The organism is Rhizobium sp. AN6A (genome assembly GCF_900215635.1).
In the GTDB taxonomy this organism is placed as follows: domain Bacteria; phylum Pseudomonadota; class Alphaproteobacteria; order Rhizobiales; family Rhizobiaceae; genus Agrobacterium; species Agrobacterium tumefaciens.
Genome location: NZ_OCNC01000004.1, coordinates 2,419,950 through 2,475,668 on the forward strand (window position 1 = coordinate 2,419,950; position 55,719 = coordinate 2,475,668).

The window sequence follows — 55,719 nt, forward strand, 5'->3', positions numbered from 1 at the left end:
CTGACCGGGAGTTCGACCTGTTTTTCGCCAAGTGTCACTGTAGCGCTTTTTTCCGTCATACTGATCCTCCGAAAACATGCGGGTGGGGGCGTTGAGATACGCCCCGCGGTTAAGCGTCTACCGATTAGCTATATGATCCTTGCGCCGATGCCAAGCTATCCAAAGGTCAAATTGTGCATTGCGGCAAACGCAATCGCGTTGCTTCAGGCTTTCCCGGCAGCAGCAATTCAATCTCGGTCAACGCATCGTTAAAGTAAAGGATTGCAATCCCCAGCGCTGGTCTGCAAACCTGTTTTTGGTGCGGCAAGGGGCGGTGGGGATTGCTCGGTCAAGGGGAAAAACAGCATTTCGGATATGCTAAAACGATGCAGGGAGACATGCCCGGCACGCGCGAAATTCTGTTTCCTCTCCGCCGAAGCAGTGATGCGGCAACATATGACACCCCCGCCATTATTCCCGACATTAACCGCAACACTACCGTGGCGGAAAAAATCGCCACATGTCTGGCCGAGGAGCGCGCATTCGGCCACGATTTTCTTTTCATTCCCGTCTCTATCGGCTGCGGCGCGGTACTCTGGTTTTCTCTAGATGCCACGCCTTCCCCGGTCGTTTTGATTGCTACATTTCTTTTTGTCGCCGTTCTGGCGCTCTTTGTGAGATATAAAGCTGGCATTGCGGCGGCGGTTTGCGGCCCTTTCGCTTTTCTATTGCTCGGCATGCTTCTGGCCGATTTCGAAACCCGACTGGCAGGGACCGTGGTGCTGGATACCCCCGTCACAACCACCATCACCGGCACCGTGGCGCGCCGGGAGGTCGATGCACGCGGCTACTGGCGATATGTCGTCGATCTGACCGCAACAGCGGACCCGACATTGTCGCGTCCGCCGCAGAGGATATCGGTGCTTTCGCGTGGCGGAGGCGAGCCGATCGCAATCGGCGCCACCCTTCGCGGCAAGGTCCGCCTCTCGCCGCCATCCGGCCCCGCCTTGCCGGGACTGAACGACTTCGCCTTCACGTCCTATTTCAGAGGCATAGGCGCGACCGGTTTCTTTTATAAATCACCGCAAACGCTAGTGTCACCTGTTGGTGACGCAAGGCCTGACAAGGGTTGGTTGGAATGGGCCGATATGCGGCTTTACGGCCTTCGCAGCGCAATTGCCGAACGCATCCGCACCACCATCGGCGGTGATGCCGGAGCCTTCGCCGCCTCCATCATCACCGATGAGAGACAGGCTATATCGGCGGAGACGATGGAGGCGTTGCGGCTCTCCGGCCTTGCCCATATCGTTGCCATATCCGGGCTCAACATGGCACTGGCCTCCGGCATATTCTTTGTTGGCCTGAGACTGGCCTTCAGCCTGTTTCCCGCCTTTGCGCAGCGCTGGCCGGTCAAGAAGATCGCGGCTTTCGCGGCACTGCTGATGACGCTCGCCTATTATCTGATTTCCGGTTTTGCCGTTTCCGCCGAGCGTGCCTGGCTAATGATGTCTGTGATGCTGATTGCGGTCCTTTTCGATCAACCATCACTCAGCCTCAGAAACGTTGCCATTTCCGCCCTGATCATTCTGGTTTTCTCGCCCTCGGAAATCATGGGCCCGAGTTTTCAGATGTCATTTGCGGCTACCATAGCGCTTGTTTCGGCCTATGCCTTCTGGAGCCGTTGGCGCACGGATCGCGAGCGGCTGTTCATCGGGCGCAAGCCCGCATGGCTGAAGGTAGCGGAAATGATGGGCGCGGTCATTGGCGGCGTTGTCACGACGTCGCTAATCGGGGGCCTTTCGACGGCGATCTATTCGGCCGAACATTTTCACCGTGTCACCACCTATGGACTGTTCGCCAATCTGGCTGCGATGCCGCTCATGTCGCTGATCGTCATGCCATTCGCTCTTCTCGCCATGCTGCTGATGCCCTTCGGGCTCGATGCGCTGTTCCTGAAGATCATGGGTTATGGCATGGCACTCGTCATCGAGGTCGCAAACGAGGTGGCCTCCTGGGGCGGCAGCGCAGCGACTGGGCGTCCGCATGGCTGGTTTATCGGTTTGGCTTCGGTGGGTTTCCTGCTGCTGACATTGCTGCGCAGCCGGCTTGCACTTCTTGGCATCCCGTTTCTGCTCTTCGCCTTCGGCGTGTCGGCAGTTACGGCCTATCGTGATCTGCCGGATCTATTGATTCACGAGGACGGTGAATTGGTGGCACTCCTGGAGGACGGCAAGGTCTCCACCACAAAAGCCCGTCCGCAGGGCTTCGTTTACGGCCAGTGGCAAAGGGCGCTGCTGCTGCCGGAAAAAACCGTGCCGCCGGGTTTCATAAATGGTGAGAGCACGGCAAATACTGCTGGTTCTGACTTGAGATCGAAACTATCACCGGAAGACATGGCTGTGGTGGTGCGCGAGATGACGGCGGCGCTCAAAGACGCCGAAGCTGGCGTCTTCACCTGCAGGAAAGACATATGGTGCGTAGCGAGCGCCGCAAGCGGAGAGTGGATCGTCGTTCTGGAAGATGGCCGCTTCGCCGGAAAAGCCTGCGATATTGCCGATATCGTCGTTGTTTCCCGCAGAACCTCTTTTTCGCAGTGCCGCTCGGGTGCACTCCTGCTCAGCCGTGACATCTTGCGGCGTCTCGGTTCTGTGGAAATAGATTTTGCCAACAAGAGGGAGGAGGGTGTGGCGAGCGGGCTGCGCGCCGCAATCGCCGGAACGGATAGGCCCTGGAGCCAGCACCGTTATTACGACTGGAAGAGCGGACGTTTCGACCGTGATCTGCCGCAGCCCATCATCCGGCTGCTGGCGGCGTCGCAATGACCGCCGCCAACGTAGAACATCAGGCCGTTGCGCGCAGATCTTCAGTCAATTCGCCGATCTCGCCAACTTCCTCTTCATGACCAGCGTCGCGCCAGCTCTCCTTCAAACCGGCCTCGTACCATTCTTGCATGGCAGGCAGGGCTAGCAGCCGGTCGCAATAGGCTTTCGCTGCTGGCGAAAGATCCGCGCTGCCATAGGTCTGGAAACGGAATGCAACCGGGCAGAAGAAAGCATCGACCGCCGTGAACTTTTGACCGGCAAGATACGGCCCGCCGAATTTCGTGAGACCCTCGCTCCACAACGCATCGATCCGCTTTATATCGGCCTTAAGCCCGGCATCGCCACCCCTGGGTTTGACCCGAATGCCCACCGACATGGGATAGAGATTGCGCAGCGAGGAAAAGCCGGCATGCATCTCACTTGCGGCCGAACGCGACCAGGCCCTCGCATGCTTGTCGCTTGCCCAGACGCCCTGGTGTCTTTCGGCAAGATATTCGACGATCGAAAGCGTTTCCCAAACCGTCATACCCTCGTCGACCAGGCAGGGCACCTTGCCCGTCGGCGAAAAGGAGGAAAAGGAGACGCCTTCGCCGAACGGAATGAGCTTTTCATCAAAGGCGATACCGAGCGTGCGCATCAATACCCACGGCCGCAGCGACCATGAAGAATAGTTCTTGTTGGCTATATAAAGATCGTACATGGCGTATCTCCCGGATATGACGCGCATTTCTACACCTGCCAAGCGTTCATGGAATATCGAAAATTATCCATGGCTCCCATAAACGCCGTTGATGGATGGTGATGTGGGGTCGCTGAGAGCGCGCCTCGCGATAAGTCACCCTTTGGTGACCAGTAAGAACTGACTGCGCAACACGACAGAACAACGTCGCTAAAAAACAGCGGATGGGATCGTTTCGACAACTAAGGCGAGCGGACCACTCGCCGCCACGCCTGTAGCGAAACCGAAGCATCTTTATGGAGCAGGAGCTCAGTTTAGAAAGGGCAACGCGCATAGGCTGAATGGCGCATATCCTCGTGCACCCGCAAAAGCACGCCACGTTTGGAAACAGCCAAACCAAATATAGGCGCCATCTTCACGATGACGCCTATTGTAAAGTGAATACGTTCGGTTCGATAAGATCAATGGTAGCGGCGGATCAGCCCCACCAGCTTGCCCTGAATTTTCACCCGGTCCGGCCCGAAGATACGGGTCTCATAGGCTGGGTTTGCCGCCTCGAGCGCAATGGAGGCTCCCTTGCGGCGGAAGCGCTTCAGCGTGGCTTCCTCGTCATCCACCAGAGCCACAACGATATCCCCGGGATTGGCGGTGTTGCCGTTGCGGATGATGACTGTGTCGCCGTCGAAAATGCCGGCCTCAATCATCGAATCACCCTTGACCTCAAGAGCGTAATGTTCGCCCGTGCCAAGCATGTCTACTGGCACGGCCACATCATGGGTGTTGTTCTGAATGGCGGAAATCGGCACGCCCGCAGCGATGCGGCCCATGACCGGTACGGTGACAGCCCCGCCCAGATCATTGGCCGGCGTCTTGGGCGCAGGGGCCGGTTCCGGCGTCTTGGGCTTGCCAAGGCTGCCTTCGATAACGCTTGGCGAAAAGCCGCGCTGCGGCCTTGCGCCCGGCGTATAAGCCTCGGGCAGCTTGATGACTTCCAGTGCCCGAGCCCTATTCGGTAGCCGACGAATGAACCCGCGCTCTTCGAGAGCGGTTATCAGGCGGTGGATGCCGGATTTCGAAGCAAGATCGAGTGCGTCCTTCATTTCATCGAAGGAGGGCGGCACGCCGGACTCTTTCATTCGTTCATGAATGAAGAGAAGCAATTCCTGCTGTTTGCGCGTGAGCATGAGGAAAACACCCTTTAGAATCGTAGTGGAAGTCGCGAAACAAATACAGAACGAACACTATATGTTCCATATGTGTTCTGCAATCCCCTAAAATTTCGTGAAGGTGCCATCTGTTGCTGTGATGATTTGCCTCATAGCACGCAATTGTGCTTTTGTGCGGTCGAAACCGTCCCGGCATGCCCCGGGCGGAAGGCCAGCAGAATACATGTCATGACGAAACCCTATAGCGTTGACCATCTCGTTTTGCCCGTGGAAGTCATAGGCGTCGCCGTGAAGCGCCTCGTCAGTCTTGGCTTTACGGTTGCGCCGGAGGCTCTGCATCCTTTCGGCACCCAAAATGCCTGCGTATTTTTCGCCGATGGCACCTATCTGGAGCCGCTCGCAATTGCTGATCCGGCTAAATATAATGCCTCGATAGAGAGGGGTGATGTGTTTACCGGCAGGGATGTGGCCTTCCGGCAACGGGACGGGCAGGAGGGTTTTTCGGCTCTTGTCGCCAGGACTGAAGACGCCTTGGTTGACCATGAGCGGTTTCGGGCAGCCGGTCTTTGGGCGGGCGATGTTTTCGAGTTTTCGCGGCCTGTTCGGATGCCGGATGGCTCGCAAGGCGAGGCGGCGTTCCGGCTGGCTTTTGCGGCAAGCGGGGCGGTCGCGGATTTCTTTCTGTTCAGTTGTCAGCGGCTTCAAGCCCTGCCGGGCGATCGCACCATGCTGGAGCGCCACGCCAATGGTGTCACCGGCCTCAGTGAAATCGTCCTGTTTTCCGGCGGCGATGTGAAGGTGGCGGGCCTGATCGAGACAGTGTTTGGCTGTGAAGGCAAATGGTCTCCGGGCGGTGATATGGTTTTCTCGACCGGCAATGCCAGCATCAGATTGACCGGAAAACCGGCTTTCGGCGGGCAGGCCCTGAGTGCTCACGATGGCAACGAAGGCGGATTGCGTGGCGCGGGCATCGTCTTTTCGTCACACGATCTTGCCGTGACAGAAGCGGTGCTTGCTGCTAATGGCGTGTCCTGCGCAAAAGCGGACGGCCGTCTGGTGGTGCCCGCAGCACCCGGTCAGGGTGTTGCCTTCGCCTTCGAGGAAAAATGATGAGCGTTACGAACAATCTTAAAGTCACTGCCGGCGACGGCGCCAGCAAGGTTTCCTTCTCGAATACCGAGCGGTTTTCGCTGATTGCCGGCCCCTGCCAGATGGAAAGCCGCGAACATTCCTTCATGATCGCTGGCGTCCTGAAGGAGCTTTGCGACAAGCTTGGAATAGGGCTTGTCTACAAGTCTTCTTTCGACAAGGCGAACCGCACTTCGCTTTCCGGCAAACGCGGCATCGGCCTGGATAATGCGATGCAGGTTTTTGCCGATCTCAAGAAGGAATTCGGTTTTCCTGTTCTGACCGACATCCACACGGAAGAGCAATGCGCCATCGTTTCCGAGGTGGTGGACGTGCTGCAGATTCCGGCGTTCCTCAGCCGCCAGACCGATCTTCTCGTTGCCGCCGCCAAAACCGGCCGCGTCATCAACGTCAAGAAAGGCCAGTTTCTGGCGCCCTGGGACATGAAGAACGTGCTTGCCAAGCTCAATGAGAGCGGCAATCCGAATGTGATGTTGTGCGAGCGCGGCGCGTCCTTCGGTTACAACACGCTGGTTTCCGACATGCGCTCGTTGCCGATCATGGCAGCGCTCGGCGCACCTGTCGTGTTCGACGCCACCCATTCGGTGCAGCAGCCGGGCGGGCAGGGCGGCTCCACAGGTGGCCAGCGCGAATTCGTCGAGACGTTGGCGCGTGCGGCCGTTGCGGTTGGCGTGGCTGGCCTCTTCATCGAGACCCATGAGGATCCGGACAATGCGCCGTCAGACGGCCCTAACATGGTCCACCTGAAGGACATGCCGAAACTGCTCGAAAAGCTTCTGGCTTTCGACGCGATTACGAAAGCCTGATCGGCTGACCGTTACGGCGGGCACTTTTGTGCCAATCGATTTTAATGGCGGGCGGGCCGTTTCCGCTGCCCACCGTCATTGTAATTTCTTCGCCATCGTCTAAGACAGGCGACGGAAAATATCTGTTCCATTCCCAAGGGAGAGACCATGACTGCCATTACCGATATCATCGCGCGCGAAATCCTCGACAGCCGCGGCAATCCGACCGTTGAAGTCGACGTTTATCTCGAAGACGGCTCCATGGGCCGTGCCGCCGTTCCCTCCGGCGCCTCCACCGGCGCGCATGAGGCGGTTGAGCTGCGCGATGGCGGCAAGCGTTATCTCGGCAAGGGCGTGGAAAAGGCGGTCGAAGCCGTCAATACGGAAATCTTCGACGCCATCGGCGGTTTCGACGCTGAAAACCAGATCCAGATCGACCAGATGATGATCGCGCTCGACGGCACGCCGAACAAGTCGCGCATCGGCGCCAACGCCATCCTCGGCGTGTCGCTCGCCGTTGCGAAGGCTGCCGCTGAAGCCTCCGGCCTGCCGCTTTACCGTTATGTCGGCGGCCCGAACGCGCATCTGCTGCCGGTTCCGATGATGAACATCATCAACGGCGGCGCGCATGCCGATAACCCCATCGACTTCCAGGAATTCATGATCCTGCCGGTCGGCGCAGAAAATATTCGCGAAGCCGTGCGCATGGGCTCCGAAGTCTTCCATACGCTGAAAAAAGAACTGTCCGCACAGGGCCACAACACCAATGTCGGCGATGAGGGCGGTTTTGCACCGGGTCTCGAAAGCGCGCCGGCAGCACTCGATTTCATCATGAAGTCGATCGAAAAGGCTGGCTACCGTCCGGGCGACGACATGTTCATCGGTCTCGACTGTGCCGCGACCGAATTCTTCAAGAACGGCAATTACGTTTATGAAGGCGAAGGCAAGACCCGTTCGCCGATCGAGCAGGCCGAATACCTGGCCGAGCTCGTGGCGAAATATCCGATCATCTCCGTCGAAGACGGCATGGCTGAAGACGACTGGGATGGCTGGAAGGCGCTGACCGATCTCATTGGCAACAAGTGCCAGCTGGTGGGCGACGATCTTTTCGTCACCAACTCTGCCCGCCTTCGCGACGGTATCAAGATGGGTGTCGCCAACTCCATCCTCGTCAAGGTCAACCAGATCGGTTCGCTTTCCGAGACGCTGGACGCAGTCGAAACGGCGCACAAGGCAGGTTACACCGCCGTCATGTCGCACCGTTCGGGCGAAACGGAAGATTCCACCATCGCCGATCTCGCTGTTGCAACCAACTGCGGTCAGATCAAGACCGGTTCGCTTGCCCGTTCCGACCGGCTCGCAAAGTACAACCAGCTTATCCGCATTGAAGAGATGCTGGGCCCACAGGCTGCTTACGCCGGCCGTTCGATCCTGCGCGGATAATTCGCGTTCGGGTTTCGCGATATTGCCCGCCGCCTGGCGGGCCAGTCTCAGGGATGAGCGGTTTATCCGCACTGCTCACTCCTGAGTTGATCCGGGGTTCAGTCAGCCCAGGTCCCTGGGTTGAAAGGACGCTTTCCACGGCGAAGACGCGCTGTGGCTTGATGCCGGATCAAGCCCGGCATGACGAACTCTCTCTGATATCGTCGTCATTATTAGCCCGCCTCTGGCGGGCTTTTTTGCGTCTATCAGCCGCGCGGAATTTAAGGTCAACGGATAGTTAAACAATCCGCATTAGTCTCGAGACTCACATTATGCGTTTTAAGGCTTCTCTCCGGCATGTGGACCAGACATCATAAAAAGAGACGATTCGGCCGTTTGATCGTTCCGGCCATCACGATCGCTTTTCTTTCCTATTTCGGGTATCATTCCATCCACGGCGACTTCGGCCTTCAGGCGACGGAGCGGCTGGAGCGGCAGCGTATTGCCAGAACGGCAGAGCTTGCCAAGCTGACGCAGGCGCGCGTTGCGCTGGAGCGGCAGGTCGAATTGTTGAGCGACGGTTCTCTCGAGCGTGACATGATTGACGAGATTTCCCGTTATCAGCTGAATATGTCCCGTACGGACGAAATTGTCATCATGAATACCTATTTCTAATTAACCGAAATCAAGTTAATTAATGATTTGTGATTTATTCACAGCACTTTAGCGTGAATATGTGCCATGCGTTTAAAGCATTGCTGCATAGCATTTTCTTGCATATGGTACGCGCCAATCTATCCATTCAAACGGCAACTCAGGGAGGGATGAATGGCGCCGCGAAAAACCGCGTCCGTATCCGGCCGAAAGACAACGGCAAAGGCTGCAGGCGAATTCACCGGTAAGAACAGCCCGGACTTTTCGAAGGAAGAAGAGCTTCACGCCTATCGTGAGATGCTTCTCATCCGTCGCTTCGAGGAAAAGGCCGGCCAGCTTTACGGCATGGGCTTCATCGGTGGTTTCTGTCACCTCTACATCGGTCAGGAAGCCGTTGTTGTCGGCATGCAGATGTCGCAGAAGGAAGGTGATCAGGTCATCACCGCTTACCGTGACCACGGCCATATGCTGGCTCTGGGCATGAGCGCGCGTGGCGTCATGGCCGAATTGACCGGCCGCAAGAGCGGCCTGTCGAAAGGCAAGGGCGGCTCGATGCACATGTTCTCCAAGGAGAAACATTTCTACGGCGGCCACGGCATCGTCGGTGCGCAGGTTTCGCTTGGAACCGGTCTCGCCTTCGCCAACCGCTATCGCGGCAACGACAATGTCTCCGTGACCTATTTCGGTGACGGCGCCGCCAACCAGGGCCAGGTCTACGAGAGCTTCAACATGGCAGCTCTCTGGAAACTGCCGATCATCTATATCGTTGAAAACAACCGTTACGCCATGGGCACCTCGACCGCCCGCGCCACCGCCCAGTCGAACTATTCGCTGCGCGGCCAGTCCTTCGGCATTCCCGGCATCCAGGTGGATGGCATGGATGTGCGCGCCGTAAAGGCCGCCGCCGATCAGGCGCTGGAACATTGCCGCTCCGGCAAGGGTCCGATCATTCTGGAAATGCTGACCTACCGTTATCGTGGTCACTCCATGTCCGACCCGGCTAAATACCGTTCGAAAGACGAAGTGCAGAAGATGCGCTCCGAACATGACCCGATTGAGCAGGTCAAGGCACGGCTTCTGGAGCAGGGCTGGGCAAGCGAAGACGAACTCAAGGCCATCGACAAGGATGTCCGTGATATCGTCGCCGATAGCGCAGACTTCGCCCAGAACGACCCAGAGCCGGATGTATCCGAGCTCTACACCGACATTCTGCTCTGATCGGGAAAGGGAAACCCATGCCAGTAGAAATTCTTATGCCCGCCCTTTCCCCGACCATGGAGGAAGGCACGCTTTCCAAATGGCTTAAAAAGGAAGGCGACAAGGTCACATCCGGCGACGTGATTGCCGAGATCGAGACCGACAAGGCGACCATGGAAGTGGAAGCTGTGGATGAAGGTGTTATCGGCAAGCTGCTGATCGACGCCGGCACCGAAGGCGTCAAGGTCAACACGCCGATCGCCGTTCTCATCCAGGAAGGCGAAAGCGCTGCCGACATCTCTTCTTCCGCCAAGAAGGAAGAGCCGAAGGCTGAAGCTGCAAATTCCGATTCGGATGCCGCAGGCGGCAAGACCCGCGAAGCGTCCGAGGAGCCGAGCGCTGCCAAGGAAGCCGCAAAGGTTCCGGCTGCACCTAAGATCGAAGTCGCTGCCGATCCGGATATTCCTGAAGGCACCGAAATGGTGATGACGACGGTGCGTGAAGCGCTGCGCGACGCCATGGCCGAAGAAATGCGCGCCGACGAAAAAGTCTTCGTCATGGGTGAAGAAGTCGCCGAATATCAGGGCGCCTACAAGATTACCCAAGGCCTGTTGCAGGAATTCGGCGAGCGCCGCGTCATCGACACCCCGATCACCGAGCACGGTTTTGCCGGTATCGGCGTCGGTGCGGCAATGACGGGCCTGCGGCCCATCGTCGAATTCATGACCTTCAACTTCGCCATGCAGGCGATCGACCAGATCGTCAACTCGGCGGCGAAGACGCTTTACATGTCGGGCGGCCAGATGGGCGCACCGATGGTGTTCCGCGGCCCCTCGGGTGCTGCTGCCCGCGTTGGTGCTCAGCATTCGCAATGTTACGCCGCATGGTACAGCCATATTCCGGGCCTCAAGGTCGTCATGCCCTACACGGCAGCGGACGCCAAGGGTCTCCTGAAGGCAGCCATCCGTGACCCGAACCCGGTCATCTTCCTTGAGAATGAAATTCTCTACGGCCAGAGCTTCGAAGTGCCGAAGCTCGACGATTTCGTGCTGCCGATCGGCAAGGCGCGCATTCACCGCAAGGGCAAGGATGCGACGATCGTTTCCTTCGGCATCGGCATGACCTACGCAATCAAGGCGGTTGCGGAACTCGAAAAGCTCGGCATCGACGTCGAACTGATCGACCTTCGTACCATCCGTCCGATGGATCTGCCCACCGTCATCGAATCGGTCAAGAAGACCGGTCGTCTGGTCACCGTTGAGGAAGGCTTCCCGCAGTCATCGGTTGGTGACTTCATCGCCAACCAGGTCATGCGTGCCGCTTTCGACTATCTCGATGCGCCGATCCTGACGATTGCCGGCAAGGACGTTCCGATGCCTTACGCTGCAAACCTCGAAAAGCTGGCCCTGCCGAACGTCGATGAAGTCGTTCAGGCTGTCAAAACCGTCTGCTACAAATAAGGGGAGATGATTTTGAGTAAAATAAAACAAATCCTCCCGGCAACTGAAAATTGGTATCGTGTTCTAGGTTCCAAAGGGTCTCCTCAGTTCGAGCGTGTCATCTTTTGGGCGATTATCAATGACGGTGAAGGCGATGTGATTGCCGGTGTCCCGCGTGAGTATATCGGCGTCATCGGCGCCGTTAGCGAATGGCTGAGCGATGTCGCCGGATATATCGAAGTCTCGCCGTCGCAGCTGGATCGGCTGGCGGAACATCCTGAAGAGTTGGAACAATATAATCTCGTTTGGGGGGACTAGTCATGCCTATCAACATCACCATGCCTGCCCTTTCTCCGACGATGGAAGAGGGTAATCTGGCCAAATGGCTGGTCAAGGAAGGCGACAAGGTCGCACCCGGTGACGTGATCGCCGAGATCGAGACCGACAAGGCAACCATGGAAGTGGAAGCCGTCGATGAGGGCACGGTCGCCAAGCTCGTGGTTCCCGCAGGCACGGAAGCGGTCAAGGTCAACGCCCTGATCGCTATCCTCGCCGCCGATGGCGAGGATGTGGCTGAGGCGGCAAAGGGCGGCAACGCTGCTCCTGCCGCGTCCCAGGCCAAAGCCGAGGCTCCGAAGCAGGAAGTTGCAAAGGCCGAAGCGCCAAAGGAAGAAGCTGCCCCGGCCAAGGCTGAAAAGCCAGCTGCCGACCAGGCCTCCGCACCTTCCACTCCGGCTCCGGTTGCAAAGTCCGGCGAGCGCATCTTCGCTTCGCCGCTTGCCCGTCGTCTCGCCAAGGAAGCCGGTCTCGACCTCACGGCCGTGTCCGGCTCAGGCCCGCATGGCCGTATCGTCAAGACAGACGTGGAAAAGGCCGCCGCTTCCGGTGGTGCGAAGGCAGCTCCTGCCGCCGCAGCATCCGCAGGCGCACCGGCTGCCGCACTTGCCAAGGGCCCGTCCGAAGAAGCTGTTCTCAAGCTGTTCGAACCCGGTTCTTACGAACTGGTGCCGCATGACGGCATGCGCAAGGTCATCGCCAAGCGTCTGGTCGAATCCAAGCAGACCGTTCCGCATTTCTACGTTTCCGTGGATTGCGAACTGGATACGCTTCTGGCGCTGCGCGCCCAGCTCAACGCCGCCGCTCCCGAAAAGGACGGCAAGCCCGCCTACAAGCTTTCGGTCAACGACATGGTCATCAAGGCGCTGGCTCTCGCGCTGCGCGATGTGCCTGATGCCAACGTCTCCTGGACGGAAAGCAACATGGTCAAGCACAAGCATTCGGATGTCGGCGTTGCCGTTTCCATTCCGGGTGGCCTGATCACGCCGATCATCCGCAAGGCGGAAGAGAAGTCGCTCTCCACCATCTCCAACGAGATGAAGGACTACGGCAAGCGCGCCAAGGAGCGCAAGCTGAAGCCCGAGGAGTATCAGGGCGGCACGACTGCCGTGTCCAACATGGGCATGATGGGCGTCAAGAGCTTCTCCGCCGTCATCAACCCGCCGCATGCCACCATTCTGGCAGTCGGCGCGGGCGAACAGCGTGCTGTCGTGAAGAACGGCGAGATCAAGATCGCTAATGTCATGACGGTTACGCTCTCTACCGACCACCGCTGCGTCGATGGCGCGCTCGGAGCCGAGCTGATCGGTGCCTTCAAGCGCTACATCGAAAACCCGATGGGCATGCTGGTTTGATCGGAGAGTGAGATGGTGAAGTCGGTCCTCTGCTTTGGCGATTCCCTGACATGGGGATCAGATGCGGAAACGGGTGGCCGGCATAGCCATGACGATCTTTGGCCGAGCGTCTTGCAAAAGGCGCTCGGGCCTGATGTGAAGGTGATCCACGAAGGGCTGGGCGGACGAACCACCGCCTATGATGATCATACCGCTGATTGCGATCGCAACGGCGCAAGGCTCTTGCCGACGCTTCTGCACAGCCACGCGCCGCTTGATCTGGTCATCATCATGCTCGGCACCAACGACTTGAAACCGTCGATCCATGGCTCGGCCATCGTCGCGATGAAGGGTGTGGAGCGGCTGGTCAAACTGGTGCGCAACCATGTCTGGCAGGTGCCGGACTGGGAAGCGCCGGATGTTCTGATCGTAGCGCCGCCGCAACTGTGCGAAACGGCCAACCCCGTGATGGGCGCTATCTTTCGCGATGCGATCGATGAATCGGCGATGCTCGCCCCGGTCTACCGGGATTTGGCCGACGATCTCGATTGCGGATTTTTCGATGCGGGGTCAGTTGCCCGCACGACGCCCGTGGACGGCGTTCATCTCGATGCTGAAAACACGCGGGCCATCGGGCGCGGGCTGGAGCCCGTCGTTCGCATGATGCTCGGACTTTGACAACAATTCTCGTTTCGGAACGGCATGCCGTGACCCGATAGGACAAGGCAGGATACCTATGGCTCAATCTTATGACGTCATCATCATCGGTTCGGGACCGGGCGGTTATATTGCCGCGATTCGCGCAGCCCAGCTTGGGCTGAAGGTTGCCGTGGTCGAGCGCGAGCACCTTGCAGGCATCTGCTCCAACTGGGGCTGCATTCCCACCAAGGCGCTGCTGCGCACCGCCGATGTCTTGCATACTGCTCAGCACGCCAAGGATTACGGCCTGACGCTCGAAGGCTCGATCAAGCCTGATGTCAAGGCGATCGTTGATCGTTCGCGCGGCATTGCCCACCGCATGAACAACGGCGTCGGTTTCCTGTTCAAGAAGAACAAGGTCGATATCATCTGGGGCGAGGCCAAGATCACCAAGCCCGGTGAAATCGTGGTTTCCAAGACCCAGAAGAAGCCCGTCGAACCGATGGGCCCGGTTCCGAAGAACACGCTGGGCGAGGGCACCTATACCGCCAAGCACATCATCGTCGCCACAGGCGCCCGCCCGCGCGCGCTTCCAGGCATCGAACCGGATGGCAAGCTGATCTGGACCTATTTCGAGGCAATGAAGCCGGAAGAACTGCCGAAGTCTCTGCTCGTCATGGGGTCCGGCGCTATCGGCATCGAGTTTGCCAGCTTCTACCGCACCATGGGTGTCGACGTTACCGTCGTCGAAATCATGAGCCAGGTGATGCCGGTCGAAGATGCGGAGATTTCTGCCTTCGCCAAGAAGCAGCTGGAGAAGCAGGGCATCAAGTTCCATCTGGAAACCAAGGTTTCCAAGGTTGAGAAGGGTGCGAATTCCGTCACCGCGACGCTCGAGAAGAAGGACGGTTCGTCGGAGAAGATCACCGCTGACCGGATGATTTCGGCTGTCGGCGTCGTCGCCAACATCGAAGGCATCGGCCTTGAGGCCGTCGGCGTGAAGACCGATCGCGGCTTCATCGTCATCGACGGTTACGGCAAGACCAATGTACCTGGCGTTTACGCCATCGGCGATGTCGCCGGCCCGCCGCTGCTCGCCCACAAGGCCGAGCACGAGGCCGTGATCTGTGTTGAAAAGATCGCTGGTCTGCCGAATGTTCACCCGATGGACAAGCTCAAGATCCCCGGCTGCACCTATTGCAACCCGCAGGTCGCCTCTGTTGGTCTCACCGAAGCCAAGGCGAAGGAACTGGGCCGCGATATCCGCGTCGGCCGCTTCTCCTTTGCGGCCAACGGCAAGGCCGTGGCGCTCGGTGAAGATCAGGGCATGGTCAAGACCATTTTCGACAAGAAGACAGGCGAGTTGATCGGCGCGCACATGGTTGGTGCGGAAGTCACTGAACTCATTCAGGGCTTCGTGGTCGCCATGAACCTCGAAACCACCGAAGAAGAACTGATGCACACAATCTTCCCGCATCCGACCATTTCCGAGTCGATGAAGGAAAGCGTGCTCGACGCCTACGGACGTGTGCTGAACGCATGAGTGCCCCGTGATGCCCGGCATTGTCTAACCATGCCGGGTGTCCCATATGTCTCAACGCTGGTTCTATAAGGGAGCGCGGGAATGGAAAATATCGGCTGGATTGCGGCAATCATCATCGGCGGTCTTGCCGGCTGGCTCGCCGGCAAACTCATGGATATGCGTTTCGGCATCTTCATGAATATCGTTCTCGGCATCGTCGGTTCGGTGGTTGCCGTTGCGGTGCTGAGAACCTTCGACGTTTTCGTTCAGGACAGCAGGCTCGGTTATTTCGTAACGTCCTTCATCGGCGCCAGCCTGTTGTTGTTCATGGCTAAGCTGGTACGGCGCTGACAAGGCTTCGTGCCCGGAAGGGGCTTACGCTTTTTCTGGAATTGTTCTAAAGCATCGCGTCAATAAATGTGATGATCGCGGCAAGCGATAGAAACAGGTTTCTTATGGTCACTATTCTCGACAGGACTTCGTCCGAAGAAAAGCGTATCCGCCACCCGGAAAAGGCCCATCGGCCTGATACCGAGGTCATGCGCAAGCCGGAATGGATCCGCGTCAAGGCGCCGACGTCCAAGGGCTACCACGAGACGCGCGAACTGGTGCGCAGTCACAAGCTGGTGACGGTGTGCGAGGAAGCCGGCTGTCCAAATATCGGCGAATGCTGGGACAAGAAACACGCGACCTTCATGATCATGGGTGAGATCTGCACCCGCGCCTGCGCCTTCTGCAACGTCGCGACCGGCAAGCCCAATGCGCTTGATATGGACGAGCCGGAAAACGTCGCCAAGGCCGTCAAGCAGATGGGACTCAGCCACGTCGTCATTACCTCGGTCGACCGCGACGATCTCGCCGATGGCGGCGCGGAGCACTTCGAAAAGGTGATCTGGGCGATCCGCGCTGCGTCTCCCAACACGACAATCGAAATTCTGACCCCGGACTTCCTGAAGAAGCCCGGCGCGCTGGAGCGTGTCGTCGCGGCGAAGCCCGATGTCTTCAACCACAATATGGAAACCGTTCCCGGCAATTACCTCACGGTTCGCCCCGGTGCGCGTTATTTCCATTCAGTGCGCCTGTTGCAGCGCGTCAAGGAACTGGACCCGACCATGTTCACCAAGTCAGGCATCATGGTCGGCCTTGGCGAAGAGCGCAACGAAGTGCTGCAGTTGATGGACGATCTGCGCAGTGCTGACGTGGACTTCCTGACCATCGGCCAATATCTGCAGCCGACCCGCAAGCACCACAAGGTCGAGGCGTACGTCACGCCGGAGGAATTCAAGTCCTATGAGACGGTCGCCTATACCAAGGGCTTCCTGATGGTCTCCTCCAGCCCGCTGACGCGTTCTTCCCACCATGCGGGCGACGATTTTGCACGCCTGCGCGCGGCACGCGAGAAGAAGCTTCTGGCCGCTGCGGAGTAAGTAGGCGGGTCGGCGATTTCTCTCACGCGCCATCCTCAGGCTTGTCCCGAGGATGGGGTTGCGGCTTTCACCTGAAGTCAGGCCACAATCTTCTCCGGCCGATGCGCGCGCATGCACAGGATGACGCTCAGCACGACTGAGGAAATCGCCAGGACTTCTACGATTGTTGGCCCACGACCTTCCCAGAGGAAACCATAGAGCAGCGCAAAGAGCGTCTCGAACAGGATCATCTGTCCGACCATGGTGAGCGGCAGCAGGCGGCTCATGCGGTTCCAGAGAGCATTTCCGAGAATGGATGCGGTGAAACCCAGACCGGCGGCGATGGCCGCAAAATGCAGCCAGTCCTCGGAGCTATGGCTTTCCCCGCCGAAGGCAAAGGCCGGTATGGCGAGCGCCAGTGCCAGCCCGCCGGTCACCACACCCGTCATCATGTTCCAGTCGTCGGCGCTGACATCGTGAAGGCGTGACAGCCAGCGGGCATTGCCAACCGCAAAGGCCGTCCATGAGGCGAGCGCGCCAAGCGCACAGGCCAGCCCGATCAGGCGGGAGACATCCAGCCCCGCATCGCTTTCCGTCAGCGACTGCCAGGATATGCCGATAATGCCGATTGCGCCAAAGGCGAGCGACGGCCACAGACGCTTGAGCGATACCGCGCCATGATCGCGCGTGCCGATGATGGTAACGGCAACCGGCAAGAAGCCGATGATGATGGACGTGAAGGCAACGCCGCTCAGTTTCACCGCCGTTGATATGAAGACATAGTAGGCGATGTTGCCGATCATGCTCAGCCAGCCGAGCGCGATCCATTCGCGCGCACCGAAATGGGCCGATACCCGTTTCAGGCGCGGTCCGATGATGATGAGCGAAATCAGCCCGTAGGTCAGGTAACGTGCCGTCGACAGTTGCAGGGCGGAAAAATCCGGTACGAGTTTCGGGGCGAGAAAGATCGCACCCCAGAGAGCGCCCGCCATCATGCCGTAGATAATACCGAGGCTTGTCTTGTTCATGTCATGTCACATCCGCATTCACGATTGCCCGCGATGTGCCACAGCCACGTGCGGCTGTCTTGACAAAAACTCCTGAGAGAAGAGGTGCTGTGCTTTCAGTGAATTCCGAAGGCCCGGCGATAGGCGGCAGGCGTTTTGCCCATCGCGTTGCGCATGGCGCGCGTCAGTGCCGTCTGGTCGGAAAAGCCGGCCCGCAAGGCAATTTCCGCAATCGGCAATGTGGAGTGGCGCAGCAATGCGCAGACCTTGTCCATGCGCAGCTCTGCAAGCCAGCGGTGAGGAGGGAGGCTGAACTCTTCCAGAAACAGCGCATGCAGGCGGCTATCGCTGATCGCGGCGCAGGATGCGAGCGTCTCGATGGTCCAGGGGAAAAATGGTTCCGCCCTGACGATTTCGCCCAGCGCATGCAGGCGGTGGCGGATATCGGTCTTTTCAGTCGCAAGGCTGCCAATCAGGAGCGGTGCCCAGAGGTTGGCAATATCCTCACGTGGCCCATCCGATCCGATGACGCCGCGCATGTAAGCGATCAGCTGCCGTGTATCCCGTGCGATATCGAGAAACGGCTTGCGGACAAATCTCTCCAGCACCTGTTCGGGAACAGTAGTTTCGTCGATATCGACAACCAGCGACCGGTTGATCGTCGTCGCTTCCTGTGTGTGCGGTGTGTCGCGATGAATGAAGACCGCGCGCCCGGCAGACAATTCGTCCTGTAGCCCTGCTACATCGATCCGCAGACATCCCGAGACCGGAAGAACGATCTGCACGAAGCTATGTCGTTCCTTCGGTCTTTCCTGCGTATAGGTTCTGATATCGGCGGATGCGGCGATCATGAGATTGTCATTTCCATCGTGCAAAAAAAACGGCCGCCTCGAAAAGCGGCCGGTTTCAGTCCTGATTATGACATCGTCTTGAAGATTGGGCCAGCCAGCTTTATCGAGCCGGCGTCTAACATTCTTCCTTGGCGGTCGATTCGCCGCGTTTGCGCTTGCGCAAAACCGGCTTGTTCTCTCTCGCCTCGCATTTCGCAACGTCGATGAGATAGGCAAGCATCGGCATTTCGTTCATCGATGCGAGTTGCTTGGCGGATTCGAGAAGGTTGATGATGTTGGAAAAATCGTCCATCGGCTCACTCAGTGGCTCAAAGCGGGTTATGTGGGTGTGAACCCAAGGATGAATAAGCGCGGTGAAAATGGGAGGTTCCAGCGCCGTTGCATCCCATGGGTGTAATATTAGTCGCAAATAAATAGCAATCCCTGCGAGGGGGTTGCAATAGTTAAATTTCCGTAACATCGGACGCCGCGGCCATGCCGCCGCAGAATAATAGCCGCGCTATTTAAAAATGGCACGGTGGCGAAGACGAGGTTTATTCGATGCCGAACTATCTTGAAAACGTGGAGGACGCGGCTGCGATTATCGCATCTGCGCAGCGTATTTCGGTCGTCGGTTGCTCCGGAGGGGGAAAATCGACGCTTTCCCGGAAGCTCGTAGGGCGCTTTGGATTTGAATACATTTCCATGGATCGCGATATTTTCTGGTTGCCCGGCTGGAAGGCGCGCCCGCGCCAAGAACAGCGGCAGAGGATCGCAGCCATCGTCACCAAAGACCGGTGGCTGATGGACGGCAGCAATCCATCGTCTTTCGACATGCGTCTGCAGAGATCCGACATCGTCCTTTGGGTGCGCATGCCGCGCTGGCTTTGCCTGTGGGGCGCCATCACCCGGATTGCCAAAGGGTATGGCAAGGCGCGCCCTGAAATGGCTGAAGGCTGCCCTGAAAGACTGGATCTCGATTTCCTGCGCTATATCTGGAATTTCGAACGCCGCCACGCCCCGATCTTCGAGCAGAATTTCGCGCTTTATGGTCCCAACGTGCCGGTATTCCAGCTTAAAAGCCGAAAACAGCTTCGCCGCCTTCTTGATCTTCTTGTTATCGAGGATTAACTGCCGCTCATGCCACAGTTCGAAACGCATCGCCTTGTAAAACACTCGCCCGACCGCATGTACGACCTCGTCGCCGATGTGGAGAAGTATCCGCAGTTTCTGCCGCTTTGCGAAGCGCTGGTCATCCGCTCGCGCAAGGAGCGGGACGGCAAGACTCTGCTGGTGGCAGATATGACAGTGGGCTACAAGGCCATTCGCGAGACCTTCACCACGCAGGTGCTGCTGAACCCGGCAGAGCGCGCCATCGATGTGAAATATATCGACGGCCCGTTCAAATATCTCGACAATCGCTGGCGTTTTGAAGCCTCCGCAGAGGGCGGCTCGGCCATTCATTTTTTCATCGAGTATGAATTCAAGAACCGGCTGCTCGGTGCGGTCATGGGATCGATGTTCGACAGGGCCTTCCGCATGTTCGCCGAAGCCTTCGAGACCCGCGCCGATAAAATCTACGCGGACCCAGCCTGATTGAGGGCAATCAGCATCTCGAGCGCCGTCCTGACGGTCGCAAGACGGATTTCCGTGCGCCCGATCTCTCCGTAGTGCATTTCATGGTGCAGGATTTTACCGCTGCGCGCCCTGGCGGCCAGATGCACCAGCCCCACCGGTTTTTCAACCGAACCTCCGCCCGGACCGGCAATGCCGGTCACGGCTACGGCAAAATCCGCCCGGGAACGAAATAACGCGCCATGCGCCATTTGTAGCGCGGTCTGCCGGGATACGGCGCCGAAATTCGCCAGCGTCTCAGTGCCAACCCCAAGCATGTCCATCTTGGCCTGGTTCGTGTAGGTGACGAAGCCGCGATCGACGACGGCAGAAGAGCCAGCGATTTCCGTCAGCGAACCAGCAATCAGGCCGCCCGTACAGCTTTCCGCCGTCGAGACCATGAAGCCGCCAGCGGTAAAGTCGGAAATGATCCGCCGCGCCAGTTCTTCTATATCCGCAGGAAACAGGCTCATAGCGGTCTGCCCTTGTAGACCACAGTTGCAGTGGCAATCGCAGCGATACCTTCCCGGCGGCCGACGAAACCGATCGTCTCGTTGGTGGTCGCCTTGACCGAGCAGCGCTCCAGCGCGATGCCGAGCATGTCGGAAAGCGCCTCACGCATGGCCTGCCGATGCGGACCGATGCGCGGCGCTTCGGCAATCAGCGAGACATCGGCATTCATGATCGTGCCGCCATTGCCGCGGACTACCTTGGCCGCGTGTTCGAGGAAGATACGCGAAGCGGCACCCTTCCATTGTGGATCGGAAGGCGGGAAGTGATCGCCTATGTCGCCAGCGCCGCAGGTGGCGAGCAGGGCATCCGTCAGCGCATGCAGCGCCACGTCGGCATCCGAATGGCCTTTGAGTTTCTGGTCGTGTTCGATGAAAACGCCGCACAGCGTCACACCGTCTCCGGCTTCCAGCTGGTGCACGTCATAACCATTGCCGGTGCGCACGTCAGGCAGTCCGTAGGAGAGCTTTTCATCGGCCATGGCGATATCCCGCTTGAGAGTGAGTTTCACATTGTCGACCGAGCCTTCGGTCAGCGTCACCGGCAGACTTGCCCATTCTGCGATCGAGGCATCATCGGTAAAGTCGGTTTTTCCAGATGTGGCAGCAGCGCGATGCGCGGCGAGGATTTCGCCATAGCCGAAGCTTTGCGGTGTCTGCGCCGCATAAAGACCCTGCCTTGAAACCGTCTCCGCGACAGAATCGCCTGCGCCACGCTTCAGCGTATCAGTGACGGGCAGGGCGGGCAGAACGCCGACAGCGCCTGCCTTGTGCAGCGCCACGATGCGTTCCAGCATATCCACGGCGATGAAAGGTCGCACGGCATCGTGGATCATCACATGTGTCAGGTCTTGCGCAGCCAGTGCTTCCAGACCTGCGAGCACCGATTGCTGCCGGGTTGCGCCGCCCGTGACGGTGACGATCCGCTCTCCGGCATTCAGCCGTTCAAGGATTGGTGACAGGAGTGCTGCATCGTCGGCATGGACGACGACCACGATCGGGGAGGAGTTTGCCCAGGCAAGAAAGGTCGACAATGTATGCTCGATCACGGCCTTGCCGCCGATCGGGCGATATTGTTTCGGCCCTTCCTCGGGGGAGCCGGCTCTTTCTCCGCGTCCTGCGGCGACAATGACGATGCCGAGTTTCATAGTACTTTCCTGCATTGGTCTTATGCTTTGTGCGCAACCCTTAATGGTTGACAGTCCTGCTCTAGCGTTTCAAAACCCGAATGGCCAGCCCGATAAGCCGCCCACCCGCACCCGCATGCCGCAGGATCGGTCAACCCGTTTGTTCAAACCTGCACAAATTGCCGCCGCTAGCAAAACAGGCAGGCAGGCCACGCGCAAATAAAAGGTGCAACCCTGTAAAAGTGCTTGGCAACTGCGCAAACACTGTCTAAAAATAATGCATATAACCCTTCTGCACGAAAGATCATCATTTGCCCCCTCCGGAGTTGTCAGTCCCGTTCAGCATCGGCTCAGTCGCGATCCGTAATCGCGCGGTGCTGGCGCCCATGTCGGGCGTGACAGATCTGCCTTTCCGTCAGCTCGCCTGGCGTTACGGCGCGGGCCTTGTTGTGACTGAAATGGTCGCAAGCCGGGAACTCGTCGCCAATCGTGGGGAATCCTGGGCGCGGCTGAAAAATGCCGGGATGGTTCCGCATATGGTGCAGCTCGCCGGACGCGAAGCGCGTTTTATGGCGGAAGCGGCAAAAATTGCGGCTGATAATGGCGCTGGCATCATCGACATCAATATGGGTTGTCCGGCCAAGAAGGTGACGGGCGGTTATTCCGGTTCGGCCTTGATGCGGGATCCTGATCATGCGCTGTCGTTGATCGAGGCGACCGTCGGCGCGGTCGATGTGCCCGTGACGCTGAAGATGCGGCTCGGCTGGGATGAAAACACCATCAATGCACCCGAAATTGCCCGCCGCGCTCAAGCCGCTGGCGTCCAGCTCATCACCATTCACGGCCGTACCCGCATGCAGTTTTACGAAGGACAGGCGAACTGGGACGCCATTCGCGCCGTGCGCGAGGTGATTTCCGTGCCGCTGATCGCCAATGGCGATGTCGAGACCGCCGAAGATGCGCGTGAAATCCTCAGCCGTTCCGGCGCGGATGCCGTCATGGTCGGTCGCGGCGCACAGGGGCAACCCTGGCTGCCGGCGGTACTGGCCGGACATGCCGCGCCGCAACGCGCCGATATTTCCGATATCGCCGTCGAACATTACGACATGATGCTCGAATTTTATGGAAGGGAAGCCGGTCTTCGGCATGCCCGCAAACACCTGGGCTGGTATCTCGACCGTTTCGCGACGGAGATCGCCACCACCGACAAGGCTAAAATCATGACATCGCGTGATACGGGGGAAGTGGCTGATCTGCTGCGCTCCGCCCTTTGCGACAATGCGGGCGAAGAAGCCGCAAGGAAGGCCGCATGAGCGCTGATAAACACAGCCCGGCAGATGCGAATCCGCTCGCCATGGCGGTTCTTAACGCGGTGCAGAATCCCGTTATTCTGGTGGATGCCGAAGGTTTCATCGCTTTTGCCAATTGGGAAGCAGAAGCCTTTTTCGGGGCCAGCGCCTCCCATCTCGCCCGCTACCGCGTCTCCACCTTCATTCCCTTCGGCAGTCCGCTGCTTGCGCTGATCGATCAGGTGCGGGAACGCCGCGCGCCGGTAAATGAATATCGGGTCGATCTGAGCTCCCCACGGCTTGGACAGGACAAGCTCGTCGATCTCTATGTCGCGCCCGTTGTCAGCGAGCCGGGGTCCGTTGTCGTCGTCTTCCAGGAACGGTCGATGGCTGACAAGATCGACCGGCAATTGACCCACCGGGCTGCTGCACGCTCTGTGACCGGCCTTGCCTCGATGCTGGCGCATGAGATCAAGAACCCGCTTTCGGGCATTCGTGGTGCCGCGCAGCTTCTCGAGACATCGGTTGCCGATGAGGACCGTGCGCTGACACGGCTGATCTGCGACGAGACCGATCGTATCGTCTCCCTGGTTGACCGTATGGAAGTGTTTTCCGACGAGCGTCCGGTGGACCGCGTGCCGGTCAACATCCATTCGGTGCTCGACCATGTGAAGGCCATAGCCAAAGCCGGCTTTGCCCGTAACATCAAGATTTCCGAGAATTATGATCCATCGTTGCCGGCGGTCTATGCCAATCGCGACCAGCTGGTGCAGGTCTTTCTCAATCTGGTGAAAAACGCGGCGGAAGCCGTCGGAAATCAGTCGGAGGGCGAGATCGTGCTGACGACGGCATATCGTCCTGGCATGCGCATGTCCGTGGCCGGCAGCCGCGAACGCATCTCGCTGCCGCTTGAATTTTGCGTGCATGACAATGGGCCGGGGGTGCCGGCCGATCTCCTGCCGCATCTCTTCGACCCCTTCATCACCACCAAGACGAATGGTTCGGGCCTGGGTCTGGCGCTTGTTGCCAAACTGATCGGCGCCCATGGCGGCATTGTCGAATGCGACAGCCAGAACCATCGCACGACTTTCCGCGTATTGATGCCCGTCTCGCCTGAAGTGGCGCTGGACGACCGCATCTTGCCGAACTCGACAGGAAATGACAGATGACAGCTACTATCCTCGTCGCCGATGATGATGCCGCGATCCGCACCGTGCTTAATCAGGCGCTCAGCCGTGCCGGTTACGATGTGCGCATCACGTCCAATGCCGCAACGCTCTGGCGCTGGGTTTCTGCCGGCGAGGGCGATCTGGTCGTTACCGATGTTGTGATGCCGGATGAAAACGCCTTCGATCTGCTTCCGCGCATCAAGAAGGCCCGCCCGGATCTGCCGGTTCTGGTGATGAGTGCCCAGAACACCTTCATGACCGCGATCAAGGCCTCGGAAAAGGGCGCTTACGATTACCTGCCCAAGCCCTTCGACCTGACGGAACTGATTGCCATCATCGGCCGCGCCCTGTCGGAGCCGAAGCGCAAGCCCGCCAAACTCGACGACGATATGCAGGACGGCATGCCGCTCGTCGGCCGCTCGGCCGCCATGCAGGAAATCTACCGGGTTCTCGCCCGCCTGATGCAGACCGACCTGACGCTGATGATTACCGGCGAATCCGGCACCGGCAAGGAACTGGTGGCGCGCGCGCTGCATGATTACGGCAAGCGCCGCAACGGCCCCTTCGTCGCCATCAACATGGCGGCAATCCCGCGTGATCTGATCGAATCCGAACTGTTCGGCCATGAGAAGGGCGCCTTCACCGGCGCGCAGAACCGCTCGACCGGCCGTTTCGAACAGGCCGAGGGCGGCACGCTGTTTCTCGACGAAATCGGCGATATGCCGATGGACGCCCAGACGCGGCTGCTGCGCGTATTGCAGCAGGGCGAATATACGACGGTGGGCGGACGCACGCCGATCAGGACCGATGTTCGCATCGTCGCCGCCACCAACAAGGACCTGAAGCAGTCGATCAACCAGGGCCTTTTCCGCGAAGACCTCTATTACCGCCTGAACGTCGTGCCGCTGCGGCTGCCGCCGCTGCGCGACCGCGCCGAGGATATTCCCGATTTGGTGCGCCATTTCATCCAGACGGGTGAGAAGGAGGGGCTGGAAGGAAAGCGTTTCGAGACCGAGGCGCTGGAAGTCATGAAGGCCTATGCCTGGCCCGGCAACGTGCGCGAACTCGAAAACCTGATCCGTCGCCTGATGGCGCTTTATCCGCAGGAAGTCATCACCCGCGAGATCATCGAGCAGGAATTGCAGTCGGATGTTCCAGACAGCCCGCTCGACAAGATGGCGGTCCGCACCGGCTCGTTGACCATTTCGCAGGCGGTCGAGGAAAACATGCGGGATTATTTCGCAAGTTTCGGCGAAGGCCTGCCGCCGCCGGGTCTCTACGACCGTGTTCTGCGCGAACTGGAATATCCGCTCATTCTCGCCGCCCTGACGGCGACGCGCGGTAACCAGATCAAGGCTGCCGATCTTCTTGGCCTCAACCGCAATACGCTGCGCAAGAAGATTCGCGAGCTTGGCGTTTCCGTGTATCGCAGCTCCCGCCCCAGCTGAGAATGTTGACAAGGCCGCAGTCGTCGTTGCATTTTCGCCACATTGTGTTGCTTGGAAAACACTAGGATGGAGAGAGATTCGCCGGCACGAGGTGGATTCGCCCATTTTCATGAATGTGGTGCTGGCTAGCCAGCGATTGGGAGAAATGCATGCGGAAACCCGCCGCCGAAAAAGCCGTTGCCGAAGACGCAGCGGGAATGGTGGTAGCCGATCGCAGGATGTCTTTCGCTCTGCCGGGGCTGGTGCTTGCCGGTGTCGCCCTTGTTTGCGCCATACTGACACTTTTTGTGCTTCTGGGCGTAACACCGATTGCGCCGACATCGAATGTTGTCATCGCCTCGGTCGTCATCAATTCGATCTTTGTGATCGGACTGATCTTTCTCATCGGTCGGGAAATCAACCGTCTGCTGAAAGCGCGGAAAAAGGGCAGGGCGGCGGCACGATTGCATGTGCGCATCGTCGTGCTGTTTTCCATCGTTGCGATTACACCGGCCGTTCTCGTCGCCATCTTCGCCAGCCTGACGCTGAATGTCGGTCTCGACCGCTGGTTTGCGCTACGTACCCAGTCGATCGTCGATTCCTCCAGCAATATCGCCCAGGCCTATATGATGGAGAATGCCGGTTATCTTCAGGGGCAGACCCTGTCGATGGCCACCGACCTCGACCGCAATCGCGCGCTCTTTTATCTCGACCGCACCGGCTTCGTCGATCTCATGACCCGTCAGGCCAAGGGCCGTGGTCTTCTCGGCGCATTCCTGGTGCAGGAAGACGGCGACGCCGTTGCGCAAGCCGATATCAAGACGGAAAAGCCGCTTCCAGCCATTCCGCATGATGCACTTGAAAAGGCCGCCGCTGGTCAGCCGACCCTCATTCCGCCTGGCATCACCAATCTCGTCGGCGCCATCATCAAGCTCGAGGGCATCAGCGGTACGTTCCTTTACACCGTGCGTGCCGTCGATCCCAAGGTAATGGGCGCGATGCGGCTGATGGAAGAGAACCGCGCCGAATACAAGGCGATGGAGGCCGGCCGTGCGCCGTTGCAGATTGCGTTTGCAATCCTCTATCTCGGTTTTGCGCTGATCGTACTTCTGGCGGCGATCTGGACCGCGATTGCGGTGGCCGACCGTATCGTGCGTCCTATCCGTCTCCTCATCAGCGCCGCAGACAGTGTCGCCACCGGGAACATGCATGTGCTGGTTCCCGTTCGCGCCATCGATGGCGACGTGGGCCGCCTGTCGCGCACCTTCAACAAGATGGTCTCGGAACTGCGCAGCCAACAGGAACAGATCATTGAAGCGAAAGATGACATCGATGATCGCCGCCGTTTCATCGAGGCCGTATTGTCGGGCGTTACCGCCGCCGTTATCGGCATTGATGAAAACCGCAGGATCACCATCGTCAATCCTTCTGCTGAAGAATTCGTGGCGCTTTCCTCCGACCAGCTGATCGGTGCGCAACTATCTGATATCGCGCCTGAAATCGAAGAGGTCGTGACGGAGGCCAACACCTGGTCGCGCGGAAATTTCCGCAAGCAGATCAACATCATGCGGCGCGGCACGGAACGGACGCTCAATGTGCAGGTGACCCGTGAGGATGCGCGCGACAGCCGCGACAGCTACGTCATCACGCTCGACGATATCACCGATCTCGTCATTGCCCAGCGCTCGACCGCCTGGTCCGACGTCGCGCGGCGTATTGCGCATGAGATCAAGAACCCTCTGACACCTATCCAGCTTTCCGCCGAGCGCATCAAACGCCGCTTCGGCAAGCAGATCGACGAGAACGACCGCGCCATCTTCGACCAGTGTACGGACACCATCGTCCGGCAGGTTGGTGACATCGGCCGGATGGTGGATGAATTCTCGGCCTTTGCGCGCATGCCGAAGCCCACGAAGGAAAAGTCGGACCTGCGTTCGATCTTGAAGGACGCGGCATTCCTGCGCGAAATAAGCGCCGCCGACACGAAATTCTCGACGGAATTTGGCGATGTCCCGCTGGAGGGCATGTTCGATGCCCGCATGCTGGGACAGGCGTTCGGCAATCTCATCAAGAATGCAACGGAAGCGATCGAGGCGGTGGAAGGCGAAAAACGGCCAGGCAAAATCCTGGTGCGCGCATCCTTCGACGAGGCCAATTCGCGGTTCGTGGCTGACATCATCGACAATGGCAGAGGCCTGCCCGTCGAGAACCGTCACCGCATTCTCGAACCCTATATGACGATGCGGGACAAGGGCACGGGCCTCGGCCTCGCCATCGTCAAGAAAATCATCGAAGAGCATGGCGGGTATCTGGAACTCCACGATGCCCCGCCGGAGTTCGACCATGGCCACGGTGCCATGATCAGAGTGCTGCTGCCCTATATCGAGGCGGTCGGCGGCAAAAATAACAAGGAAGCAGCATATGGCGTCTGATATTCTGGTCGTGGATGACGAGGCGGACATTCGCGAAATCGTAGCGGGTATTCTTTCCGATGAAGGCCACGAGACGCGCATGGCGTTCGACAGCGACAGCGCGCTGGCCGCCATTTCCGAACGCGTTCCGCGTCTCATCTTTCTCGACATCTGGATGCAGGGGTCGAAGCTCGACGGTCTGGCCCTGCTGGACGAGATCAAGAGCCGCCATCCCGATATCCCTGTTGTGATGATTTCCGGTCATGGCAACATCGAAACCGCCGTCAACGCCATCAAGCGCGGGGCGTTCGATTTCATTGAGAAACCGTTCAAGGCAGACCGCCTGATCCTGATTGCTGAACGCGCGCTGGAGAACTCCAAGCTGAAGCGGGAGGTGCAGGAACTCAAGAAGCGCACTGGCGACGCGGTTGAACTCGTCGGCGCGTCGCTTGCGGTTTCCCAACTTCGCCAGACCATTGACCGCGTGGCGCCCACCAACAGCCGCATCATGATCCTCGGCCCCTCCGGTTCCGGAAAGGAGCTGGTGGCGCGCATGGTGCACAAGAAATCCTCGCGTGCCACAGGACCTTTCGTTGCGCTGAACGCTGCGACGATCACGCCGGACCGCATGGAAATCGCCTTGTTCGGCACGGAAGGCCTGCCCGGGCAGCCGCGCAAGGTGGGCGCTCTGGAAGAGGCCCATCGCGGTGTTCTCTATCTCGATGAAGTCGGCGAGATGCCGCGCGAAACCCAGAACAAGATCCTGCGCGTGCTGGTCGATCAGCAGTTCGAGCGCGTTGGTGGCGGCAAGCGGGTAAAGGTGGATGTGCGCATCATCTCCTCAACCGCCCATCACCTCGAAAGCCTGATCGCCGAAGGCCAGTTCCGCGAAGATCTTTACCATCGCCTCGCCGTGGTGCCGGTGAAGGTGCCGGCGCTGTCCGAGCGGCGTGAGGATATTCCTTTCCTCGTCGACATGTTCATGCGGCAGATTTCCGAACAGGCCGGCATCCGCCCGCGCAAGATTGGCGATGACGCTATGGCCGTTCTCCAGACGCATGACTGGCCGGGTAACATTCGCCAGCTCCGCAACAATATCGAGCGGCTGATGATTCTGGCACGCCCCGAAGGCGGTGAGGCACCAATCTCGGCAGACATGTTGCCGGCGGATATTGGCGACATGCTGCCGAAGATTTCGGCGCAAGGCGATCAGCACATCATGACACTGCCGTTGCGCGAAGCACGTGAAATGTTCGAGCGGGACTATCTGGTCGCCCAGATCAACCGCTTCGGCGGCAATATTTCACGAACGGCGGAATTTGTCGGCATGGAAAGATCGGCACTGCATCGCAAACTGAAATCTCTCGGCGTATAAGACACGAAGGCCCAAGTCGTCGTAATCGATTATTCCGTCAGAGAGACAGCATGAAAGTCATCATTTGCGGCGCAGGGCAGGTGGGTTACGGCATTGCCGAACAACTGTCGCGCGAGGATAATGAGGTATCGGTCATCGATACCTCCGCGACCCTCATTACCGCCATTACCGAGACGCTGGATGTGCGCGGTTATGTCGGCCATGGCGCCCATCCCGACATGCTGGCAAAGGCGGGTGCGGACCAGGCCGACATGATCATCGCCGTGACCCTGCATGACGAGATCAATATCGTCGCCTGCGAGGTCGCGCATGCGCTGTTCAGCGTTCCGACCAAGATCGCCCGCATCCGCGACCAAAGCTATCTGAAGCCGGAATATGCCGATCTGTTCAGCCGTGAAAACATGTCGATCGACGTGACGATTTCGCCTGAAGTCGAAGTCGGCAAGATGGTACTCAGGCGCATCGCCTTTCCGGGTGCCACCGATGTCGTGCGTTTCGCCGACGACACGGTTTTCATGCTGGCAATCGAGTGCATGGAGGACTGCCCGGTCATCAACACGCCGCTGCAGCAGCTTTCCAACCTCTTTCCGGACCTTATCGCAACCGTGGTGGGTGTCTACCGGAACGGCATCCTCAAGGTCGCGCACTCCTCCGAGCAGCTGCGCGTCGGCGACCTCGCTTATGTCATCTGTCAGCGACAGCACGCACGCCGCACCCTTGGCCTCTTCGGCCATGAGGAGCAGGAGGCGCAGCGCATCGTCATTGCGGGCGCCGGCAATATCGGCCACTTCGTCGCGCAGAAGATCGAGGAGTTGCAGCCTAAGACGCGGGTAAAAATCATCGAGGCGGATCGCGACAGGGCTATTGCCGCATCGGAACAACTCAGCAACACCATTGTCATGCATGGTTCGGCGCTGGACCAGAAGATTTTGCTGCAGGCCGATATTCAGGATGCGGATCTGATCGTGACGCTCACCAACAGCGATCAGACCAATATACTGGCGGCGGTGATGGCCAAGCAGCTCGGCTGCAAATCCAACCTTGCATTGTTGAACAGCTCGTCCTTTCACGAGGTTGCGGATTCACTCGGTCTCGACGCCTATATCAATCCCCGGGCCGTTACCATTTCGCGCGTGCTCCAGCATGTGCGCAAGGGCCGTATCCGGTCGGTTTATGCCGTTCAGCGCGGCTCGGCGGAGGTAATCGAGGCAGAGGCGCTGGAGACTTCGCCGCTGGTCGGCCAGTCCTTCCGTGATATCGATATGCCTGATGGCGTGCGCATCGGCGCGATCTATCGCGACGGTGTGGTGATCCGCCCGGACGGCAGCACGAAGATCAAGGCGAAGGACCGCGTCGTGCTGTTTGCATCTGCCGATGCGGTGCGCGACGTGGAACAGCTTTTCCGGGTTTCGATACAATATTTCTGACTGTTTCGAATCGAAAAAGCAGGTCAATACTCGTACTCATTCGGCTGTTTTCGCCGTTGCGGAACAGGACACGATTTGATACCAGAGTTGCAGGTCGGCCAAGCGGGGGACTAGACTCGGCCGGCTTATTATTGATTGATTATTTTCCGGTATCCCTGCCGGCAAAAAAGAAAGAAGCGGCGCCATGGCGGAACGTTCTCAAAACCTTCAGGATCTTTTCCTCAATACCGTTCGTAAGCAAAAGATTTCGCTCACGATTTTCCTGATCAACGGCGTCAAGCTGACGGGCGTTGTCACTTCCTTCGATAATTTCTGCGTGCTTCTGCGCCGTGACGGTCACTCGCAGCTTGTTTACAAGCATGCGATCTCCACCATCATGCCCGGCCAGCCGATGCAGATGTTCGAGAGCGAAGAAGGCGCAGCCTGATCAGGCTCCCTCAACGGTATCTTCGATATAAGCTGACCTGAACCGGGAACATTTCCGGTTCAATCAGGTTAATCCAGATAGTCGTCCGCACGGATGCGGTCGGCTGCAAATTCATTTCTTGATAAGGCTGAACCCATTACGACGCGCGACACCTCGAACGAATCGATCATCCCCGAACAGGAAAAGCACCGCGACGACATGCGTGCGGTGGTCATCGTGCCTGTCCTCAAGCAGCAGCGCGAAAGCCGTGATGCGGTGGCGGGTCCGGTTTCTCCTGTACGGTCTGTTGAGGCCAAGCTTGAGGAAGCAAAGGGGCTGGCGCTCGCCATTGATCTTGAGGTGACGCAAGGTCTCGTCGTGCCGGTCAACCAGCCTCGTCCGGCGACTTTGTTTGGAACCGGCAAGATCGAGGAAATCGGCCATCTTCTGGATGAAACCAATTCCGGTCTGGTGATCGTCGATCATCCTTTGACCCCGGTGCAGCAGCGCAATCTTGAAAAGCAATGGAATGCGAAGGTCATCGACAGGACGGGCCTGATCCTCGAAATCTTCGGCCGCCGCGCCTCCACCAAGGAAGGCACGTTGCAGGTCGATCTTGCGCATCTGAACTATCAGAAGGGCCGCCTCGTCAGAAGCTGGACCCACCTTGAACGCCAGCGCGGTGGCGCGGGCTTCATGGGCGGTCCGGGTGAAACGCAGATCGAGGCCGACCGTCGGCTGCTGCAGGATCGCATCGTCAAGCTCGAGCGCGAGCTGGAGCAGGTGGTGCGGACCCGCCAGCTTCACCGTGCCAAGCGCCGCAAGGTGCCGCACCCGATCGTGGCGCTGGTCGGGTACACCAATGCCGGCAAGTCCACCCTGTTCAATCGCATTACCGGTGCTGGCGTTCTGGCGGAAGACATGCTGTTCGCGACGCTCGATCCAACCTTGCGCCGTATGAAGCTGCCGCATGGCCGCACGGTTATCCTGTCCGATACCGTCGGCTTCATCTCCGATCTGCCGACACATCTCGTCGCCGCTTTCCGCGCAACGCTGGAAGAGGTGCTGGAAGCCGATCTTATTTTGCACGTGCGCGACATGTCCGATCCGGATAATGCCGCCCAGTCGGCCGATGTGCTGCGCATTCTTGGCGATCTCGGTATTGACGAGAAGGAAGCCGAAAAGCGCATCATCGAGGTCTGGAACAAGGTCGATCGTCTCGAACCCGAAGCGCATGACGCCATCATTGAGCGCGCCGAGGGCCGCTCCGATATTCGTGCCGTTTCGGCGGTCACGGGCGAGGGCGTCGATGCGCTGATGGACGAGATTTCCGGCCGTCTGTCAGGTGTCCTGACGGAAACGACCGTAGTCCTCTCCATCGAGCAATTGCCGCTGATCTCCTGGGTCTACAGCAACTCCATCGTGGATAGCCGTGAAGACAATGAGGACGGTTCGGTTTCGCTTGATGTGCGCCTCTCGGAAGCGCAGGCCACCGAGCTGGAACGGAAGCTTGGAAAGGCAACCATCCGCGAGCGGGAAGACTGGGAGCAGTAAGCGCTCCGAGAACGATTGCGGTATATTCCCTTATACTCAACGTCATCCTTGGGCTTGTCCCAAGGATCTAAACACACAGATACAATCAGGACGTCGCAGATGCTCGGGGCAGGCCCGAGCATGACGCAGGAGAGGTTTTAGGTTTTCGTCACCACAGTCGAAAGCACCGGGCGCTCTGAATTTTTCGGCATATCCGGGTGATCAGGACGAAACCATATCCAGCGAGCGTTCGATGCGTTTTGCCGCCTGCCACAGGTCTTCCATTCTCTCAAGGCTCGCTTCCTGAAGCGTCTCGCCATTTTCGGTGAGCGACGTCTCGATGTGATTGAAACGCCTGCGGAATTTCGTATTGGTGCCGCGCAGCGCGTCTTCCGGATCGGCTTTGACATGGCGGCCGATATTGACCAGCGCGAAGATGAGATCGCCAAGTTCATCAGAGACCTTCTCCGGCTTTCCCTCCGCCAGCGCTTCACGCAGTTCGGCGATTTCCTCCTCGATCTTGTCGAGAATGGGGGCTGGATCCGACCAATCGAAACCGACGCGCGCAGCCTGTTCCTGCAGCTTCAGAGCCTCGGTCAGAGCCGGCTGGCTACGCTGCACACCGCCTAAAAAGCCGGCCTTGAAATCCTCGGTGATACCGCGCCGGGCGCGGCGTTCCGCACGCTCGCGCTTTTCCTCGGCCTTGATCTGGTCCCATTGCAGCTTGACGCTGTCAGGCGTATTGGCGGCGGAAACGGCAAAGACGTGCGGATGGCGGCGGATCATTTTGGACGTAACGGCCTCAACCACATCGCCAAAGGCGAATTCGCCCCGTTCCTCGGCGATGCGGGCATGGAAAACCACTTGCAGCAACAGGTCGCCCAGTTCTTCGCAAAGATCGTCCATATCCTTGCGCTCGATGGCGTCGGCAACCTCGTAAGCCTCTTCGATGGTGTAAGGCTTGATCGTCTCGAAGGTCTGGACGACATCCCAGGGGCAACCGGTTTCCGGCTGGCGCAGGGCTTCCATGATCTCGATCAGGCGGGAAATATCCTTCGAGGCTTCCATAGTCTTTCAAACCTTCGTTCTTTGTTTTCATACATATCCAGGCGGAAAACCGTCTAGAAATGCTCTAGTTCAGCGGAATGTCATTGTCGCTTTTCGATGACTGGTAGGTGGTGGAAAGCTCGTCGTAGGCAGCCTTGATGCGGGCCGTCTGCGCCTTCAGCTCGGTCTTCAGCGGATCGTCTTCGCTCTCCACCAGATCGGCAATGAAGAAAGAGTTCCAGAAGGCGTTGCTGCGGCGATACCCGCCCGGCTCCAGCCCGAAAACTTCCTTGAGGATTTTCAGGTCGTGCGGGATGGCGAAAGCGTCGCGCGAATCCTCGTGGCTGAAAAAGGAGTAGAAATTGTCGAAGCCGGCCCAAGTGATGGCGGACATGCACATGGTGCAGGGTTCATGGGTGGAAAGGAAAATCAATTCCTTGGTGTTCGGCTTCTCACCTAGCTCGTAAAACCGCTTCAGCGCGTGTACTTCGCCATGCCAGAGCGGGTTTTCGAGCTCGTTATTCGTCTCCGCTATCACCAGCGACAGGTCGGATTTGCGCAGGATCGCCGCACCGAAAACCTTGTTGCCGAGGCTGACGCCGCGCGCCGTCAGGGGCAGGATATCGTGTTCGATGACATCGAGAAGACGGGCGGCGATGGTCGAGCTGGTCAAGGGTCTGATCCTTCGTACCGCCTCCGGGTGAAGCGGTTTTTGCATGGTGAAATCGACGAAAATAGTCCTTTCTTGTTCGGCGCGAGGGACTGGTTTGTCAAGGGATTCTCATGGGATTTCGAGGCGTTCGACAGGGGTGAAAAAGGTGTGCCGGTTAGTTTTCCTCAAAAATAGGGGTGTTCGAGAAATAAAAATCCAGGTGTCGGAAAGGCTTGAATTTCTGTTTCTTCAATCTTGCGCCGCAATGCGGGATAAATGCCCGATGCACAACGAACACGATTTTTCCGCTTCTGGCGATCGCCTTTCGACCTTCCCCGCGTTCTTCCGGGTTGAGGGACGGCAGGTCGCTGTTTTCGGCAACGGTGACGAGGCCTTTGCGAAGGTAAGGCTGCTTGCCAATACCAATGCACATATCATTGCTTATGCCGACCAGCCGGAAGCGGATTTTGCGCGCTATATCAGCGAAAGCGGCATCGATCATCGGGCCTTGGGTTTCGCGAGCCAGCTGATTGAAGGCGCGACACTGGTTTTTGCCGCCACTGGAGACGAGGCACTGGACCGTGAGATCGTTTTGGCTGCGCGCGCCAAGAAAATCCCCGCCAACGCGGTGGATCAGCCGGAGTTCTGCGATTTCTTCACGCCGGCACTCGTCGCCCGCGCACCCGTCGCCATCGCCATTGGCACCGAAGGCGCAGGCCCGGTTCTTACCCAGATGATCCGCGCGCGTATCGACCAGATGCTGTCTCCGTCGCTCGGAAAGCTTGCGCGCCTCGCCGTGCAATATCGTGACGTCGCCGAGCAGAATGTTCCCAAGGGCGCGTTGCGGCGCAACTTCTGGCGCCGGTTCTTTTCCGGTGCTGTCGCAGATGCCGTCGCTCTCGGCGATACATCTTCCGCCCGCCATGCCGCTGACCGTTTGCTGCAATCGCCCGAGCGCAGCGAAGGCCGCGTCTGGCTTGTCGGCGCTGGTCCCGGTGCGGAAGATTTGCTGACGTTGCGCGCGCAGCGCGTGCTGATGGAAGCCGATGTGATCGTCTATGATGCGCTGGTGCCGCAGGCAATCGTTGACATGGGGCGCCGCGATGCCGAGCGGCTGTCCGTCGGCAAACGCAAGGGCTGCCACAGCAAGTCGCAGGATGAGATCAACCGCCTGCTGGTACGTCTTGGTAAAGACGGCAAGCGCGTCGTGCGCCTCAAATCCGGTGATCCGCTGGTCTATGGCCGGGCGGGAGAGGAAATGGCGGCGCTGCGCGATGCCGGTATCGGTTACGAGATCGTTCCGGGCATCACCTCCGCCTTCGCCGCTGCTGCGGATTTCGAATTGCCGTTGACGCTGCGCGGTGTCGCTTCGTCGCTGATTTTCACCACCGGCCACGACCTGACCGGCGATGTCCTGCCGGACTGGGCGCGGCTTGCCGTCTCCGGCGCGACCATTGCCGTCTATATGGGCCGCAGCGTTGCCGCTTCGGTCGCGACAAGGCTTATCGAGGCGGGTCTCGGCGTGGAAACGACGGTCGCCGTCATAGAAAATGCCAGCCGCGCGGATCGTCGCCTGCTGCATGGCACTCTGAACGATCTGCCCGACCTCGAACATCGCGACGAACTGACCGGTCCGGTCATGGTCATCATCGGCGATGCGGTGGCGGGCGCCAATTTTGACAGGTCCGAGGCGCTCGCGCTTGTTGCGCGGCCAGCGAACCTTAAAAGGGAGTATGCAAATGGCTGACAAGGTTTTGACCGCCAACCGCCTGGGCGATGGGATCGCCGTATGGCTGGATGCCAATGGCGAATGGACGGAGAACCTGCAGGACGCAATCGTCGCCCGCCACGCAGAGGCCGTCACTTCGTTCGAGGAAATCGGCAAGCGGGATTTTTCCGCCAACAAGGTCGTTGACGTGAATGTCATTGACGTTGTGGAGGAGAATGGCAAGCTTTGGCCGACGCGGCTTCGTGAGCGCATTCGCGCCGCTGGCCCGACCATGCACTATGCCAACGGCTTCAAGCCGGCCGATGCAGCATTCATCGCAGTCTGAGGAAGAATATGTACCGTTACGACGAGTTCGATCACGCATTTGTTGAAGGCCGCGTGGCACAGTTTCGCGATCAGGTCGAGCGCCGGTTGTCCGGCGAGCTTGCCGAGGACGCGTTCAAGCCGCTGCGCCTTATGAACGGTGTCTATCTCCAGCTCCATGCCTATATGCTACGCGTCGCCATTCCTTACGGCACGCTGAATTCGCAGCAGATGCGGATGCTGGCCCATATCGCCCGCAAATATGACCGGGGTTACGGCCACTTCACCACCCGCCAGAACATTCAGTACAACTGGCCGCGCCTGTCCGACACGCCCGATATCCTCTCCGAACTGGCAAGCGTGGAAATGCATGCGCTGCAGACCTCGGGTAACTGCATTCGCAACGTGACCGCCGACCATTTCGCGGGCGCCGCCGCAGACGAGGTCGCCGATCCGCGTCCTTATGCGGAAATCCTGCGTCAATGGTCTTCCGTGCATCCGGAGTTCTCGTTCCTGCCGCGCAAGTTCAAGATCGCTGTAACGGGTGCCGAGCGCGACCGCGCCGCCATTCAGGTTCACGATATCGGTCTGCATCTGAAAAAGAACGACAAGGGCGAGATCGGTTTTGCCGTCTATGTCGGTGGCGGGCAGGGCCGTACGCCGATGATCGCCAAGAAGATCCGCGACTTCCTGCCGGAAGAGGACCTGCTGTCCTATACCACGGCCGTCATGCGCGTTTACAACCTGCACGGCCGCCGCGACAACAAATACAAGGCGCGTATCAAGATCCTCGTGCATGAAACCGGCGCAGAAGAACTGGCCCGCCAGGTCGAGGTTGAATTCGCGGAGCTGAAAAACACGGAATTGAAGCTGCCGGATGCCGATATTGCAGCCATCACCGCCTATTTCGCACCGCCAGCGCTGAAGGACCGTCCTGAAGGCTGGGAGAGCCTGGCGCGCTGGAAGCGGGCGGATGAGGGGTTTGCCCGTTTTGTCGAGCAGAACGTCCAGCCGCATAAGCATCCGGACTACGGCATGGTGACGATTTCCCTGAAGCCGATTGGCGGCATTCCCGGCGATGCGACCGACGAGCAGATGGAACTCGTCGCCGATATCGCCGCCGAATACGCTTTTGACGAAATCCGCATCAGCCACGAGCAGAACATCATCCTGCCGCATGTGGCGCTGGCCGATCTCGAGCCGGTCTATCGCGCACTTGTAGGAGCTGGACTGGCGACTGCCAATGCCGGGCTGATTACCGATATCATTGCCTGTCCCGGGCTGGACTATTGCGCGCTTGCCAATGCGCGCTCCATTCCGGTGGCGCAGGAGATCTCTACCCGTTTCGGCGCGCCGGAACGTCAGGCGGAAATCGGCGAGCTGAAGATCAAGATTTCCGGCTGCATCAATGCCTGCGGCCACCACCATGTCGGCCATATCGGCCTTCTGGGTGTTGAGAAGAAGGGTGCTGAACTCTACCAGATCACGCTTGGCGGATCGGGTGATGAAAACACCTCGATTGGTGAGATCATTGGCCGCGGTTTCGAGCCGGAAAAAGTGACCGACGCGGTGGAAACCATCGTCGACACCTATCTGGGCTTGCGCCTTTCGAAGGAAGAAACCTTCCTCGAAGCCTATCGCCGCGTCGGACCGCAGCCGTTCAAGGATGCGCTCTACGGTTCCGCCGCTGAAGCCGCCTGAGGAGATTGCCATGACGAAAATCTGGAACCGCGACGGCTTCGTGGAAAACGATCCCTGGGTGATCGAAACGGAAGAAGTGAAGGCAACTGCCGAGCAGAAATCGGTGCTGTCGCTCGCTGATTTCCTTGTCCGTGCGGCTGAAAGCAATGATGTCGGCCTCGGCGTTCTGATTGCGCCAGCCGACGATGTCACCCGGCTCGAGCCCTATCTCGACCGTATCGACCTTGTCGCCGTCAGCTTCCCGGCCTTCAATGACGGGCGTGGTTTCAGCCATGCCTCGTTGCTGCGCAGCCGTCTTGATTTTGCGGGTGAGGTGAGGGCGGTTGGCGATGTTTTGATCGACCAGGTGCCGCTGATGCTGCGCACCGGCTTTACCAGCTTTGCGGTGACGAACGAGACGGCGATCCGCCGCCTGTCCGAAAATCGCCTGCCGGAAATCCCGGTCTATTACCAGCCGACGGCCCTTCCGGCCAACGGTGGAGAGGCCTATAGCTGGCGCCGCCGTGCGGCCCAATGACGCGTTGCGCGGAAATATGAGTTTTAGATGCATATTTTCTGCGCGCATGGCAGTATTGATATTCTCATGCCTTCAAACCGCGGCAAAAATGGTATAATTGCCCGGTCGAAGAATGTCGCTTATCGAATGAATGGACGGAACCTGAAATGAACGCGCCAGCCAAGACGGAAGATTTCGCGATCAAGATACCTGATGGTGTTTACGCCGAGACAGTGTTGTCGGTGGAACACTATACGGATCACCTGTTCCGTTTCCGCATGACGCGTCCGGCCGGCTTCCGTTTCCGTTCCGGCGAATTCGCCATGATCGGCCTGATGGTCGGCGAAAAGCCGATCTACCGCGCCTATTCCATCGCCAGCCCTGCCTGGGACGAGGAACTGGAATTCTTCTCGATCAAGGTTCCGGATGGTCCGCTGACCTCGCATCTTCAGGCGATCAAGCCGGGCGATACCGTGCTTATGCGCAAGAAGCCGACAGGCACTCTGGTTCTGGATGCCCTGACACCTGGCAGACGGCTCTATATGTTCTCGACCGGCACCGGCATCGCACCTTTCGCAAGCCTGATCCGCGATCCCGAGACCTATGAAAAGTTTGAAGAGGTCATCCTCACCCATACCTGCCGCGATGTGGCCGAGCTGAAGTACGGTTTCGATCTGGTCGACGAGATTCGCAACCATGAATTCCTGAACGAGATCGTCGGTGACAAGCTCAAGCATTATGCGACCGTCACGCGCGAGGATTACCCCTTCAAGGGCCGCATTACATCGCTGATTGAGAACGGCAAGCTGTTTGCGGATCTGGGTGTTCCCGCACTTGATCCCGCTATTGATCGCGGCATGATCTGCGGTTCTTCGGCCATGCTGAAGGACACGAAGGAACTCCTGGAAAAGGCCGGCCTTAACGAAGGTGCGAACAACAAGCCTGCCGAGTTCGTCATCGAGCGCGCTTTCGTCGGGTAAAACCGAAATTTGCACGGGTTGGATGAAGGAGGCCGTGAGGCCTCCTTTTTTATTTGTACGGTTTACTGAGGCAGTGCTTCGTCGTCCTGCTTCGGGGCGATCTCGTTTCGGTAGATGAAGAAGAGGGCGATGGCGATGGCCGATATGCCGCCGCCAACCAAGTGCGAAAGGGCGTAACCGCCTTTGGTGACCAGCCACCCGGCAACGACGTTGCTGAGGGACGCACCAATGCCCTGCACCATCATGACGCTTGCAAGACCGACATTGAACCGGCCTGTTCCCTTGAGAATGCGTTCGGCGGCCACAGGCGTCGCGATGCCCAGAAGGCCGGCACCGATACCGTCAAGCAACTGCACCGGAAAGATTACCCAGAAATCCGTGAAGGCGGAGGCCAGCAGACCGCGGATCGGCAGGGCCGCAAGCGCGATCAGGAACACCGTCGCAAGACCGAAGCGACGGATCAGCCACGGCGCCAAGGCCGCAACGAAGATCATGGCAAATTGCGCGACACCGGTAATAATCGCTGTCGTGCGGAATGGTGTCTGAAGTTCGATGGCGAAATTCTGCGCGATAAGCCGTCCCATCGGGGCGTTGCCGAAGTGGAAGATGAGAAGAATGATCGCGAGGAATATCAGACCGCGTTCGTGAAGCAGCACGTTGATGCCTGACGGCCCCGGTTCGCCCTTGTCCTCGCCAAGGCCGCGCGCCACCTTGTGGTCGATCCTGTCGGGGTCGATGGCGGCGGCGGCAACAAGTGCGCCGGCAGCCGTCAGAAGCATCAGCCCGATGACGCCATGCAGGCCGAAGAAGGAGACGGCAACGTAAGTGGCGAAGAGCGATGCGAAATTGCCGCCATGGTTCCAGAATTCGTTTCGCGATATCTGACGGGAGAACAGGCGTTCACCGACCAGACCGAGCGTCAGCCCGGCCAGAGCCGGTCCCACGACGGCGCCGACAACCGCAGTCATGATCTGGCCGGTCCAGACGATCCACGCATCGGGAAAAATCAGCGTAATCAGCGCTCCGACGGTCACGAGAACGACGGGGATGGCAATCAACGTTCTTTTCCACGTTGTGCCGTCCACCAACGCGCCGCAGAGCGGTGTGGCAAGCAGACCGACGAGGCCTCCGACCGTGGCGATCATCCCCAGTGAAAGCGAAGACCAGCCCTGTGTCGCCAAAAATGCGTCCAGGAACGGCCCTAGACCGTCGCGGGCATCGGCCAGAAAGAAATTAAGCGCCGCAAGGGCAAAAAGCGTGCGGTCTGACATACCACCGCTGCGAGGCAGACCGCCGGAAGGGAGGCTGCCGCGCGGTGCCGAAACGCCGATCGTCGTCATGAAATATGCTCCGAAAAATATGCGGTAGGTGATCAGAAATTGATCGACGCTGGCAAGAAACATCTATGCCTGCATTTGGTTGCATCGGCACGATAGAAACATGAGCCTCCCGAATTTTTTGACAGTTGCTAAATAAACCGGAGGAACGTTTGACGGTGCGAGCGAGTTAGTCTTCGTGAAAAATTGGATACGCGCCATGAAAACGACGGCTATCACGAGTTTATTTTTTGCAGGGCTGCTCGGTGTGCAGCCGGCACTAGCGGACGAACGCGAATTCCTCTCGTCGCTGAAAGGCACATGGGCGGGCAAGGGAACAGTGATCACCCGCATTGGCACGCCGCCAATCAACGTCAATTGTACGCTGAATTCCAAAGCGGGGACGTCGTCGCTCAATATGTCCGGCACATGCCGTGGCCTTCTGGTGGTCAGGCGCGCAATCGCGGCCGACCTGTCGGAGAAAGGCGGACGTTACAGCGGCGCTTACACCGGACCCTCTGGCAGACCGTCGGCCCTTTCCGGTACGCGGCAGGGAAATGCAATCAACCTGACGGTTCGCTGGAACCGCGACATCAATGGTGACCGCGTCGCAGCCATGACAATCGAAAAAGTTGGGCAGAACGGCTTGCGGCTTCGCACCACCGACAAGGATGGCAGGACCGGCAAGACGGTGGTGACGAGCGATATCCGGCTGGTGCGCTGACCAAGCCGTGAGATGAAGACAATGACCGATAAGGCGGCTTAAGCCTCTAGCTGAATTCGAGCAACAAGGGGCAATGATCCGAGACTTCCGGCTGTCTAACCACATCGAAGTGATCGACCTGCACAACCCGATTGACCAGCATGTAATCTGCAAAACGGTTTTGTTTGGCATAATGTGAGGTGCGCGTGTCTGTGAAACCACGTGTCGTGACGAGTTCGATGAGATTCAGCTTCTTCAATACCGTGAAGGTGTCGCTCTCAGGCAGAACATTAAAATCGCCGCAGACGATGATCCGGTCACCATCTTCCGCGATGTCTTTGACGAGTTTCACGAGGCGTTTTGCCTGCATCAGACGGGCGGGAATATCGTGTTTGCCGTTGGGGTCACGCAGCCCATGCATATGGGCGATGACGGCCGGCTGGCCGGTCGTGAAGTCGAAGACCCTGACAGCATGGCCCGTGCGCGAACGCGGGTGATCTCCGTATCCATTCGCAGAAAAGGCGCCGTGCACGAAACCTTGCGCTTGCGCAACAATGGCGATGGATTTACGCACGAAAGTCGCCAGCCCCCATTGTGAAGGATATCGTGTCTCCCCGTGCCAGAGGTCGCCCTGTGACGCCGGGCAGAAGATTGCCAGATGATCGGGTAGGGCGTCTGCGACATCGCGAAGGAAGTTCGCCCTTTGCGGCAGGTCCATACCGTCATCGCGATAGCTCAGCCAGTCCTCCTCGGCTGCCGGTGTATGCACCACTTCCTGCAAACATAGAATGTCGGGATCGGACGCGGAGATATAGGGAACAAGCTCGTCATGGAGCTTGCCGCCCCAACCATTCAGGCAAATCAAACGCATTCAAACTCCATCACCGCTTAAATTGCAGCATCCGGTTTAGCATGGAACGGGTGACGATCAATCGCATGTGACGTGGTCGCCCGGTCTTGGGGCTTGTGTCCGGAACGAAAAAGGCCCGGAGCGATCCGGGCCTTCACAAGTTCGTTCGTACCGATGCCTTTATTCGGCGGCTTCGGCATAAGCCTCCATCGGCGGGCAGGTGCAGATGAGGTTGCGGTCGCCATAGACATTGTCAATACGGTTGACCGGCGACCAGTATTTGTCGATGCGGAAGGCGCCGGGCGGGAAGCAGCCCTGTTCGCGGCTGTAGGGACGATCCCACTCGCCGACGAGATCTTCCACCGTGTGCGGCGCGTTCTTCAGCGGATTGTTGGTCTTGTCCGCACGGCCTTCCTCGATGTCGCGGGCTTCCTCGCGGATCGCCAGCATGGCATCGCAGAAACGGTCGATTTCCGCCTTGGTCTCGGATTCCGTCGGCTCGATCATCAGCGTGCCGGCAACCGGCCAGCTCATGGTCGGCGCATGGAAACCGCAGTCGACGAGGCGCTTTGCAACGTCGTCCACCGTCACGCCGCAGCTGTCTGCCAGCGGGCGGGTGTCGATGATGCACTCATGCGCCACACGTCCCGTTTCGGACTTGTAGAGCACGTCGTAAGCGCCCTTCAGCCGTTCGGCGATGTAGTTGGCGTTGAGGATCGCAACCTTGGTCGCCTGCGTCAGCCCTTCGCCGCCCATCATCAGGCAGTAGCTCCAGGAAATCGGCAGGATCGATGGCGAGCCGAAGGGGGCAGCCGAAACCGCACCCTCACGACCGTCCGTCGTCGGATGGCCGGGAAGATAGGGAGCCAGGTGCGCCTTCACGCCGATCGGCCCCATGCCCGGACCGCCGCCGCCATGCGGAATGCAGAAGGTTTTGTGCAGGTTGAGGTGGCTGACGTCGGAACCGATATCGCCGGGACGGGCAAGACCGACCATGGCGTTCATGTTGGCGCCGTCAAGATAGACCTGACCACCGTGTTGATGGGTGATCTCGCAAATCTCGCGAACCGTCTCCTCAAACACGCCATGGGTGGACGGATAGGTGATCATGCAGCACGAGAGGTTTTCCGCATACTGCTCTGCTTTTGCTCGGAAATCGTCGATATCAATATCGCCATTTTCCCGCACCTTCACCGGCACCACTTTCATGCCGACCATCTGCGCGGAGGCTGGATTGGTGCCATGCGCCGAGGTTGGAATGAGGCAAACGTCGCGATGTGCGCCGCCATTGGCGATGTGATAGTTGCGGATGGTCAGGAGCCCCGCATATTCCCCTTGCGCGCCGGAATTCGGCTGCATGGAGAAGGCGTCGTAACCGGTGACCGAGCACAGCTTTTCCGAGAGATCATCGATCATCTCCTTGTAGCCGAGCGCCTGATTGGCCGGCACGAAGGGATGGATGTCGGAAAATTCCGGCCACGTGATAGGCAGCATTTCCGCAGTTGCGTTCAGTTTCATAGTGCAGGAACCGAGCGGGATCATCGAGCGGTCGAGCGCAAGATCACGGTCCGAAAGACGGCGGATGTAACGGGTCATCTCGCTTTCGGCACGGTTCATGTGGAAGATCGGATGCGTCATGTACTGGCTGGTGCGCAGCAGTTCCTTCGGCAGGCGATATTCCGGCTCGAAATCCGAGATCGAGAAATTGCCGCCGAATGCGCGCCAGACCGCCTCAAGCGTTGCGGGACGCGTGCGCTCGTCAAGGCTCATGCCGATCTTGGTCGCGCCGACCTTGCGCAGGTTCACACCTTCCGCAACGGCAGAGCGCAGGATGACGCCCTGCATATGGCCGACTTCGACGGTGATGGTGTCGAAGAAGGTTTCCGGCTCGATGAGGTAGCCAAGTTTCTCCAGGCCCTTGGCCATCAAAACGGCCTTCTGGTGGGTCTGCTGGGCAATCGCCTTGATGCCCTGCGGGCCATGGAAGACGCCATACATCGACGCCATGACTGCAAGCAGCACCTGCGCGGTGCAGATGTTGGAGGTAGCCTTCTCGCGGCGGATATGCTGCTCGCGGGTCTGCAGCGACAGGCGATAGGCGCGGTTGCCGCGCGCATCGACGGAGACGCCGACCAGACGGCCAGGCATGGAGCGTTTATGCGCGTCCTTGACTGACATATAGGCCGCATGCGGGCCGCCGTAACCGACCGGAACGCCGAAACGCTGCGAGGTGCCGATGGCGATATCCGCACCCATTTCACCGGGTGATTTCAACAGCGTCAGCGCCAGAAGATCGGCGGCAACGGCAGCGATGGCGCCGGTCTGGTGCAGGCGGGAAATCAGGCCCGAGAAATCGCTGACATGACCGTGGGTGCCCGGATACTGGAAGATCGCGCCGAATACGTCGACAGGATCGAGATCGGTAAAGGGATTGCCAACGATCACCTTCCAGCCGAGTGGCGCCGCACGGGTCTCGATCAGCGCGATGGTCTGCGGGTGGCAATTGGCATCGACGAAGAAGGCGGTCGCCTTGGACTTCGCGACGCGCTGGCACATCGCCATGGCTTCGGCGGCGGCGGTCGCTTCATCGAGCAGCGATGCGTTGGCGACATCGAGGCCGGTCAGATCGCAGACCATGGTCTGGTAGTTCAGCAGTGCCTCAAGACGACCCTGGCTGATTTCCGGCTGGTAAGGCGTATAGGCTGTGTACCAGGCCGGGTTTTCCAGAATGTTGCGCTGGATCACCGGGGGCGTGATCGTGCCGTAATACCCCTGGCCGATCAGCGAGGTCAGTACCTGGTTCTTGTTGGCCGTTTCGCGCAGGCGGTCGAGCGCCTCGCGTTCGGTCAGCGCGGCACCCCAGGTCAGCGGCACCTTCTGGCGGATGGAGGAGGGAACGGTGGCGTCGATCAGGGCATCGAGGCTCTTGTAGCCGATGACCTTCAGCATCTCCGCCATTTCCGACGGCGATGGCCCGATGTGACGCCGGTTGGCGAAATCATAGGGCTGATAGTCGGTGAAATGGAATTCCGTGGGCGTCGTCATTACGCGATCAGCTCCTTGTAGGCTGCCTCGTCGAGCAGCGTATCGGCATCCGCAGCGTTGGAGAGCTTCAGCTTGAAGAACCAGCCGGCACCCTGCGGATCGGAATTGACCAGCGAAGGATCGTCGACGATGGCCTGGTTGATTTCCACCACTTCGCCATCCAGCGGACAATAGACATCGGAAGCCGCCTTGACGGATTCAACGGTCGCCGCGTCGCCATTCTTGGAGAAGGTGGCGCCCACTTCCGGCAATTCGACGAAGACGAGGTCGCCAAGCTGTTCAGCGGCGTGGCTGGTAATGCCAACGGTGGCGATATCGCCTTCGAACTTCAGCCATTCGTGTTCTGCGGTAAATTTCAGCATCGTATTCTCTCCGGAGATGGGATGAAGATTATCGTTTGTAGGTGGGCTTGATGAAGGGCAGGGCAGCGACGGTGACGGGCAGATATTTGCCGCGCACTTCTGCAAAGATCGCCGTGCCGGGAGCAGTATAGGCCGCAGGGACGTAACCCATGGCAACGGGACCTTCGACCGACGGACCGAAGCCGCCGGAGGTCACTTCGCCGATTTCCGTCTTGCCCTCGGCATCCGCGAAAAGCTTGGAATGACCGCGCACCGGTGCCTTGCCCTCTGGCTTCAGGCCGACGCGACGGCGCGATGTGCCGCCCTTGAGTTCGCCTAGAATGCGCTCCGCACCCGGGAAACCGCCTTCGCGATCACCGCCGGCGCGGCGCGCCTTCTGGATCGCCCATTCAAGCGAGGCTTCGATGGGAGAGGTCGTTGTATCGATATCGTTGCCGTAGAGACAAAGGCCAGCTTCAAGACGCAGGCTGTCGCGCGCTCCAAGCCCGATCGGCTCGCAATCAGGATGCTCGAGCAGGGCCTTGGCGATCTCTTCCGCCTTTTCGGCAGGCACGGAGATTTCAAAACCATCCTCGCCGGAATAACCGGAGCGGGAAACGATGCAGGGCACGTCGTGCAGGGGAACTTCCAGCACGTCCATGAACTTCATTTCGGAAACACCGGCCCAAAGTTCGGCCAGAACCGCTTCCGCGCGTGGTCCCTGAAGCGCAATCAGCGCCCGATCATCGAGAAGGGTAATGTCGCAAGTGTCGGAGAGATGCGCCTTCATATGGGCGACATCGGCGTCCTTGCAGGCCGCATTGACGACGACGAAAAGGTGATCGCCGCGATTGGTGATCATCAGATCATCCAGAATACAGCCGTTTTCATCGGTGAAGAAACCGTAACGCTGGCGTCCTTCCTTTAGGCCGAGAATGTCAACCGGCACCAGTTTTTCAAGCGCGATTGCGGCATCTGCATTGTTGCCCGACTTCGCCTTCAGGATAACCTGGCCCATGTGGGACACGTCGAAGAGGCCGGCAGAGGTGCGGGTCTGAAGATGTTCCTTCAGCACGCCCGCCGGATATTGCACGGGCATGTCGTAACCGGCGAAAGGCACCATGCGGGCGCCAAGGGAAACATGCAGGGAATGGAGCGGCGTGATTTTAAGCTCGGCGGTATCGTCCAAGGACGCCTCCAGGGTTGCGCGAAAGATCGCGCGGGCTCAGGTCATGACGCGAAAAACGCGCCGGGTTCAAGAGCCCCCTCTGTCCTTGTCGCCTGAGATTGTTATCCCTTCGGCGAGCCGTCCTTATGAAAGGTGGCTTCTCTCCAGAGTTCCGTCGTCACCGCTGGTCCTTTTGCCTGAGAGTTTCCGGGGCGGTTGCTCCTTCGGCACCGCAATGAAGCGGTTTCTCCCAACGATGATGCGAGGCTCATTATCTTCGAAGCCCGGTCATTGGCAAGGACGAAATGACGCATCTGAACAGATTTTTGCTCCATCTGCGCCATCGCTGGCTAGATACACGGCGAGTTCCATGCATGAGGCGTGCCGTCAGTCTGATTTTTTCTCCGGCAGACCCTTGCGCTTTGTCGACGCCAGTTCATCAAGTTCCTTTTCTGTCATGGACTTCTCCATGCTTTTTGAAGCACCTTGTAAACTGGATTTCTTGACTTCACCGCGTTTGGCGGCAAGCGCCGCACCTGCGGCTTTCTGTTGGGCTTTTGATTTGGCTGGCATGTCGGTACTCCTTCCGAAACGATCCGTATTGGAAAGGAAATGCCGCCCTGTATTGATTGTTCCGTTGAGCGGCTGGGCCTGCGGCAAATTTCCCCTTTGAAATCGGAAGGAAAGAGGGGTATCGCCAGAAGATGGACGCAAATCGAAAACGACCGCTGACAAGGGTGGAGAAAATGCTTCGCATTTTCTGCGCGGTGTTGATGTTGTCGCTTGGTTTTGCTCACAAGCCCGCGCTCGCCGCGGCACCTGCCGTTGTTCTGGATGAGAGCTACCGGCTGCCGGACGGCACCTTTGCCGAAATCTGCCTAGGCCACAGCGGCGGGGTAAATGCCTCGCACCCCAATGACGGCCCCGCCCATTCAAGCGATGCGATCCTGTTTTGCGAGGCCTGCCTGCTGGCCTCGTCCATTCTCTTGCCGGTGCCCGATGCGGCCGGCTGGCTGAGGACGGAATTCGCCTGGCTCGACAATCGCCTGACCGCGGAATGGGGCTTTCACTCGGTCCAGACAATCCGCAAACCGTCCGCACGCGGCCCACCATCCCTATCCGCCTGATCTCTTCGTTTCACTGGATCATCGCCGCCGGGTGGCGGCACGGAGCAGCTGCCCGGGCCAATGGCGCCGCAGTCGCAAGGACAAACAAATGAAAACCACCAAGATCATCACCTGCACCCTGTTCGTCGCCTCCGTCTCGACGGCGCAGGCCTTCGCCCATACGACTTTCGTTGACGGTTCGGCCGAACAGGAAAGCACCATCGTTGCCGCACTTCAGGTGCCGCATGGCTGCGATGGCGGACTTGCCACCACAGAAGTGCAGATCAGGCTGCCGGAAGGGTTTATCACTGCCAAGCCGCAGCCCAAGGCCGGTTGGGACCTTGAGATCATCAAGGGCGACTATCAGAAAGCCTACAAGAACCACGGAAAGGACATCAAAAGCGGCCCGGTCGAAATCCGCTGGAAGGGTGGCAACCTGCCGGACGAGTTCTATGACACCTTTGCCGTTCAGGGAAAAATCTCCGGCATAGAGGCCGGGCAGGACCTTCCCTTCAAGGTGACGCAGCTTTGTGGCGACAAAGGCAAGGTTTCCTGGAACGAGGTAGCGGCCGCAGGCGTCGATCCGCATTCGCTGAAGAGCCCGGCGCCGACCATCCGCGTTACCGCAAAAGCGCATGCCGGTGGGCATGACCATTCCACTATGGCCATGGATATGGATATGGACGTGGTGAAGGCTGGCAATCTCGAGCTTTCGGCTGGCGCGACAAAGGCCATGCTGCCCGGTCAGCCCGTGGGCGGCGGTTATGTAACGATCAAGAATACCGGTTCCAGCGACGACAAGCTGATCGGCGTCGAATCCTCCGCCGCCGGCCGTGCGGAAATTCACGAAATGGCCATGGTCAACGACGTCATGAAGATGCGCAAGCTGGATGACGGCATCGTCATTCCCGCCGGTGAGACAGTGGAACTGAAGCCCGGCGGCCTGCACATGATGTTCTTCAACGTGAAGAAGCTGTTCGCCGAAGGCGACAAGGTGCCGGTGACGCTGATCTTTGAAAAGGCTGGCAAGGTCGAGATTGTGCTTTCCGCAGGCTCGGCCAAGGGTGGTGACGACAAGAACGCTCACCAGCACAACTGACGCAAAAAAGAGGCTGCCGGAACGCAATACTCATCCGGCAGCCTCAGCTTGTTCGACCAATATTATTTTGTAACAGTCAGCTTGGCCTGCATACCCGCTTCGTAGTGACCTTTTATGTTGCATAAGAGGAGATATGTGCCGGGCGTAAGCTTTGCCTTGAGCTGACCATCGCCGCCGGGCTTCAGGTCGGCCACTTCGCCAAGACTTTTAAGCTGTTTTTCATCGACACGGTGTTTCGCGGTATTGAGCGGTATTTTTTCGTCTGCAGACTTCAGCTTGACGAGCACCATTTCGTGCTGCTCGCTCATGGCATCATTATGCACATGAAACACAGCTTCACCGGCTTTGACTGTCGTCTGGTCCATCACGAGTGTCATTGGTCCGCCACCTTCACCGCCTTCAGTGACCTTGATCGTCGTGGCGGCGAAAGCCGGCGCCGAAACAAGGAGCGCGATCGTGGTAGCTGTGACATGACGAGCAATAGAAATCATGGTCTTCCTCCAGTTGGTACCGAAGGACTAAAATTTGAAACTGACAACAACCTGAACGCGCGAAATGCGCATCTAAAAACTAATAAATCGATTTAATAAATACGGATATTGAATTGATATTATAAGTTTTTATTGGATTCATTTTCCTCGTAGGCCTGCACGGCCTGATCGAGTGTTGTCTGGGGGGCGTGCCGCTGGCTGGCGCTTGTCAGGAAATAGAGGGTCAAGGCCGGCGGCTTGATGGCGGTGAGCAAGGCTCTCAGCTGGAAATCGTCTCCCTGTTCGGCCTTGCGCGCCAATTCGTGAATGGCTTCCTCAACCTCGCTTCTGCGCGATACACGCTGCGACGGCTTCACGGCCTCCAGTGCGTAGGCCGCAGTGTTTGCAGAAACGGAAAGAACCTGTGTCATCCAACCTCCGGCCATCCTTCGCCGACCCGTAAAACCGCAGATTAGCAGCTGCGTCTTGTTGGAAGGCTAAATCGCGGACGTGCAATTTAATCGAGTTTTAATCGAAAAAAGGTCGGGACGAGGGGGTTTCACCACCCGTGGCTATGTTCTAGAAAACGTGTTCAACAGACCCGTCGGGCATTTCTCCGGAGACATTCCCCAAATGCTGAATATCGCTCTTGTCGCAGCAGGCGGCGCAATCGGTTCGGTTTTCCGCTATCTGGTTGGTCTGTTGAGTGTGCGCCTGGTGGGCATGACTTTCCCTTGGGGAACGCTGGTGGTGAATGTGGTCGGATCCTTCCTCATCGGTTTCCTGGTTGAGCTTGTTGCAAGGCGGCTGAACGCGTCTATGGAGATGCGCCTGTTTCTGGTCACCGGCGTTCTCGGTGGCTTCACCACCTTTTCGTCCTTCTCGCTGGATGCGGTAGCGCTTTTCGAACGCGGAGCGCTCGGCCTTTCGGCGGTTTACATCACGGCAAGTCTGGTGGTTTCCATCGCGGCGGTTTTCGCCGGGCTGGCCTTGGGCCGCAGTTTGTTCTAAAGGCTTGCTCCAAACGGTGCGCCGGAGAACAGGGCGCGCGATCAAGACAGAGAGACTGGAAATTTCATGGCAGGTATCGAGCATATCAAGGTCGAGGCCGACGAGGCCGGTATGCGCCTCGATCGCTGGTTCAAGATTCACTATCCGGGTCTGGGGTTCGGGCAGCTGCAAAAGCTGCTGCGCTCCGGGCAGGTGCGTGTGGACGGCGGCCGGGTGAAGACGGACGCACGGGTGCAGCCGGGACAGATGGTGCGTGTGCCGCCGGTCGATTCCGACCTCAAGATCAAAAGCGGACCGATCGGATCCAGGGACCTCAAACATTCGGCAGACGGCGAACTTCTGGCGCGCATGCTGCTGCATGAGGACGACAAGGTTCTGGTGTTCAACAAGCCAGCTGGCATTGCCGTGCAGGGCGGCTCGGGCGTCAACCGTCACATCGACGGGCTTCTGGAAGCATGGACCAGCCCGAAGGGAGAAAAGCCGCGTCTGGTGCACCGTCTGGACCGTGACACATCGGGTGTGCTGGTGGTGGCCCGCACCCGAGGTGCTGCACAGAAGCTGACGGCAGCTTTCCGCGAGCGCGATACCAAGAAGACCTATTGGGCGCTGGTTCGCGGCGTGCCGCGCAAGCATCAGGACAAGATTTCCACCTGGCTGGTCAAGGAGCAGACCCCCGACGGCGACCGCATGCGCATCGCCAAGCACGGCGAGGAGGGGGCAGATCACGCCATTTCCTATTACCGTGTCATCGATACCGCCGCGCAAAACCTCGCCTGGCTGGAAATGGAGCCCTATACCGGCCGTACCCACCAGCTGCGCGTTCACGCGCTGCATATGGGGCACCCGATCATCGGCGATCCCAAATATTACATCGATGATCCGAACTGGGATTTTCCGGGCGGTGTACAAAAGCGTCTGCACCTGCACGCACGCCATATCGACATTCCGCACCCGAATGGCGGCCGGCTTCGCGTCAGCGCGCCTTTGCCACCGCATATGGTACAGACTTGGAACCTGCTCGGCCTCGACGTGGCCGATGGCGACAGGGAAGGCTGATATCAGATGAAACTCGTTCTTTTCGATTGTGACGGCACGCTGGTCGACAGCGCCGGCCTTATCCATGCCGTCATGGTCGATACCTTCGCCGATTTCGGAAAGCCACGGCCTGATATTGCGCAGACCAAGGCAATCATCGGCCTGACGCTCGACATCGCCATCGCCCGCATGCTCGGTAAGGCGCATGTGGATGACGAGGCACGCGCGATGACTGAGCGCTATCGGGAAATCTACCACCCGATCCGCGCCCGACCTGGCATGATCGAGCCGCTGTTCGACGGTATCGCGCCCTTGATCGACACGCTCGCCAGGCGGGATGAGGTGCTGATCGGCGCGGTCACCGGCAAGGGCCGTCGCGGGTTGACCCATATTCTCGAAACGCATGGTTTCGCCGAGCATTTCATCGTGTCGCGCACGGCGGATGATTGCCCTTCCAAGCCGCATCCGGCCATGGTGATGGAATGTTGCCATGAAACCGGCATGGTTCCAGCCGACACTGTCGTCGTCGGCGATGCTATCTATGACATGCAGATGGCAAAGGCGGCAGGCGCAAAGGCCATCGGCGTTGCCTGGGGCTACGCCTCGGTCGATGATCTCTGGAAGGCAGGCGCAGACGCCGTCGTCAGCCATCCGAGCGAAATTCTGGCCCATGTTCCCGCCGATATTTTTGAATGACCCTTTCTATTCGACTGATGAGGACGTGCCATGCGTGATCTCCTGAACGACCTTTCGGAAGGCCTCAGCCACCCCGATCCGATCCTTCGCGCCCAAATCCAGATGCAGCGGCCCCTGCCGAAACGTTTCTATAAGGACGTTACCGTTGCTGACGTGGAAGACGGCGGCTTCACCATCCATCTCGATGGCAAACCTTTGCGAACGCCCGCCAAGAAGCCGCTTGTCTTGCCATCCAAGGCGCTTGCGGACCTGCTTCGCGGTGAATGGGATGCGCAGAAAGAAGTGGTGAACCCGGTCGTCATGCCGGTCTCGCGGCATGTGAACACGGCCATCGACGGCATCGCCAGCGACACCCAGGCGGTTTTCGAGGACATCCTGCGCTTTTCCTCTTCCGATCTCCTGTGCTACCGCGCAGGTCAACCGGAAGCGCTTGTGGCGCGGCAGGCGGACCATTGGGATCCGGTGATCGACTGGGCAGCCAATGTTCTCGGCGCACGCTTCATTCTCGTCGAAGGCGTCATGCATCGCGATCAGCCTCGGGAAGCTGTTGCAGCCTTTGCCGTGACGCTCAAAAAATACGATACGCCGATCGCGCTTGCCGCGCTGCATACCATGACGTCGCTGACCGGCTCCGCCATTCTGGCGCTGGCACTGGCGGAAGGACAACTGACGCTGGAGGAAACCTGGGCGCTGGCCCATCTTGACGAGGACTGGACCGCCGAACATTGGGGCGAGGACGAGGAGGCGCTGGAGCGCCGCGCCACCAGGCTCATCGACATGCGTGCAGCACTCAACGTTCTGGAGGCGTTGAGGAGCGCGCCTTAACGCTTTTCTAACCCTGATGACCGAATATGCGGTTACCTCACGTTAGGGGAGCCGCAGATCATGAACACTCGATTGAAACGCCTTGGCATTGTTGTGCTGGCGTGTTTCACGCTCATGTCTTTCAGGCTGGAACCGGAGGCGACCAATGCCGACCGGCTGCTTTATGATGTGCGTGGCGCCTTTGTCGCGGCACGGCCGGATGTAGCGCCGGCATTGATGCAATCCATTCATGCGCAACTACAGAATGCGATCAAAACGACGGCACGCGGCGAAATCAGACCGCGCGTGGTGCTGACCATTCGCCTCGCATCAGTCACCCGCGGCCCCTTCCTGTTTGGAGAACGGGCATCGGCCCGTGTCATCGTTCGTGCGGCCGCCGTGGCGACGGGCGAGGTGATCGCCGAGGCCAAATTCACAGCCACCGTCGTCAGCTTCGACAATCAGTCGATTGAGCAGGATCTCGCTTACGGCGTCGCGGAGCGCGTGATCCGTGAGTTCCGGCTGAGCCGACCCGGACCGACAACGCTGGCGACGGCGCTGTTTCCGTGAACAAGTATAGTTTCCAGACAGAGTTTAAACTGGTTTCACAAGAAGGCCGGTGGCCATGGACTGGAAAGCCTCGACAGCCTTCGGCAGCACCCTCACGGGATCATCACTGGCGGCGATCCAGAGCGCAGCATTAAGTGCAGCGCCGCTTAGAAGCCGGGCAGCAGCTTCCGCATCGACTGACTTGATGACCCCTTGTTTGATGAGGCTCTGAACCGTCCGCTTGGTCGCCTGCAGACAATTGCTCTGGCTAGGCCACTGCGAGGGATCACCCAACACCGCAGGCCCGTCGAGCAGAACGATGCGTTGTACTTCGGGGTCAAGTGCCATTTCGATATAGGCGGCGCCCTCGGCGAGCAAACCTTGCCAATCGCCCCCGGCCAGTCCCCCGATCTCCTGAGCGCGCGACGCCATTTCAGAATCGATCTGATCGACCACCGCCGCTAGAAGCCCACGCTTATCTCCGAAATTGTGATAAAGCGCTCCACGCGTCAGACCAACCTCCGCGGTCAACTCGTCCATTGATGCGGCAGAGTATCCCTTTTCGGCGAAAATCTTTCGTGCAGCCGCGATCAGCTTTACGCGATTTTCCTCCATCGTTTCCGCGCGTCGTTTAGCCATTTTCTCCTCAATTTCACATACGTGACGTATACGGGTTGACATACGGCATGTATGCCACCAAATTCAAATACGCACCGTATATCAAATAAGGCGTTGTATGAAGCGCTCGAAGCGTAATGTTCCGCCCAGAGGGTGCACTCGATTACAAAGAAGAGAGATTTAAAAATGACGAAGCGCGAAGCAATCTTTCCCGCTAACAGACATGCTCTTTACGAGGAGCACGGCTATTCGGCGGCTATTCGATCCGGGGACCTTTTGTTTGTTTCCGGGCAGGTGGGCAGCCGTTCCGATGGAACGCCAGAACCCGATTTTGAACGTCAGGTACAATTGGCTTTCGAAAATCTCAAAGCCACGCTGCATGCAGCGGGCTGTACATTTGATGATATTGTCGACGTGACGACATTCCATACGGACCCCGAAAAACAGTTCGGAACCATCATGGCCGTCAAGCAGCAGATTTTCAGCAAGAAGCCTTACCCGAACTGGACTGCAATAGGCGTGAACTGGCTCGCGGGCTTCGATTTCGAGATCAAGGTCATCGCCCGCATTCCTTCGGATGCATAAATCTCCGAAAGCTATGGGTAAGACGGCGTACTGAAAACGCCGTCACGTCGCTGTTCAAGATGTCGGTCGAATCCAAACCGCGCAGGTTAAGCTTCCCCTTTCGCAGCCTTAGCCAAGCCGCTCGGCATGCCATTTCAGATGGTCATCCATGAAGCTGGAGATGAAATAATAAGAGTGGTCGTAACGCTCGTGCATGCGCAGCGTCAGGGCCGATATCGGTTCCTTTGATCGCCTCTTCGAACAGCCAGGGACGCAGGCCTTTTTCGAGGAAACTGTCGGCCTTGCCCTGGTCGATCAGGAATTCCGGAAAACGGGCGCCGTCTTCGACCAGCGAGCAGGCGTCGTATTGCCGCCATGCGGCACGATCCGTTCCGAGATATTTTTCCAGCGCCGGTTCGGACCAGTCGGCAGAGGAGGGGGCGACGATAGGGGCGAAAGCGGAGCAGCTCTTGAAGCGGTCTGGGTTCTTAAGCGCAATCGTCATGGCGCCATGGCCGCCCATCGAATGGCCGAAAATGCCCTGACGGCTCATATCCGCGCGGAAATGCTGGCCAATGAAGGCTGGCAGCTCTTCCGTCACGTAGCTGTACATATGGTAGTGCTCCGACCAAGGCTCCTGCGTGGCGTCGAGATAAAAGCCGGCGCCCTTGCCCATCTGCCAGTTGGTCACTTCATCAGGCACATCGTTGCCTCGCGGGCTGGTATCCGGGCAGACGATGATCAGCCCGAGTTCGGACGCCATGCGGCGATATTCGCCTTTTT

56 protein-coding genes, 1 pseudogene and 1 riboswitch (2 of these 58 running past the window's edge) are annotated in these 55,719 nt (G+C 58.7%); of the genes and pseudogenes, 37 read left to right on the forward strand and 20 right to left on the reverse strand.

Annotation, left to right across the window (positions count from 1 at the left end):
- Positions 1 to 59, reverse strand: the start of a protein-coding gene (gene gltA, locus CRO62_RS24490) for a citrate synthase (RefSeq protein WP_003496202.1). The gene continues 1,231 nt to the left of window position 1, outside the view; only the first 59 of its 1,290 coding nucleotides appear in the window; its start codon is at positions 57 to 59; its stop codon lies beyond the left edge, outside the window.
- A 306-nt stretch (positions 60 to 365) separates the two neighbouring features.
- Between gltA and CRO62_RS24495 the strand changes: the two genes are divergently transcribed.
- Positions 366 to 2,801 carry a ComEC/Rec2 family competence protein gene (locus tag CRO62_RS24495; RefSeq protein ID WP_097102433.1) on the forward strand — a complete coding sequence of 812 codons (2,436 nt, stop codon included), beginning with the start codon at positions 366 to 368 and terminating at the stop codon, positions 2,799 to 2,801.
- A 19-nt stretch (positions 2,802 to 2,820) separates the two neighbouring features.
- Here CRO62_RS24495 and CRO62_RS24500 read toward each other — a convergent pair whose 3' ends face one another.
- Both CRO62_RS24500 and lexA read right to left on the reverse strand, forming a co-directional pair.
- Positions 2,821 to 3,501: a glutathione S-transferase family protein gene (locus CRO62_RS24500; RefSeq protein WP_097102435.1), complete on the reverse strand. Its 681-nt coding sequence runs from the start codon at positions 3,499 to 3,501 to the stop codon at positions 2,821 to 2,823.
- 440 nt (positions 3,502 to 3,941) lie between these two features.
- Positions 3,942 to 4,664, reverse strand: a complete 723-nt coding sequence (gene lexA / locus CRO62_RS24505; RefSeq protein WP_003512859.1) for a transcriptional repressor LexA — start codon at positions 4,662 to 4,664, stop codon at positions 3,942 to 3,944.
- A gap of 210 nt (positions 4,665 to 4,874) precedes the next feature.
- On the opposite strand from lexA, the gene CRO62_RS24510 reads away from it, so the two are divergent.
- From CRO62_RS24510 to lipA, 12 genes are all read left to right on the forward strand, one after another.
- Positions 4,875 to 5,756, forward strand: coding sequence for a VOC family protein (locus tag CRO62_RS24510; protein ID WP_097102438.1), 882 nt, complete (start codon positions 4,875 to 4,877; stop codon positions 5,754 to 5,756).
- Positions 5,756 to 6,601, forward strand: coding sequence for a 3-deoxy-8-phosphooctulonate synthase (kdsA, locus tag CRO62_RS24515; protein ID WP_097102440.1), 846 nt, complete (start codon positions 5,756 to 5,758; stop codon positions 6,599 to 6,601). The genes CRO62_RS24510 and kdsA overlap by 1 nt, the downstream gene beginning before the upstream one ends.
- A 147-nt stretch (positions 6,602 to 6,748) precedes the next feature.
- Complete coding sequence (eno, locus tag CRO62_RS24520) at positions 6,749 to 8,023, forward strand: phosphopyruvate hydratase (protein ID WP_003512870.1); 1,275 nt, start codon at positions 6,749 to 6,751, stop codon at positions 8,021 to 8,023.
- A 336-nt stretch (positions 8,024 to 8,359) separates the two neighbouring features.
- The gene (locus CRO62_RS24525) at positions 8,360 to 8,677 is read left to right on the forward strand and encodes an FtsB family cell division protein (RefSeq protein ID WP_003512872.1); all 318 of its coding nucleotides are present in this window, start codon (positions 8,360 to 8,362) and stop codon (positions 8,675 to 8,677) included.
- Between the two features lie 153 nt (positions 8,678 to 8,830).
- Positions 8,831 to 9,874 (forward strand): pyruvate dehydrogenase (acetyl-transferring) E1 component subunit alpha, encoded by a 1,044-nt coding sequence (pdhA, locus tag CRO62_RS24530; RefSeq protein WP_097102442.1) that lies wholly within the window; start codon positions 8,831 to 8,833, stop codon positions 9,872 to 9,874.
- 17 nt (positions 9,875 to 9,891) lie between these two features.
- Complete coding sequence (locus CRO62_RS24535) at positions 9,892 to 11,313, forward strand: pyruvate dehydrogenase complex E1 component subunit beta (RefSeq protein ID WP_003512876.1); 1,422 nt, start codon at positions 9,892 to 9,894, stop codon at positions 11,311 to 11,313.
- A 12-nt stretch (positions 11,314 to 11,325) separates the two neighbouring features.
- Positions 11,326 to 11,610 carry a hypothetical protein gene (locus CRO62_RS24540; RefSeq protein ID WP_174001736.1) on the forward strand — a complete coding sequence of 95 codons (285 nt, stop codon included), beginning with the start codon at positions 11,326 to 11,328 and terminating at the stop codon, positions 11,608 to 11,610.
- Between the two features lie 2 nt (positions 11,611 to 11,612).
- Complete coding sequence (locus CRO62_RS24545; RefSeq protein WP_097102446.1) at positions 11,613 to 12,983, forward strand: pyruvate dehydrogenase complex dihydrolipoamide acetyltransferase; 1,371 nt, start codon at positions 11,613 to 11,615, stop codon at positions 12,981 to 12,983.
- 12 nt (positions 12,984 to 12,995) lie between these two features.
- Positions 12,996 to 13,640 carry an SGNH/GDSL hydrolase family protein gene (locus CRO62_RS24550; protein ID WP_003512881.1) on the forward strand — a complete coding sequence of 215 codons (645 nt, stop codon included), beginning with the start codon at positions 12,996 to 12,998 and terminating at the stop codon, positions 13,638 to 13,640.
- 58 nt (positions 13,641 to 13,698) lie between these two features.
- Entirely contained in the window at positions 13,699 to 15,144 is a 1,446-nt protein-coding gene (gene lpdA / locus CRO62_RS24555; protein WP_097102448.1) for a dihydrolipoyl dehydrogenase, read from the forward strand.
- An 81-nt stretch (positions 15,145 to 15,225) separates the two neighbouring features.
- The gene (locus CRO62_RS24560) at positions 15,226 to 15,474 is read left to right on the forward strand and encodes a GlsB/YeaQ/YmgE family stress response membrane protein (protein ID WP_003512885.1); all 249 of its coding nucleotides are present in this window, start codon (positions 15,226 to 15,228) and stop codon (positions 15,472 to 15,474) included.
- Between the two features lie 104 nt (positions 15,475 to 15,578).
- Positions 15,579 to 16,550, forward strand: coding sequence for a lipoyl synthase (gene lipA, locus CRO62_RS24565; RefSeq protein ID WP_003512887.1), 972 nt, complete (start codon positions 15,579 to 15,581; stop codon positions 16,548 to 16,550).
- 77 nt (positions 16,551 to 16,627) lie between these two features.
- Here lipA and CRO62_RS24570 read toward each other — a convergent pair whose 3' ends face one another.
- The 3 genes from CRO62_RS24570 to CRO62_RS27295 form a co-directional block, all read right to left on the reverse strand.
- Entirely contained in the window at positions 16,628 to 17,557 is a 930-nt protein-coding gene (locus CRO62_RS24570; protein WP_097102450.1) for a DMT family transporter, read from the reverse strand.
- A 95-nt stretch (positions 17,558 to 17,652) separates the two neighbouring features.
- Positions 17,653 to 18,387: a helix-turn-helix transcriptional regulator gene (locus tag CRO62_RS24575; protein ID WP_097102452.1), complete on the reverse strand. Its 735-nt coding sequence runs from the start codon at positions 18,385 to 18,387 to the stop codon at positions 17,653 to 17,655.
- A 115-nt stretch (positions 18,388 to 18,502) separates the two neighbouring features.
- Positions 18,503 to 18,679, reverse strand: coding sequence for a hypothetical protein (locus CRO62_RS27295; protein WP_003512893.1), 177 nt, complete (start codon positions 18,677 to 18,679; stop codon positions 18,503 to 18,505).
- A 248-nt stretch (positions 18,680 to 18,927) separates the two neighbouring features.
- On the opposite strand from CRO62_RS27295, the gene CRO62_RS24580 reads away from it, so the two are divergent.
- A complete protein-coding gene (locus tag CRO62_RS24580; RefSeq protein ID WP_097102454.1) occupies positions 18,928 to 19,497 on the forward strand; it encodes an AAA family ATPase in 570 nt (189 codons plus the stop codon).
- Positions 19,498 to 19,506: 9 nt separating this feature from the next.
- On the forward strand, positions 19,507 to 19,962 hold the full coding sequence (locus CRO62_RS24585; protein ID WP_003512897.1) for a type II toxin-antitoxin system RatA family toxin: 456 nt from the start codon (positions 19,507 to 19,509) through the stop codon (positions 19,960 to 19,962).
- Here the strand turns inward: CRO62_RS24585 and CRO62_RS24590 are convergent.
- Together CRO62_RS24590 and CRO62_RS24595 are read right to left on the reverse strand one after the other, a co-directional pair.
- Entirely contained in the window at positions 19,944 to 20,453 is a 510-nt protein-coding gene (locus CRO62_RS24590; RefSeq protein ID WP_097102456.1) for a CinA family protein, read from the reverse strand. The genes CRO62_RS24585 and CRO62_RS24590 overlap by 19 nt on opposite strands.
- On the reverse strand, positions 20,450 to 21,637 hold the full coding sequence (locus CRO62_RS24595; protein WP_097102458.1) for a bifunctional 2-C-methyl-D-erythritol 4-phosphate cytidylyltransferase/2-C-methyl-D-erythritol 2,4-cyclodiphosphate synthase: 1,188 nt from the start codon (positions 21,635 to 21,637) through the stop codon (positions 20,450 to 20,452). The genes CRO62_RS24590 and CRO62_RS24595 overlap by 4 nt, the downstream gene beginning before the upstream one ends.
- A 305-nt stretch (positions 21,638 to 21,942) precedes the next feature.
- On the opposite strand from CRO62_RS24595, the gene dusB reads away from it, so the two are divergent.
- From dusB to hflX, 8 genes are all read left to right on the forward strand, one after another.
- Positions 21,943 to 22,929, forward strand: a complete 987-nt coding sequence (dusB, locus tag CRO62_RS24600) for a tRNA dihydrouridine synthase DusB (RefSeq protein ID WP_323455524.1) — start codon at positions 21,943 to 21,945, stop codon at positions 22,927 to 22,929.
- Positions 22,926 to 24,074, forward strand: coding sequence for a two-component system sensor histidine kinase NtrB (locus CRO62_RS24605; protein WP_003512904.1), 1,149 nt, complete (start codon positions 22,926 to 22,928; stop codon positions 24,072 to 24,074). The genes dusB and CRO62_RS24605 overlap by 4 nt, the downstream gene beginning before the upstream one ends.
- Positions 24,071 to 25,522, forward strand: coding sequence for a nitrogen regulation protein NR(I) (gene ntrC, locus CRO62_RS24610; RefSeq protein ID WP_003512914.1), 1,452 nt, complete (start codon positions 24,071 to 24,073; stop codon positions 25,520 to 25,522). The genes CRO62_RS24605 and ntrC overlap by 4 nt, the downstream gene beginning before the upstream one ends.
- 149 nt (positions 25,523 to 25,671) lie before the next feature.
- A complete protein-coding gene (locus CRO62_RS24615) occupies positions 25,672 to 27,933 on the forward strand; it encodes a sensor histidine kinase NtrY-like (protein WP_097102462.1) in 2,262 nt (753 codons plus the stop codon).
- Positions 27,923 to 29,287, forward strand: a complete 1,365-nt coding sequence (locus CRO62_RS24620; protein WP_003512918.1) for a sigma-54-dependent transcriptional regulator — start codon at positions 27,923 to 27,925, stop codon at positions 29,285 to 29,287. Before CRO62_RS24615 ends, CRO62_RS24620 begins: the two co-directional genes overlap by 11 nt.
- Before the next feature lie 50 nt (positions 29,288 to 29,337).
- The gene (trkA, locus tag CRO62_RS24625) at positions 29,338 to 30,714 is read left to right on the forward strand and encodes a Trk system potassium transporter TrkA (RefSeq protein WP_003512920.1); all 1,377 of its coding nucleotides are present in this window, start codon (positions 29,338 to 29,340) and stop codon (positions 30,712 to 30,714) included.
- A 184-nt stretch (positions 30,715 to 30,898) separates the two neighbouring features.
- The gene (gene hfq / locus CRO62_RS24630; protein WP_003496145.1) at positions 30,899 to 31,141 is read left to right on the forward strand and encodes an RNA chaperone Hfq; all 243 of its coding nucleotides are present in this window, start codon (positions 30,899 to 30,901) and stop codon (positions 31,139 to 31,141) included.
- Between the two features lie 93 nt (positions 31,142 to 31,234).
- Entirely contained in the window at positions 31,235 to 32,674 is a 1,440-nt protein-coding gene (gene hflX / locus CRO62_RS24635) for a GTPase HflX (RefSeq protein WP_179784618.1), read from the forward strand.
- A 201-nt stretch (positions 32,675 to 32,875) separates the two neighbouring features.
- Here hflX and mazG read toward each other — a convergent pair whose 3' ends face one another.
- Entirely contained in the window at positions 32,876 to 33,721 is an 846-nt protein-coding gene (gene mazG / locus CRO62_RS24640; RefSeq protein WP_003512925.1) for a nucleoside triphosphate pyrophosphohydrolase, read from the reverse strand.
- Positions 33,722 to 33,785: 64 nt separating this feature from the next.
- Positions 33,786 to 34,373, reverse strand: coding sequence for a deaminase (locus tag CRO62_RS24645; RefSeq protein WP_097102464.1), 588 nt, complete (start codon positions 34,371 to 34,373; stop codon positions 33,786 to 33,788).
- Between the two features lie 262 nt (positions 34,374 to 34,635).
- On the opposite strand from CRO62_RS24645, the gene cysG reads away from it, so the two are divergent.
- From cysG to CRO62_RS24670, 5 genes are all read left to right on the forward strand, one after another.
- Complete coding sequence (gene cysG / locus CRO62_RS24650) at positions 34,636 to 36,099, forward strand: siroheme synthase CysG (RefSeq protein ID WP_097102466.1); 1,464 nt, start codon at positions 34,636 to 34,638, stop codon at positions 36,097 to 36,099.
- On the forward strand, positions 36,092 to 36,406 hold the full coding sequence (locus CRO62_RS24655) for a DUF2849 domain-containing protein (protein ID WP_097102468.1): 315 nt from the start codon (positions 36,092 to 36,094) through the stop codon (positions 36,404 to 36,406). Before cysG ends, CRO62_RS24655 begins: the two co-directional genes overlap by 8 nt.
- 8 nt (positions 36,407 to 36,414) lie before the next feature.
- Positions 36,415 to 38,085, forward strand: a complete 1,671-nt coding sequence (locus tag CRO62_RS24660; protein WP_003512935.1) for a nitrite/sulfite reductase — start codon at positions 36,415 to 36,417, stop codon at positions 38,083 to 38,085.
- 10 nt (positions 38,086 to 38,095) lie between these two features.
- Positions 38,096 to 38,602 (forward strand): DUF934 domain-containing protein, encoded by a 507-nt coding sequence (locus CRO62_RS24665; RefSeq protein WP_097102470.1) that lies wholly within the window; start codon positions 38,096 to 38,098, stop codon positions 38,600 to 38,602.
- 146 nt (positions 38,603 to 38,748) lie between these two features.
- Entirely contained in the window at positions 38,749 to 39,561 is an 813-nt protein-coding gene (locus tag CRO62_RS24670) for a ferredoxin--NADP reductase (RefSeq protein WP_097102473.1), read from the forward strand.
- A gap of 62 nt (positions 39,562 to 39,623) precedes the next feature.
- Here CRO62_RS24670 and CRO62_RS24675 read toward each other — a convergent pair whose 3' ends face one another.
- Positions 39,624 to 40,964, reverse strand: a complete 1,341-nt coding sequence (locus CRO62_RS24675) for an MFS transporter (protein ID WP_179784619.1) — start codon at positions 40,962 to 40,964, stop codon at positions 39,624 to 39,626.
- A 133-nt stretch (positions 40,965 to 41,097) separates the two neighbouring features.
- On the opposite strand from CRO62_RS24675, the gene CRO62_RS24680 reads away from it, so the two are divergent.
- Positions 41,098 to 41,601, forward strand: coding sequence for a hypothetical protein (locus tag CRO62_RS24680; RefSeq protein WP_013636046.1), 504 nt, complete (start codon positions 41,098 to 41,100; stop codon positions 41,599 to 41,601).
- Between the two features lie 46 nt (positions 41,602 to 41,647).
- Here CRO62_RS24680 and CRO62_RS24685 read toward each other — a convergent pair whose 3' ends face one another.
- From CRO62_RS24685 to CRO62_RS24705, 5 genes are all read right to left on the reverse strand, one after another.
- Positions 41,648 to 42,451 carry an endonuclease/exonuclease/phosphatase family protein gene (locus CRO62_RS24685; RefSeq protein ID WP_097102475.1) on the reverse strand — a complete coding sequence of 268 codons (804 nt, stop codon included), beginning with the start codon at positions 42,449 to 42,451 and terminating at the stop codon, positions 41,648 to 41,650.
- 159 nt (positions 42,452 to 42,610) lie between these two features.
- Positions 42,611 to 45,475 carry an aminomethyl-transferring glycine dehydrogenase gene (gene gcvP, locus CRO62_RS24690; protein WP_097102477.1) on the reverse strand — a complete coding sequence of 955 codons (2,865 nt, stop codon included), beginning with the start codon at positions 45,473 to 45,475 and terminating at the stop codon, positions 42,611 to 42,613.
- Positions 45,475 to 45,837 carry a glycine cleavage system protein GcvH gene (gene gcvH / locus CRO62_RS24695; RefSeq protein ID WP_003512948.1) on the reverse strand — a complete coding sequence of 121 codons (363 nt, stop codon included), beginning with the start codon at positions 45,835 to 45,837 and terminating at the stop codon, positions 45,475 to 45,477. Before gcvH ends, gcvP begins: the two co-directional genes overlap by 1 nt.
- Before the next feature lie 28 nt (positions 45,838 to 45,865).
- Positions 45,866 to 47,005, reverse strand: coding sequence for a glycine cleavage system aminomethyltransferase GcvT (gene gcvT, locus CRO62_RS24700; protein WP_097102479.1), 1,140 nt, complete (start codon positions 47,003 to 47,005; stop codon positions 45,866 to 45,868).
- Positions 47,006 to 47,159: 154 nt separating this feature from the next.
- Positions 47,160 to 47,247: riboswitch (glycine riboswitch) on the reverse strand.
- A 124-nt stretch (positions 47,248 to 47,371) separates the two neighbouring features.
- Complete coding sequence (locus CRO62_RS24705) at positions 47,372 to 47,557, reverse strand: DUF3008 family protein (protein WP_003496099.1); 186 nt, start codon at positions 47,555 to 47,557, stop codon at positions 47,372 to 47,374.
- A 173-nt stretch (positions 47,558 to 47,730) separates the two neighbouring features.
- Here CRO62_RS24705 and CRO62_RS24710 point away from each other — a divergent pair, with 173 nt between their 5' ends.
- Positions 47,731 to 48,111, forward strand: a complete 381-nt coding sequence (locus tag CRO62_RS24710; protein WP_097102481.1) for a hypothetical protein — start codon at positions 47,731 to 47,733, stop codon at positions 48,109 to 48,111.
- Between the two features lie 88 nt (positions 48,112 to 48,199).
- The gene (locus tag CRO62_RS24715) at positions 48,200 to 49,189 is read left to right on the forward strand and encodes a copper chaperone PCu(A)C (RefSeq protein ID WP_097102483.1); all 990 of its coding nucleotides are present in this window, start codon (positions 48,200 to 48,202) and stop codon (positions 49,187 to 49,189) included.
- A gap of 62 nt (positions 49,190 to 49,251) precedes the next feature.
- On the opposite strand, the gene CRO62_RS24720 is transcribed toward CRO62_RS24715, so the two are convergent.
- Positions 49,252 to 49,680 carry a plastocyanin/azurin family copper-binding protein gene (locus CRO62_RS24720; protein ID WP_003512955.1) on the reverse strand — a complete coding sequence of 143 codons (429 nt, stop codon included), beginning with the start codon at positions 49,678 to 49,680 and terminating at the stop codon, positions 49,252 to 49,254.
- A 119-nt stretch (positions 49,681 to 49,799) separates the two neighbouring features.
- Positions 49,800 to 50,090, reverse strand: a complete 291-nt coding sequence (locus CRO62_RS24725) for a hypothetical protein (RefSeq protein WP_097102485.1) — start codon at positions 50,088 to 50,090, stop codon at positions 49,800 to 49,802.
- 202 nt (positions 50,091 to 50,292) lie between these two features.
- Here CRO62_RS24725 and crcB point away from each other — a divergent pair, with 202 nt between their 5' ends.
- From crcB to CRO62_RS24750, 5 genes are all read left to right on the forward strand, one after another.
- Complete coding sequence (gene crcB, locus CRO62_RS24730) at positions 50,293 to 50,670, forward strand: fluoride efflux transporter CrcB (protein WP_097102487.1); 378 nt, start codon at positions 50,293 to 50,295, stop codon at positions 50,668 to 50,670.
- Positions 50,671 to 50,736: 66 nt separating this feature from the next.
- A complete protein-coding gene (locus CRO62_RS24735) occupies positions 50,737 to 51,726 on the forward strand; it encodes an RluA family pseudouridine synthase (RefSeq protein ID WP_097102489.1) in 990 nt (329 codons plus the stop codon).
- A gap of 6 nt (positions 51,727 to 51,732) precedes the next feature.
- Positions 51,733 to 52,401 carry an HAD family hydrolase gene (locus CRO62_RS24740; RefSeq protein ID WP_097102491.1) on the forward strand — a complete coding sequence of 223 codons (669 nt, stop codon included), beginning with the start codon at positions 51,733 to 51,735 and terminating at the stop codon, positions 52,399 to 52,401.
- Positions 52,402 to 52,431: 30 nt separating this feature from the next.
- Entirely contained in the window at positions 52,432 to 53,226 is a 795-nt protein-coding gene (locus CRO62_RS24745) for an ATP12 family chaperone protein (RefSeq protein WP_097102493.1), read from the forward strand.
- Between the two features lie 60 nt (positions 53,227 to 53,286).
- Positions 53,287 to 53,775, forward strand: a complete 489-nt coding sequence (locus CRO62_RS24750; protein ID WP_013636057.1) for a hypothetical protein — start codon at positions 53,287 to 53,289, stop codon at positions 53,773 to 53,775.
- Positions 53,776 to 53,799: 24 nt separating this feature from the next.
- On the opposite strand, the gene CRO62_RS24755 is transcribed toward CRO62_RS24750, so the two are convergent.
- A complete protein-coding gene (locus tag CRO62_RS24755) occupies positions 53,800 to 54,393 on the reverse strand; it encodes a TetR/AcrR family transcriptional regulator (RefSeq protein ID WP_097102494.1) in 594 nt (197 codons plus the stop codon).
- 165 nt (positions 54,394 to 54,558) lie between these two features.
- On the opposite strand from CRO62_RS24755, the gene CRO62_RS24760 reads away from it, so the two are divergent.
- The gene (locus CRO62_RS24760) at positions 54,559 to 54,957 is read left to right on the forward strand and encodes a RidA family protein (protein WP_097102496.1); all 399 of its coding nucleotides are present in this window, start codon (positions 54,559 to 54,561) and stop codon (positions 54,955 to 54,957) included.
- Positions 54,958 to 55,065: 108 nt separating this feature from the next.
- Here CRO62_RS24760 and fghA read toward each other — a convergent pair.
- Positions 55,066 to 55,719: pseudogene (gene fghA / locus CRO62_RS24765) on the reverse strand (S-formylglutathione hydrolase) (it continues 181 nt past the right edge of the window).

What these genes read in the sequence shown, in the direction of transcription:
- CRO62_RS24670 (WP_097102473.1), top strand. Translation starts at nt 38,749, where the DNA reads ATGAACGCGCCAGCCAAGACGGAAGATTTCGCGATCAAGATACCTGAT.
- crcB (WP_097102487.1), top strand. Translation starts at nt 50,293, where the DNA reads ATGCTGAATATCGCTCTTGTCGCAGCAGGCGGCGCAATCGGTTCGGTT.
- CRO62_RS24705 (WP_003496099.1), bottom strand. Translation starts at nt 47,557, where the DNA reads ATGCCAGCCAAATCAAAAGCCCAACAGAAAGCCGCAGGTGCGGCGCTT.
- CRO62_RS24755 (WP_097102494.1), bottom strand. Translation starts at nt 54,393, where the DNA reads ATGGCTAAACGACGCGCGGAAACGATGGAGGAAAATCGCGTAAAGCTG.
- CRO62_RS24525 (WP_003512872.1), top strand. Translation starts at nt 8,360, where the DNA reads ATGTGGACCAGACATCATAAAAAGAGACGATTCGGCCGTTTGATCGTT.
- CRO62_RS24580 (WP_097102454.1), top strand. Translation starts at nt 18,928, where the DNA reads ATGCCGAACTATCTTGAAAACGTGGAGGACGCGGCTGCGATTATCGCA.
- CRO62_RS24725 (WP_097102485.1), bottom strand. Translation starts at nt 50,090, where the DNA reads ATGACACAGGTTCTTTCCGTTTCTGCAAACACTGCGGCCTACGCACTG.
- mazG (WP_003512925.1), bottom strand. Translation starts at nt 33,721, where the DNA reads ATGGAAGCCTCGAAGGATATTTCCCGCCTGATCGAGATCATGGAAGCC.
- CRO62_RS24750 (WP_013636057.1), top strand. Translation starts at nt 53,287, where the DNA reads ATGAACACTCGATTGAAACGCCTTGGCATTGTTGTGCTGGCGTGTTTC.
- CRO62_RS24535 (WP_003512876.1), top strand. Translation starts at nt 9,892, where the DNA reads ATGCCAGTAGAAATTCTTATGCCCGCCCTTTCCCCGACCATGGAGGAA.
- lpdA (WP_097102448.1), top strand. Translation starts at nt 13,699, where the DNA reads ATGGCTCAATCTTATGACGTCATCATCATCGGTTCGGGACCGGGCGGT.
- CRO62_RS24605 (WP_003512904.1), top strand. Translation starts at nt 22,926, where the DNA reads ATGAGCGCTGATAAACACAGCCCGGCAGATGCGAATCCGCTCGCCATG.
- hfq (WP_003496145.1), top strand. Translation starts at nt 30,899, where the DNA reads ATGGCGGAACGTTCTCAAAACCTTCAGGATCTTTTCCTCAATACCGTT.
- CRO62_RS24545 (WP_097102446.1), top strand. Translation starts at nt 11,613, where the DNA reads ATGCCTATCAACATCACCATGCCTGCCCTTTCTCCGACGATGGAAGAG.
- CRO62_RS24675 (WP_179784619.1), bottom strand. Translation starts at nt 40,964, where the DNA reads ATGTTTCTTGCCAGCGTCGATCAATTTCTGATCACCTACCGCATATTT.
- CRO62_RS24680 (WP_013636046.1), top strand. Translation starts at nt 41,098, where the DNA reads ATGAAAACGACGGCTATCACGAGTTTATTTTTTGCAGGGCTGCTCGGT.
- cysG (WP_097102466.1), top strand. Translation starts at nt 34,636, where the DNA reads ATGCACAACGAACACGATTTTTCCGCTTCTGGCGATCGCCTTTCGACC.
- CRO62_RS24495 (WP_097102433.1), top strand. Translation starts at nt 366, where the DNA reads ATGCAGGGAGACATGCCCGGCACGCGCGAAATTCTGTTTCCTCTCCGC.
- lipA (WP_003512887.1), top strand. Translation starts at nt 15,579, where the DNA reads ATGGTCACTATTCTCGACAGGACTTCGTCCGAAGAAAAGCGTATCCGC.
- CRO62_RS24660 (WP_003512935.1), top strand. Translation starts at nt 36,415, where the DNA reads ATGTACCGTTACGACGAGTTCGATCACGCATTTGTTGAAGGCCGCGTG.
- CRO62_RS24760 (WP_097102496.1), top strand. Translation starts at nt 54,559, where the DNA reads ATGACGAAGCGCGAAGCAATCTTTCCCGCTAACAGACATGCTCTTTAC.
- CRO62_RS24665 (WP_097102470.1), top strand. Translation starts at nt 38,096, where the DNA reads ATGACGAAAATCTGGAACCGCGACGGCTTCGTGGAAAACGATCCCTGG.
- CRO62_RS24500 (WP_097102435.1), bottom strand. Translation starts at nt 3,501, where the DNA reads ATGTACGATCTTTATATAGCCAACAAGAACTATTCTTCATGGTCGCTG.
- CRO62_RS24655 (WP_097102468.1), top strand. Translation starts at nt 36,092, where the DNA reads ATGGCTGACAAGGTTTTGACCGCCAACCGCCTGGGCGATGGGATCGCC.
- kdsA (WP_097102440.1), top strand. Translation starts at nt 5,756, where the DNA reads ATGAGCGTTACGAACAATCTTAAAGTCACTGCCGGCGACGGCGCCAGC.
- gcvP (WP_097102477.1), bottom strand. Translation starts at nt 45,475, where the DNA reads ATGACGACGCCCACGGAATTCCATTTCACCGACTATCAGCCCTATGAT.
- CRO62_RS24740 (WP_097102491.1), top strand. Translation starts at nt 51,733, where the DNA reads ATGAAACTCGTTCTTTTCGATTGTGACGGCACGCTGGTCGACAGCGCC.
- pdhA (WP_097102442.1), top strand. Translation starts at nt 8,831, where the DNA reads ATGGCGCCGCGAAAAACCGCGTCCGTATCCGGCCGAAAGACAACGGCA.
- CRO62_RS24595 (WP_097102458.1), bottom strand. Translation starts at nt 21,637, where the DNA reads ATGAAACTCGGCATCGTCATTGTCGCCGCAGGACGCGGAGAAAGAGCC.
- CRO62_RS24710 (WP_097102481.1), top strand. Translation starts at nt 47,731, where the DNA reads ATGCTTCGCATTTTCTGCGCGGTGTTGATGTTGTCGCTTGGTTTTGCT.
- CRO62_RS24685 (WP_097102475.1), bottom strand. Translation starts at nt 42,451, where the DNA reads ATGCGTTTGATTTGCCTGAATGGTTGGGGCGGCAAGCTCCATGACGAG.
- gcvH (WP_003512948.1), bottom strand. Translation starts at nt 45,837, where the DNA reads ATGCTGAAATTTACCGCAGAACACGAATGGCTGAAGTTCGAAGGCGAT.
- CRO62_RS24735 (WP_097102489.1), top strand. Translation starts at nt 50,737, where the DNA reads ATGGCAGGTATCGAGCATATCAAGGTCGAGGCCGACGAGGCCGGTATG.
- CRO62_RS24510 (WP_097102438.1), top strand. Translation starts at nt 4,875, where the DNA reads ATGACGAAACCCTATAGCGTTGACCATCTCGTTTTGCCCGTGGAAGTC.
- CRO62_RS24550 (WP_003512881.1), top strand. Translation starts at nt 12,996, where the DNA reads ATGGTGAAGTCGGTCCTCTGCTTTGGCGATTCCCTGACATGGGGATCA.
- CRO62_RS24560 (WP_003512885.1), top strand. Translation starts at nt 15,226, where the DNA reads ATGGAAAATATCGGCTGGATTGCGGCAATCATCATCGGCGGTCTTGCC.
- CRO62_RS24570 (WP_097102450.1), bottom strand. Translation starts at nt 17,557, where the DNA reads ATGAACAAGACAAGCCTCGGTATTATCTACGGCATGATGGCGGGCGCT.
- eno (WP_003512870.1), top strand. Translation starts at nt 6,749, where the DNA reads ATGACTGCCATTACCGATATCATCGCGCGCGAAATCCTCGACAGCCGC.
- CRO62_RS24585 (WP_003512897.1), top strand. Translation starts at nt 19,507, where the DNA reads ATGCCACAGTTCGAAACGCATCGCCTTGTAAAACACTCGCCCGACCGC.
- ntrC (WP_003512914.1), top strand. Translation starts at nt 24,071, where the DNA reads ATGACAGCTACTATCCTCGTCGCCGATGATGATGCCGCGATCCGCACC.
- CRO62_RS24590 (WP_097102456.1), bottom strand. Translation starts at nt 20,453, where the DNA reads ATGAGCCTGTTTCCTGCGGATATAGAAGAACTGGCGCGGCGGATCATT.
- CRO62_RS24615 (WP_097102462.1), top strand. Translation starts at nt 25,672, where the DNA reads ATGCGGAAACCCGCCGCCGAAAAAGCCGTTGCCGAAGACGCAGCGGGA.
- CRO62_RS24575 (WP_097102452.1), bottom strand. Translation starts at nt 18,387, where the DNA reads ATGATCGCCGCATCCGCCGATATCAGAACCTATACGCAGGAAAGACCG.
- CRO62_RS24715 (WP_097102483.1), top strand. Translation starts at nt 48,200, where the DNA reads ATGAAAACCACCAAGATCATCACCTGCACCCTGTTCGTCGCCTCCGTC.
- hflX (WP_179784618.1), top strand. Translation starts at nt 31,235, where the DNA reads ATGCGGTCGGCTGCAAATTCATTTCTTGATAAGGCTGAACCCATTACG.
- CRO62_RS24745 (WP_097102493.1), top strand. Translation starts at nt 52,432, where the DNA reads ATGCGTGATCTCCTGAACGACCTTTCGGAAGGCCTCAGCCACCCCGAT.
- trkA (WP_003512920.1), top strand. Translation starts at nt 29,338, where the DNA reads ATGAAAGTCATCATTTGCGGCGCAGGGCAGGTGGGTTACGGCATTGCC.
- lexA (WP_003512859.1), bottom strand. Translation starts at nt 4,664, where the DNA reads ATGCTCACGCGCAAACAGCAGGAATTGCTTCTCTTCATTCATGAACGA.
- CRO62_RS27295 (WP_003512893.1), bottom strand. Translation starts at nt 18,679, where the DNA reads ATGGACGATTTTTCCAACATCATCAACCTTCTCGAATCCGCCAAGCAA.
- CRO62_RS24720 (WP_003512955.1), bottom strand. Translation starts at nt 49,680, where the DNA reads ATGATTTCTATTGCTCGTCATGTCACAGCTACCACGATCGCGCTCCTT.
- CRO62_RS24620 (WP_003512918.1), top strand. Translation starts at nt 27,923, where the DNA reads ATGGCGTCTGATATTCTGGTCGTGGATGACGAGGCGGACATTCGCGAA.